General features: G+C 55.4%; 63 protein-coding genes and 1 pseudogene (1 of these 64 cut by a window edge). 41 read left to right on the top strand and 23 right to left on the bottom strand.

What is annotated here, in order from left to right; genetic code table 11:
• A protein-coding gene (locus IQ241_RS13700; RefSeq protein WP_322743658.1) for a cysteate synthase crosses the window boundary here: on the bottom strand, nt 1–1,056 show its 5' portion. The gene continues 240 nt to the left of window position 1, outside the view; the window shows 1,056 of its 1,296 coding nt (coding positions 1–1,056); it begins with the start codon at nt 1,054–1,056; its stop codon lies beyond the left edge, outside the window.
• Between the two features lie 205 nt (nt 1,057–1,261).
• Nucleotides 1,262–1,438 carry a hypothetical protein gene (locus IQ241_RS13695; protein ID WP_193908053.1) on the bottom strand — a complete coding sequence of 59 codons (177 nt, stop codon included), beginning with the start codon at nt 1,436–1,438 and terminating at the stop codon, nt 1,262–1,264.
• A gap of 267 nt (nt 1,439–1,705) precedes the next feature.
• On the opposite strand from IQ241_RS13695, the gene IQ241_RS13690 reads away from it, so the two are divergent.
• From IQ241_RS13690 to IQ241_RS13680, 3 genes are all read left to right on the top strand, one after another.
• A complete protein-coding gene (locus IQ241_RS13690) occupies nt 1,706–2,170 on the top strand; it encodes a hypothetical protein (RefSeq protein WP_193908051.1) in 465 nt (154 codons plus the stop codon).
• A gap of 40 nt (nt 2,171–2,210) precedes the next feature.
• Nucleotides 2,211–3,119: a DMT family transporter gene (locus tag IQ241_RS13685; RefSeq protein ID WP_193908079.1), complete on the top strand. Its 909-nt coding sequence runs from the start codon at nt 2,211–2,213 to the stop codon at nt 3,117–3,119.
• A 79-nt stretch (nt 3,120–3,198) separates the two neighbouring features.
• Entirely contained in the window at nt 3,199–3,843 is a 645-nt protein-coding gene (locus IQ241_RS13680) for a class I SAM-dependent methyltransferase (protein ID WP_193908049.1), read from the top strand.
• On the opposite strand, the gene IQ241_RS13675 is transcribed toward IQ241_RS13680, so the two are convergent.
• Nucleotides 3,833–4,378 (bottom strand): Uma2 family endonuclease, encoded by a 546-nt coding sequence (locus IQ241_RS13675; RefSeq protein ID WP_193908047.1) that lies wholly within the window; start codon nt 4,376–4,378, stop codon nt 3,833–3,835. The two genes, IQ241_RS13680 and IQ241_RS13675, sit on opposite strands and share 11 nt — an antisense overlap.
• A gap of 128 nt (nt 4,379–4,506) precedes the next feature.
• Between IQ241_RS13675 and IQ241_RS13670 the strand changes: the two genes are divergently transcribed.
• A complete protein-coding gene (locus tag IQ241_RS13670) occupies nt 4,507–4,791 on the top strand; it encodes a DUF2442 domain-containing protein (protein ID WP_193908045.1) in 285 nt (94 codons plus the stop codon).
• Nucleotides 4,763–5,371 carry a Uma2 family endonuclease gene (locus IQ241_RS13665; RefSeq protein ID WP_193908043.1) on the top strand — a complete coding sequence of 203 codons (609 nt, stop codon included), beginning with the start codon at nt 4,763–4,765 and terminating at the stop codon, nt 5,369–5,371. Before IQ241_RS13670 ends, IQ241_RS13665 begins: the two co-directional genes overlap by 29 nt.
• Nucleotides 5,372–5,417: 46 nt before the next feature.
• Here IQ241_RS13665 and sodX read toward each other — a convergent pair whose 3' ends face one another.
• Both sodX and sodN read right to left on the bottom strand, forming a co-directional pair.
• The gene (gene sodX / locus IQ241_RS13660) at nt 5,418–5,798 is read right to left on the bottom strand and encodes a nickel-type superoxide dismutase maturation protease (RefSeq protein ID WP_193908041.1); all 381 of its coding nucleotides are present in this window, start codon (nt 5,796–5,798) and stop codon (nt 5,418–5,420) included.
• Between the two features lie 59 nt (nt 5,799–5,857).
• Nucleotides 5,858–6,331 (bottom strand): superoxide dismutase, Ni, encoded by a 474-nt coding sequence (gene sodN / locus IQ241_RS13655; protein ID WP_193908077.1) that lies wholly within the window; start codon nt 6,329–6,331, stop codon nt 5,858–5,860.
• Nucleotides 6,332–6,579: 248 nt separating this feature from the next.
• Between sodN and IQ241_RS13650 the strand changes: the two genes are divergently transcribed.
• Complete coding sequence (locus IQ241_RS13650; RefSeq protein ID WP_193908039.1) at nt 6,580–7,593, top strand: DNA/RNA non-specific endonuclease; 1,014 nt, start codon at nt 6,580–6,582, stop codon at nt 7,591–7,593.
• 36 nt (nt 7,594–7,629) lie between these two features.
• On the opposite strand, the gene IQ241_RS13645 is transcribed toward IQ241_RS13650, so the two are convergent.
• Both IQ241_RS13645 and IQ241_RS13640 read right to left on the bottom strand, forming a co-directional pair.
• Entirely contained in the window at nt 7,630–7,866 is a 237-nt protein-coding gene (locus tag IQ241_RS13645) for a toxin-antitoxin system HicB family antitoxin (RefSeq protein ID WP_193908036.1), read from the bottom strand.
• Between the two features lie 5 nt (nt 7,867–7,871).
• Nucleotides 7,872–8,294, bottom strand: a complete 423-nt coding sequence (locus tag IQ241_RS13640) for a putative toxin-antitoxin system toxin component, PIN family (RefSeq protein ID WP_193908034.1) — start codon at nt 8,292–8,294, stop codon at nt 7,872–7,874.
• 66 nt (nt 8,295–8,360) lie between these two features.
• Here IQ241_RS13640 and IQ241_RS13635 point away from each other — a divergent pair, with 66 nt between their 5' ends.
• Nucleotides 8,361–8,684, top strand: a complete 324-nt coding sequence (locus IQ241_RS13635) for a sensor histidine kinase (RefSeq protein ID WP_228021695.1) — start codon at nt 8,361–8,363, stop codon at nt 8,682–8,684.
• On the opposite strand, the gene IQ241_RS13630 is transcribed toward IQ241_RS13635, so the two are convergent.
• Entirely contained in the window at nt 8,681–10,129 is a 1,449-nt protein-coding gene (locus IQ241_RS13630; RefSeq protein WP_193908032.1) for a DUF3370 domain-containing protein, read from the bottom strand. The genes IQ241_RS13635 and IQ241_RS13630 overlap by 4 nt on opposite strands.
• A 182-nt stretch (nt 10,130–10,311) precedes the next feature.
• On the opposite strand from IQ241_RS13630, the gene nadA reads away from it, so the two are divergent.
• Complete coding sequence (gene nadA, locus IQ241_RS13625) at nt 10,312–11,280, top strand: quinolinate synthase NadA (RefSeq protein ID WP_193908030.1); 969 nt, start codon at nt 10,312–10,314, stop codon at nt 11,278–11,280.
• A 176-nt stretch (nt 11,281–11,456) separates the two neighbouring features.
• A complete protein-coding gene (locus IQ241_RS13620) occupies nt 11,457–11,669 on the top strand; it encodes a CDGSH iron-sulfur domain-containing protein (RefSeq protein ID WP_193908028.1) in 213 nt (70 codons plus the stop codon).
• A 410-nt stretch (nt 11,670–12,079) separates the two neighbouring features.
• On the opposite strand, the gene IQ241_RS13615 is transcribed toward IQ241_RS13620, so the two are convergent.
• Both IQ241_RS13615 and IQ241_RS13610 read right to left on the bottom strand, forming a co-directional pair.
• Complete coding sequence (locus IQ241_RS13615) at nt 12,080–12,685, bottom strand: sulfotransferase family protein (protein ID WP_193908026.1); 606 nt, start codon at nt 12,683–12,685, stop codon at nt 12,080–12,082.
• A 351-nt stretch (nt 12,686–13,036) separates the two neighbouring features.
• Nucleotides 13,037–13,840: a Nif3-like dinuclear metal center hexameric protein gene (locus tag IQ241_RS13610; RefSeq protein WP_193908023.1), complete on the bottom strand. Its 804-nt coding sequence runs from the start codon at nt 13,838–13,840 to the stop codon at nt 13,037–13,039.
• 63 nt (nt 13,841–13,903) lie between these two features.
• On the opposite strand from IQ241_RS13610, the gene IQ241_RS13605 reads away from it, so the two are divergent.
• On the top strand, nt 13,904–14,452 hold the full coding sequence (locus IQ241_RS13605; protein ID WP_193908013.1) for a Uma2 family endonuclease: 549 nt from the start codon (nt 13,904–13,906) through the stop codon (nt 14,450–14,452).
• Between the two features lie 89 nt (nt 14,453–14,541).
• The gene (gene miaB / locus IQ241_RS13600; RefSeq protein WP_193908011.1) at nt 14,542–15,897 is read left to right on the top strand and encodes a tRNA (N6-isopentenyl adenosine(37)-C2)-methylthiotransferase MiaB; all 1,356 of its coding nucleotides are present in this window, start codon (nt 14,542–14,544) and stop codon (nt 15,895–15,897) included.
• Nucleotides 15,898–15,988: 91 nt separating this feature from the next.
• Here miaB and IQ241_RS13595 read toward each other — a convergent pair whose 3' ends face one another.
• Nucleotides 15,989–16,351 (bottom strand): hypothetical protein, encoded by a 363-nt coding sequence (locus IQ241_RS13595; RefSeq protein WP_193908009.1) that lies wholly within the window; start codon nt 16,349–16,351, stop codon nt 15,989–15,991.
• A gap of 192 nt (nt 16,352–16,543) precedes the next feature.
• On the opposite strand from IQ241_RS13595, the gene IQ241_RS26175 reads away from it, so the two are divergent.
• Complete coding sequence (locus IQ241_RS26175) at nt 16,544–17,353, top strand: DUF1206 domain-containing protein (protein ID WP_193908007.1); 810 nt, start codon at nt 16,544–16,546, stop codon at nt 17,351–17,353.
• On the opposite strand, the gene IQ241_RS13585 is transcribed toward IQ241_RS26175, so the two are convergent.
• Together IQ241_RS13585 and IQ241_RS13580 are read right to left on the bottom strand one after the other, a co-directional pair.
• On the bottom strand, nt 17,350–18,105 hold the full coding sequence (locus IQ241_RS13585) for a phosphatase PAP2 family protein (RefSeq protein WP_322743657.1): 756 nt from the start codon (nt 18,103–18,105) through the stop codon (nt 17,350–17,352). The two genes, IQ241_RS26175 and IQ241_RS13585, sit on opposite strands and share 4 nt — an antisense overlap.
• An 82-nt stretch (nt 18,106–18,187) precedes the next feature.
• On the bottom strand, nt 18,188–18,949 hold the full coding sequence (locus IQ241_RS13580) for an amino acid ABC transporter ATP-binding protein (protein ID WP_193908005.1): 762 nt from the start codon (nt 18,947–18,949) through the stop codon (nt 18,188–18,190).
• A 195-nt stretch (nt 18,950–19,144) separates the two neighbouring features.
• Here IQ241_RS13580 and IQ241_RS25575 point away from each other — a divergent pair, with 195 nt between their 5' ends.
• From IQ241_RS25575 to IQ241_RS13565, 5 genes are all read left to right on the top strand, one after another.
• The gene (locus tag IQ241_RS25575) at nt 19,145–20,002 is read left to right on the top strand and encodes a basic amino acid ABC transporter substrate-binding protein (protein WP_228021693.1); all 858 of its coding nucleotides are present in this window, start codon (nt 19,145–19,147) and stop codon (nt 20,000–20,002) included.
• 93 nt (nt 20,003–20,095) lie between these two features.
• Nucleotides 20,096–20,824, top strand: a complete 729-nt coding sequence (locus IQ241_RS25570; protein ID WP_322743656.1) for an amino acid ABC transporter permease — start codon at nt 20,096–20,098, stop codon at nt 20,822–20,824.
• Between the two features lie 194 nt (nt 20,825–21,018).
• Nucleotides 21,019–21,456: a 23S rRNA (pseudouridine(1915)-N(3))-methyltransferase RlmH gene (locus IQ241_RS13570; protein ID WP_193908003.1), complete on the top strand. Its 438-nt coding sequence runs from the start codon at nt 21,019–21,021 to the stop codon at nt 21,454–21,456.
• A 38-nt stretch (nt 21,457–21,494) separates the two neighbouring features.
• On the top strand, nt 21,495–21,833 hold the full coding sequence (locus tag IQ241_RS26570; RefSeq protein ID WP_390622457.1) for a DUF6972 family protein: 339 nt from the start codon (nt 21,495–21,497) through the stop codon (nt 21,831–21,833).
• The gene (locus tag IQ241_RS13565; RefSeq protein ID WP_193908001.1) at nt 21,781–22,050 is read left to right on the top strand and encodes a hypothetical protein; all 270 of its coding nucleotides are present in this window, start codon (nt 21,781–21,783) and stop codon (nt 22,048–22,050) included. Before IQ241_RS26570 ends, IQ241_RS13565 begins: the two co-directional genes overlap by 53 nt.
• A gap of 74 nt (nt 22,051–22,124) precedes the next feature.
• On the opposite strand, the gene IQ241_RS13560 is transcribed toward IQ241_RS13565, so the two are convergent.
• Entirely contained in the window at nt 22,125–22,880 is a 756-nt protein-coding gene (locus IQ241_RS13560) for a Uma2 family endonuclease (RefSeq protein ID WP_193907999.1), read from the bottom strand.
• A gap of 172 nt (nt 22,881–23,052) precedes the next feature.
• Here IQ241_RS13560 and IQ241_RS13555 point away from each other — a divergent pair, with 172 nt between their 5' ends.
• Nucleotides 23,053–23,835, top strand: a complete 783-nt coding sequence (locus IQ241_RS13555; RefSeq protein WP_193907997.1) for a DUF3891 family protein — start codon at nt 23,053–23,055, stop codon at nt 23,833–23,835.
• Nucleotides 23,836–23,874: 39 nt separating this feature from the next.
• On the opposite strand, the gene IQ241_RS13550 is transcribed toward IQ241_RS13555, so the two are convergent.
• On the bottom strand, nt 23,875–24,864 hold the full coding sequence (locus tag IQ241_RS13550) for a Rieske 2Fe-2S domain-containing protein (RefSeq protein WP_193907995.1): 990 nt from the start codon (nt 24,862–24,864) through the stop codon (nt 23,875–23,877).
• 79 nt (nt 24,865–24,943) lie between these two features.
• On the opposite strand from IQ241_RS13550, the gene IQ241_RS13545 reads away from it, so the two are divergent.
• Nucleotides 24,944–25,705: a TetR/AcrR family transcriptional regulator gene (locus IQ241_RS13545; RefSeq protein ID WP_390622456.1), complete on the top strand. Its 762-nt coding sequence runs from the start codon at nt 24,944–24,946 to the stop codon at nt 25,703–25,705.
• Nucleotides 25,706–25,707: 2 nt separating this feature from the next.
• Nucleotides 25,708–26,130: a DUF6010 family protein gene (locus IQ241_RS13540; protein WP_193907984.1), complete on the top strand. Its 423-nt coding sequence runs from the start codon at nt 25,708–25,710 to the stop codon at nt 26,128–26,130.
• 191 nt (nt 26,131–26,321) lie between these two features.
• On the opposite strand, the gene IQ241_RS13535 is transcribed toward IQ241_RS13540, so the two are convergent.
• Complete coding sequence (locus tag IQ241_RS13535) at nt 26,322–27,212, bottom strand: helix-turn-helix domain-containing protein (RefSeq protein ID WP_193907982.1); 891 nt, start codon at nt 27,210–27,212, stop codon at nt 26,322–26,324.
• A gap of 163 nt (nt 27,213–27,375) precedes the next feature.
• Here IQ241_RS13535 and IQ241_RS13530 point away from each other — a divergent pair, with 163 nt between their 5' ends.
• Nucleotides 27,376–28,740 carry an MATE family efflux transporter gene (locus IQ241_RS13530; RefSeq protein WP_193907980.1) on the top strand — a complete coding sequence of 455 codons (1,365 nt, stop codon included), beginning with the start codon at nt 27,376–27,378 and terminating at the stop codon, nt 28,738–28,740.
• A 23-nt stretch (nt 28,741–28,763) separates the two neighbouring features.
• Here the strand turns inward: IQ241_RS13530 and IQ241_RS13525 are convergent, their stop codons facing one another.
• Together IQ241_RS13525 and IQ241_RS13520 are read right to left on the bottom strand one after the other, a co-directional pair.
• A complete protein-coding gene (locus tag IQ241_RS13525; protein WP_228021692.1) occupies nt 28,764–31,112 on the bottom strand; it encodes a PhoD-like phosphatase in 2,349 nt (782 codons plus the stop codon).
• 113 nt (nt 31,113–31,225) lie between these two features.
• Entirely contained in the window at nt 31,226–33,061 is a 1,836-nt protein-coding gene (locus IQ241_RS13520; protein WP_193908069.1) for a metallophosphoesterase, read from the bottom strand.
• Between the two features lie 223 nt (nt 33,062–33,284).
• Between IQ241_RS13520 and IQ241_RS13515 the strand changes: the two genes are divergently transcribed.
• On the top strand, nt 33,285–34,034 hold the full coding sequence (locus IQ241_RS13515) for a hypothetical protein (protein WP_193907978.1): 750 nt from the start codon (nt 33,285–33,287) through the stop codon (nt 34,032–34,034).
• A 57-nt stretch (nt 34,035–34,091) separates the two neighbouring features.
• Here IQ241_RS13515 and IQ241_RS13510 read toward each other — a convergent pair whose 3' ends face one another.
• Complete coding sequence (locus tag IQ241_RS13510; protein WP_193907976.1) at nt 34,092–34,346, bottom strand: MoaD/ThiS family protein; 255 nt, start codon at nt 34,344–34,346, stop codon at nt 34,092–34,094.
• A 222-nt stretch (nt 34,347–34,568) separates the two neighbouring features.
• Here IQ241_RS13510 and IQ241_RS13505 point away from each other — a divergent pair, with 222 nt between their 5' ends.
• Entirely contained in the window at nt 34,569–34,769 is a 201-nt protein-coding gene (locus IQ241_RS13505; RefSeq protein WP_193907974.1) for a hypothetical protein, read from the top strand.
• A gap of 60 nt (nt 34,770–34,829) precedes the next feature.
• On the opposite strand, the gene IQ241_RS13500 is transcribed toward IQ241_RS13505, so the two are convergent.
• The 3 genes from IQ241_RS13500 to purE form a co-directional block, all read right to left on the bottom strand.
• On the bottom strand, nt 34,830–35,060 hold the full coding sequence (locus IQ241_RS13500; RefSeq protein WP_193907972.1) for a hypothetical protein: 231 nt from the start codon (nt 35,058–35,060) through the stop codon (nt 34,830–34,832).
• 198 nt (nt 35,061–35,258) lie between these two features.
• The gene (locus IQ241_RS13495) at nt 35,259–36,731 is read right to left on the bottom strand and encodes an ammonium transporter (RefSeq protein WP_193907970.1); all 1,473 of its coding nucleotides are present in this window, start codon (nt 36,729–36,731) and stop codon (nt 35,259–35,261) included.
• Nucleotides 36,732–37,196: 465 nt separating this feature from the next.
• Entirely contained in the window at nt 37,197–37,730 is a 534-nt protein-coding gene (purE, locus tag IQ241_RS13490) for a 5-(carboxyamino)imidazole ribonucleotide mutase (RefSeq protein WP_193908067.1), read from the bottom strand.
• Between the two features lie 138 nt (nt 37,731–37,868).
• Between purE and nagA the strand changes: the two genes are divergently transcribed.
• The 17 genes and pseudogenes from nagA to IQ241_RS13405 all read left to right on the top strand — a co-directional run bounded on the left by nagA (nt 37,869) and on the right by IQ241_RS13405 (nt 52,459).
• Nucleotides 37,869–38,945, top strand: coding sequence for an N-acetylglucosamine-6-phosphate deacetylase (gene nagA, locus IQ241_RS13485; RefSeq protein ID WP_193908065.1), 1,077 nt, complete (start codon nt 37,869–37,871; stop codon nt 38,943–38,945).
• Between the two features lie 66 nt (nt 38,946–39,011).
• Nucleotides 39,012–40,250, top strand: coding sequence for a Zn-dependent hydrolase (locus IQ241_RS13480; protein ID WP_193907968.1), 1,239 nt, complete (start codon nt 39,012–39,014; stop codon nt 40,248–40,250).
• Between the two features lie 75 nt (nt 40,251–40,325).
• On the top strand, nt 40,326–41,810 hold the full coding sequence (locus tag IQ241_RS13475) for a type I restriction-modification system subunit M (RefSeq protein WP_193907966.1): 1,485 nt from the start codon (nt 40,326–40,328) through the stop codon (nt 41,808–41,810).
• A 185-nt stretch (nt 41,811–41,995) separates the two neighbouring features.
• Nucleotides 41,996–42,412 (top strand): hypothetical protein, encoded by a 417-nt coding sequence (locus IQ241_RS13470; protein WP_193907964.1) that lies wholly within the window; start codon nt 41,996–41,998, stop codon nt 42,410–42,412.
• A 25-nt stretch (nt 42,413–42,437) separates the two neighbouring features.
• Nucleotides 42,438–42,812, top strand: coding sequence for a cysteine peptidase family C39 domain-containing protein (locus IQ241_RS13465; RefSeq protein ID WP_265579896.1), 375 nt, complete (start codon nt 42,438–42,440; stop codon nt 42,810–42,812).
• Between the two features lie 93 nt (nt 42,813–42,905).
• Nucleotides 42,906–43,475: a Uma2 family endonuclease gene (locus IQ241_RS13460; RefSeq protein ID WP_193907960.1), complete on the top strand. Its 570-nt coding sequence runs from the start codon at nt 42,906–42,908 to the stop codon at nt 43,473–43,475.
• 51 nt (nt 43,476–43,526) lie between these two features.
• Nucleotides 43,527–44,096, top strand: a complete 570-nt coding sequence (locus IQ241_RS13455; protein ID WP_193907958.1) for a Uma2 family endonuclease — start codon at nt 43,527–43,529, stop codon at nt 44,094–44,096.
• Nucleotides 44,097–44,162: 66 nt separating this feature from the next.
• Nucleotides 44,163–44,375: a DUF2283 domain-containing protein gene (locus IQ241_RS13450; protein ID WP_193908063.1), complete on the top strand. Its 213-nt coding sequence runs from the start codon at nt 44,163–44,165 to the stop codon at nt 44,373–44,375.
• Nucleotides 44,376–44,420: 45 nt separating this feature from the next.
• A complete protein-coding gene (locus IQ241_RS13445; protein WP_193907956.1) occupies nt 44,421–44,654 on the top strand; it encodes a DUF2283 domain-containing protein in 234 nt (77 codons plus the stop codon).
• A 206-nt stretch (nt 44,655–44,860) separates the two neighbouring features.
• Nucleotides 44,861–45,967, top strand: a complete 1,107-nt coding sequence (locus IQ241_RS13440; RefSeq protein ID WP_193907954.1) for a restriction endonuclease subunit S — start codon at nt 44,861–44,863, stop codon at nt 45,965–45,967.
• A 56-nt stretch (nt 45,968–46,023) separates the two neighbouring features.
• Nucleotides 46,024–46,362, top strand: coding sequence for a XisI protein (locus IQ241_RS13435; RefSeq protein WP_193907953.1), 339 nt, complete (start codon nt 46,024–46,026; stop codon nt 46,360–46,362).
• 13 nt (nt 46,363–46,375) lie between these two features.
• Nucleotides 46,376–46,651, top strand: coding sequence for a hypothetical protein (locus tag IQ241_RS13430; RefSeq protein ID WP_193907950.1), 276 nt, complete (start codon nt 46,376–46,378; stop codon nt 46,649–46,651).
• A 198-nt stretch (nt 46,652–46,849) separates the two neighbouring features.
• Nucleotides 46,850–50,230 (top strand): DEAD/DEAH box helicase family protein, encoded by a 3,381-nt coding sequence (locus IQ241_RS13425; protein ID WP_193907948.1) that lies wholly within the window; start codon nt 46,850–46,852, stop codon nt 50,228–50,230.
• The gene (locus IQ241_RS26565; protein ID WP_193907946.1) at nt 50,208–50,423 is read left to right on the top strand and encodes a DUF4160 domain-containing protein; all 216 of its coding nucleotides are present in this window, start codon (nt 50,208–50,210) and stop codon (nt 50,421–50,423) included. Before IQ241_RS13425 ends, IQ241_RS26565 begins: the two co-directional genes overlap by 23 nt.
• Complete coding sequence (locus tag IQ241_RS13415; RefSeq protein ID WP_322743654.1) at nt 50,402–50,671, top strand: DUF2442 domain-containing protein; 270 nt, start codon at nt 50,402–50,404, stop codon at nt 50,669–50,671. Before IQ241_RS26565 ends, IQ241_RS13415 begins: the two co-directional genes overlap by 22 nt.
• Nucleotides 50,631–51,178, top strand: a pseudogene (locus tag IQ241_RS13410) (Uma2 family endonuclease). The gene IQ241_RS13415 and the pseudogene IQ241_RS13410 overlap by 41 nt, the downstream one beginning before the upstream one ends.
• A 30-nt stretch (nt 51,179–51,208) precedes the next feature.
• Complete coding sequence (locus IQ241_RS13405) at nt 51,209–52,459, top strand: DUF4336 domain-containing protein (RefSeq protein ID WP_228021684.1); 1,251 nt, start codon at nt 51,209–51,211, stop codon at nt 52,457–52,459.
• A gap of 70 nt (nt 52,460–52,529) precedes the next feature.
• Here the strand turns inward: IQ241_RS13405 and IQ241_RS13400 are convergent, their stop codons facing one another.
• Complete coding sequence (locus IQ241_RS13400) at nt 52,530–53,453, bottom strand: ion channel (protein ID WP_193907943.1); 924 nt, start codon at nt 53,451–53,453, stop codon at nt 52,530–52,532.
• A 272-nt stretch (nt 53,454–53,725) separates the two neighbouring features.
• Here IQ241_RS13400 and IQ241_RS13395 point away from each other — a divergent pair, with 272 nt between their 5' ends.
• Nucleotides 53,726–54,355, top strand: coding sequence for a substrate-binding domain-containing protein (locus IQ241_RS13395; RefSeq protein ID WP_228021683.1), 630 nt, complete (start codon nt 53,726–53,728; stop codon nt 54,353–54,355).
• Nucleotides 54,356–54,523 lie beyond the last annotated feature (168 nt).

Below are 54,523 nucleotides of genomic sequence, written 5' to 3'. Positions count from 1 at the left end.
GAGTTCCTTAAACAGGCGGCGGGCGCGAACGGCGGCTGAGTTAGTGACCGCGTACATTTGCCCCCCGGTCTGGGTTAGCGCATCGTAGACTCCACCAGCGATCGCATAGGCCGGGCTGCGATTGGTCAGCACCTTAGCCGAAACCTGATTAATCTGCGCCTTGGTCACCCCCTCACGGCGAGCAACAAGGGTGCGGCTGCCCCGCTTCCAGGCATCGACCATGGGGCTAAAGGGACTATTTTGGGCCAGGTGTAGCTGCATAGTCTGGTTGCCAAAGCGGCCATCCTGGAGCAGGCGCTGATTGGCTTCCCAGGCCGAAATGCCGCCCGTCCCCGAGCCTACCGCCTGGAAGTAGTGCGCCGGAATCTGGCCTAAGGTCGTCACCGCGTCCAGTACAGTCAGCCCCATGCCGTCCCGCCGGGCCACATTAGCCGCTCCGCCTTCGGGAAAGAATCCGTCTAGCTGACCGATCTGCTGGGCCAGCGCGATCGCGTCCGCATAGTCGCCCCCGTCACTGACGACGATCAGCCGCACGCCGGGATAAAACTTAGACGTAGACCAGATCGCGTCCAGATTTTTTTCAGGAATCACCAGATAGAGCGATCGCGCTAGGCTAGAGCAAATGTGGGCAAAGGCCCGGCCCGTGTTCCCGGCCGAAGCCACCACCAGAGTGCGACGATGATGCTCGGGCACCCGGGCCAGCACTGAGGGGGCCTCTAATTCCTTGAAGGAGCCCGTGAGCAGGTTCGCTGCTCGCTCTGGCCAGTAGCCATTGAAGCTGATGTAGAGCTGTTCTAGGCCCAGCCGCCGGGCTAGGTGGGTGCTTTGGTAGGTGATGGGTTTGCCACCTCCCGCTAAAAAATGGTCGGCGGGCAGCCAGTCGAGGAATCGAAAAATACCGGGGAGATGGGGCCTGATCGTCAGCTGCTGGGTGCGATAAACCGTACGGAGCAGAGACGGCGCGTGAGGCTGGTCACATTGCAGGCGAAACGGATTAGCGGGATAGTCTGCTCCACAGTGAACACATCGCAGACGGTAATGAGAACAATCGGTCACTGAATCATTGATTTTTGGCATATTTATGGGAACAACGGCCCGATAGTTTTCTAAACCTATCGCCCCTGACTCACTAGCTGTAATGGTGCAAAAGGCTGAACATCCTGGATTCCCCCTGACTGCAAAATTCAGACTCAGTATAAACAATAAGTGTCAAAAACTCGTAAAGGAGATCGCGCCGGGACCCTGTAGGCAGCCGTTAGCCTTAGCCGCTAGTATCTTCCCAAAGCTGACTGGGCGCATGGTCAGGGCAGTAGGCCAGCCCTTCGCCGTCCTGAATGATGGCAGCCCGATCGCACTTGCAGCAGCTTGGAAGTGCTGGATTAGATGAAGCTGGCTCAGCGGTCTGACTGGGCGGTTGCAGTTCTAAGTGGTTCGACATGATGGCGTTCATTAAAATCAGGTTTATAGGGTTTTCGTAACTTCCAAAGGTTTCTAAATCAGCGGGGCTAAATCAAGCGATTTAACAAAGCCTCATTAAATTTTATCCGTAGTATCAAGTCTCTGTGGCAGCGGCCTTCAGCCGCAATCCGCGAATCCTGACATCGGCAGTGCTCTATGATGGGGTGGGCGTTCAGCAATGTGGCCCGGCTTCAGCTCAACTTGGCCAAAGCTCGATTCAGGTCCGTCCACTACTCTTGGGAGTCCCATGAACCATCTGGTTTTATCAAAGCTGAAGTGGATCAAGGCCGTCCGCGACCCCAATGGCTGGGCCTACACCCGCGATCGCTTTCAGGATTCGCCACACACGATTGATCACAACTATGTGACGATTTTTCCCTTGGACTTTGCCACCAACAAGGCTGAAATGATCGAAGCCGCAGACCAGATCGCCCTGGTGCAAAACGGCAAGCTGACTCATCTGGTCGAAATCCTAGACTGTGAGCCCTATGAGGGAAAGCAAGGGTTTCATCGGCTCTGCCGGGTGCTCTGGTGGCGGCCAGATATTGCGGACTGGACCGCCCTACCGCCGCAGCAAGACCTGCTCGGGTTCGAGCCCGCTTTGCCTGACGACGAGGCGCATCAGATTGATACGCTGTCTGGCTTCGCGGCCCGCTGGGGCGAAAATGGTCGGCTGGCCGGGTTCCAGTCGTTTTTCGCCGAGCGGCTTTGAACCCGCTACAGGTCATGGTTTTGACTCAGCCGAATTGGTGATGGGCTTAAAAGACTGGCTGCTGCTGCTGCTGCTTTCCATGCTGTGGGGTAGCTCCTTTTATTTTGTGGAGATTGCCCTGCGCGACCTGCCGCCGCTGCTGATTGTGGCGGGACGGCTCGCGATCGCGGCCCTCACCCTGAACCTGATTCTCTATCTGCGGGGCGAACGGCTGCCGCGATCGCCCCGGGTCTGGCTGCGGCTGTTTCAGCTGAGCTGTGTCAATAATCTGGTTCCCTTCAACCTGATTGTTTGGGGGCAGCAGTATATCGAAGGCAGTCTAGCCGCTATCCTGAATGCTACAACGCCTCTATTTACGGTCGTCTTAGCCCACTGGCTGACCGCCGATGAGAAACTCACCTACAGCCGTCTAAGTGGCGTGACGATTGGCTTTGGCGGCGTCATCGTGCTGGTCGGACCAACCGTGCTGAGCGGCCTAGGCTGGGACGACCTAGGACAGTTTGCAATTTTAGGGGCGGCCCTGTCCTACGGGCTAGCGGGCATCTATGGCCGTCGCCTCAGCCCGATGTCGCCGACGGTAGTCGCAGCGGGCAGCATTACCGTCAGCGCCCTGGTGATGCTGATCATTGCTCTAGCGTCAGCCCCGGGAGTGATTCAGTTCAGCCCGGCGACGGGGATGGCGTTGCTTAGCCTGGGCGTCTTTTCGACCGCCAGCGCCTACCTGATTTACTTTTCCCTGCTGACCCGAGCTGGTGCCACCTATGCCAACCTGGTAGCGTTTTTGATTCCCCTCAGTGCCTCGCTGCTGGGTATTGCGCTGCTGAATGAACGGCTGCCCTGGAGCGCCCTAGTCGGTATGGCGGTAATTTTTGTCGGCCTGGCTGTGATGGATGGTCGCCTGCCGCCCCAGGGCTGGCAGCTGATGCCCTGGCAAAAGCCGCCGCCATAGCGCCAGGCAGGTCAGCCTGACTGCCGGTCTATAAGACAAATAGACTATAAAGAAACCTGGCCTCTTTTAAGCAAACTCGATGTCCGCACAAGATTCTGACTGGTTTGAGCCGCTCTACGCCGACGCCCTGGCCCAGGGCGACCCGGGCCAGATTCCCTGGGCGCTGATGGAGGTGACGCCCTATCTGCAAGACTGGCTAGAGCAGGCCGCGCCGGAGAGCACGGGTCGCTCTGCCGTAGTCGTCGCCTGCGGACTGGGCGACGATGCCGAAGCGCTGGCGAACTATGGCTTTGAGGTCACCGCCTTCGATATTTCAGCAACCGCGATCGCGTGGTGCCAGCAGCGCTTTCCCAACTCATCGGTCCATTACCAGGTAGCCGACCTCTTTCAGCTGCCGCCCGACTGGCGATATCGCTTCGACCTGGTCTACGATTTCCGCACGATTCAAGCTCTGCCGGTAGATATCCGGCCAGAAGTAATTGAGCAGATTGCGGCCCTGGCCGCCCCCGGCGGCACCGCCCTGATCGCCACCTACATCCGCCAGTCTGAGACGCCTCCCGATAGCGCCCCCTGGCCGCTGACCCTGGCAGAGCTGGCCCATTTTGAAGCTCTGGGTCTGGAGGTAGTGCGGCAGGATCGGTTTGTCAACCGCGACAGTCGCTTCCGAGATCGCGTCCGGGTCGAGTACCGAGTCCCCCAAGCGGTTGGAACTGCTAGCCGCTGAAAAACTGTCCGACTTGCAGGTCTAGCTCAGGAAACGCGACGGGCCGGAGGCTGCCCTGACTCACTCGCAGCTCAGTCCCATAGGTTTCACCCAGCGGGTCGCTAAACCGAAAAATTTGGCGATTTGCCAGGTCTATCACCCAGTATTCTGGAATCCCGGCTGTGGCATAGACTCGCTTCTTTTCGCCCAGGTCATAGGCCAGGGTCGATTGGGCGACCTCAATTAGCCAAAAAATCTCTGCTGCTGAAGGATGGCGCTCTCTATAGCGATCGCGCGGCGGCTGGACAACGGCGATATCGGGCTGAGGTTCAGACTGGGCCAGCGTAATCGGGTGCGCTTCTCGCACTACAGCTCGATGCTTCAGCTGGGCCCGCAGATAGCTCGTGCCGGATTCAGTCGTGTAGGCATGGCCTGGGCCTTCCGGTGCCATCTCAATCAGGTCTCCTTGCAGCAGCTCAACCCGACGCTGACTGAGAATGCCGCTGTCAATCAGCCGATGGTAGTCATCCACCGTCCATTTCGCTAGGGCTGTCACCGCGCTGCTCCCGCTCTGTCGCGTAATCCATTAAATTTATCCTATCTGCTCAGGTTTGCTAAGGTTTGACTATAATCCCGCGCTGATGTTTGAACCCTTCAGAAAAATTCCAGTCCCTGGAGTAACCCATGTTGAAAAACATTGTCGCTGTTCAGCCTTTAAAGGATTATTGTCTGCACCTCACTTTCGAAGATGGCATTGAGGGCATCGTTAATATTCAAAAATTGGTTAAATTTACTGGCATTTTTGAGCCTTTGAAGGTATCTGCCTACTTTGCCCAGGTCACCGTCAACCCTGACCTGGGTACCGTCTGCTGGCCTAATCATGCCGACCTCGACCCCGACGTGCTTTGTTCCCTCATTGCTAAACAGCCCTTACCTCGCTATGACGCCAGCTACACCCAGCCCCTTTAAACTGCTGACGCTGGCCGACTATCTGGCCTATGACGATGGCACCGATACCCGCTATGAGCTGGTGAACGGTGAGCTAGTAGCAATGCCGACTGAGTCGCCTGAGAACTGCAAGCTGGCTAAGCTGCTGATGCTGGAGCTGGCAAAGTATGTCCCCATCGTGCTGATTAATCTTAAAGATCTAGAGATCGCCGTCAGTGGCAGAAGAGCAAAGGTGCGTCTGCCCGACTTGACTGTTCTGAGTGAAGCGGGCTATGCCGCCCTAGCAGGTCAGCGCAGAAATACGATTACCTACGATATGCCGCCGCCGGTTTTGGTGGTGGAAGTGGTTTCTCCAGGGCAGGAAAATCGCGACCGCGACTACCGTCACAAGCGTACCGAATACGCTGCCCGAGGAATCACAGAATATTGGATTGTCGGTCCAGAAATGCAGCAGACCACACTATGCCTATGGGTAAATGGCCAATACGAAGATACCGTTTACACCGAAAGCACGCCAATCAAATCGACAATTATTCCTGACTTCACCTTAAGCACCGCTCAAATTCTAGCATTGAGACAACTACCGGAATCACTAACATGACCACCACAACGCAGATCATACATTGCGAACCTATCAATCCTATCAATTAGGAGAGATTGAGTTTGTTCTCTGACCTGTAAAAAAAGCTGGTTACGCGGCCAATGATGAGATTGGGGGCAACTGGGCCAAATTTGCGGCTGTCTTGGGCGGTTAGCTCAGAGGCGTTATCGCTAACTAGATAGTAGCTGCCGTCGTAGAAAACGTCCTGGACTCGCTTAATCAGCTTGAGGTTGGGCTGGAAAGGGTGATGCGCGATCGCAATATCCCCCGGCTTCAGCGACTGTCGGGCCTGCCAACTGGGGTCTACAAACACCTTATCCCCTGGCTTCAGGGTCGGCTGCATGGACTCGTTGAATATGGTGAACAGGCGGCGGCGGCCTAGCAGCCAGAGGGCGTATTCAGTAAAGCTAGCGGGGGGAATGGACATACAAGCAAAAATCCCGCAGGGCGGTGAGCGCTGCGGGATGGGGGTGCGATCGCGATTATCTAGCTAGCGGTATACCAGGAAACATCCCGTTCTTTGGTGGCCCAGAAGATATTGTGGATCTTCTGCACCGATTCCATCAGCTCCTGGGCGTGCTGCGTGCTGACCTCAACCTTGCAGGAGGAGCAGAGCTTTGCTGTCTTCCAGAAGGTGTCATGCAGGTCGGGATACTTTTCCAAGTGAACCGGCTTGAAATAGTCCGTCCAGAGGATTAGCACCTCGTCCTTAGTAATCTGCGCCTGCTCCTCTTTAATCGCGATGTAGCGCGACATGGTATTTTCGTAAGTCACCATAGCCGCCTGATCGCCCGACGCTGGCGGCTCCAAATCCATAATTTTTTTGGTCATGGAGAGGACGGCTTCAGCGGCAATCCGAGCCGAGGACGGGTCGTACACACCACAGGGACCATCGCAGTGCGCGTGGACAGCCGGGGCAGGCAGCCACGCCTTAAGGTTTGAGATTGCTTGTTCTAGCATAGTTATGGGCATAGTCATCAATTGAATTTTGCTCTTATAGCGTGAATGTATCAAGTTTAAAAGGTTTGAAGCCAGGTTTCAATCGTCCAGTATACCGATTCTTTCTCTAGCCGTGACTTTAGAGCAGATGGGGCAAGTTTGCTCTACTCAGCCGCTATGGCAGTCGCCGCTTTGGGCAGACTGCCATAGCGGGTGCCGTTCAGTAAAGTTTTCTTCAGGCTGAAAATTCTATAAAACCTCCAGGCTCAATGCAAACTGAACCAACGCGTAAGTCTAAACGAGCTGGCCGGCCGAGGCGTTTGCTGCTCCTGCCGCTGGCTCTGCTGACCACCCATTGCAGCCTCTTTTCAGCTGGGGCCAATCCCCGCGCCAGCCTGCCGCCCTGCGTCGATGATGACTGCGACTGTGGCGACCTGATTAGCCAGCCGCTGGCCCAGGCGGTGCTCGACGCCGTTCGCGGTGACCCCTACGGCCTAGATCGAGACGGCAACGGCAGAGCCTGCGAAGCGCTACCGCTGGCGACACGGCCGTTGGAACCGCTGACCTACGTTTCGCCCAGCTCGCATCTGGCGCTGGGCAATCCCAGCCACGCGGGCAAAACCTACGTTGGCAACTATCTGATCGAGCGAGAGCAGTATGTGCTGGCCTATGATCGCGATCGCGCTTCCCTGATCTGGGCCAGCTGGCTGGTCAACCGCAGCTGGCTAGGCCAAACCGACCGCCAGGATGACTTCCGCCCCGACAGCGGCCTGCCCAAGGAATTCCCACCCGTCCTGCCCACGGCCTATCGCGGTTCTGGCTACGATCGCGGTCATATGGTGCCGTCGGGAGATCGCACCCGCAGCCCCCAGGACAACTCCGCCACCTTTCTCATGTCTAACGTCTTTCCGCAAACCGCAGATAACAATCGTGGTCCCTGGAAAGAGCTGGAAGAATATTCCCGGCAGCGGGTTCGGGAAGGCAAGTCGCTCTATGTCATCGGCGGCGTTTATGGCGAGCGGGGTAAAGTGGGCGAGGTGACCGTACCGGGTCGGATTTGGAAAGTGATTGTGGTGCTGGATTCGCCAACGGCTAGCGTCAGTGGCATCACCGATCGAACAGAGGTGATTGCGGTGGATATGCCCAATCGCGATCGCGTAGACGCCAGCTGGCAAACCTACCAGACCACCGTTGACCGGATTGAAATCGCCACCGGTTACGACCTGCTATCCTCAGTGCCAGTCGAAATTCAGGCCATAATCGAGGCTAAAATCTGCGGTTAACTCTTCAATGGTTGACCAATGGGGAAAGGATTGCAGCTAGGCTTGACTATCGGTTTGGCTGGTCAAAAAATCCAATTTCTCAAGCAGCCTTAACCCTTCATTTGGATCTCCAATCGCAGCCATGGCTTTAAAGCGGGTAAACGCATCAAATTCTGCCAGCGCAATCGTAGAAAGCTCCTCAATCAGCTTATTGACGCTGATCCCCCTGCTTTGGGCAAATTCCTTCAATCTCTCATGCTTATCATCGGGCAAACGAACGGTCAAAGTCGCCATAGCGGTCATCTCCTCAGAACTTCTTCTGGTTTTAGAATTATCAAGTTGGGAAACAGCAGCTCAGAATTTTGAAAATATTTGACATTGTTAGTAGCAATCATTTGAGCGTTGCCAGCCACTGCTAACTCAATTAGATGATTGTCGGCTTCGTCTCTCAGGTTGGGTCTCCAGGTGTAGTAGATAGAAATCCATTTGCTAACGCTCATCAGGGACTGGAGCAGAATCCGTATCTCAGTTTGGGTTAAAGGGCATCGAGCAAGTACCCGGTCTCTTCCTATAACCGATTCATATTCGCTAAACAGGGCATTTCCCATTAAAGGTTGATAATCACCCATGAAGCAGCGCCGAATCAGTGCCCGACTCGGACCACTCGGGCCAATTAGCGCACTGATAATAACGCTAGTATCGATGACGAGCTTATTCGGCATACCGCTATGATAGCGTATGCGCTACCATAAATTGCTTCAGCGGCGTTATTGACCGGACAGAGGTGATTGCGGTGGATATGCCCAATCGCGATCGCAGATAACGGCCCCGGTATGCCCCAGGCCGTCATCGACAAACTTTTCAATCCCTTCTTTACCACCAAACCCGTGGGCAAAGGTACCGGTATCGGCATGTCGATCAGCCATCAAATTGTGGTTGAAAGGCACCAGGGCAAGCTGGAATGCCGCTCGCAGCTGGGGGCAGGCACGGAATTTTTAATTCAGATTCCGATCCAGCAGCCCAGCGACGCGCCCACGGGGGAAGGGAAAGGGTCTGTATCCAATTCGGGGGCAACCAGGGTTGAGCCGATCGCGGTTCCTAGCCCGGGCTAGTCATTCGCCAGGGTTTCAATCGTCAGCACCTGCGGCGGAGTCGCGTCCGGCGGGTAGAGAAACTGCACCTGCACCAGACTGCGATCGCCGGGCTCCAGCTCAAGCTGTACTAAGGGTTCTCCCTGCTGCCCGCGATTTTGGACCAGGTGGGTGTAGCTAGCCCGAGGGCGACCGTCCCGATCTTGGTAGATAAACAGCACCGTACCCCGAAAGAACACGCGCGATTCGGGCGATTCTAAAAACTGGAGCTCGCCACGCAGCGTTTCATTTTGCAGCGGCGTCTGTACCGAGAGCGATACCGTTTGAGTTTGCTCGCTATCGTTGTAGAGCGGCAGCCTCAGGTCGTATTCAATCCCGTAGTTGCCGTTGGCCCGGTAGGCGGTATCGGCGTAGCGGGCCAGCATCGGCGCGCTCTGGATCTGGCCGGTGCCAAAGGTATTGCGCTCTAGCGTACTCAAGACGTAAGACAGGCGATCGCCCACTGCCGGAATCGTCAGCCGACTGTCGCCAGGATCGGTGAGGGTAGCATTCCAGCTGGAGCCCTGGGCCACGCCCGCGACGCGACCGTAGAGAAATGGGTCAGCGCTGGAGCCGGGTGGGGTGGGGGCGCGATCGCGCGGACCCGCTAGTCCACCCCGCACCAGCAGCGTCTGCCATTCCTGAAGCGTTGGCACCCGCTCTTCACCGTCTTCCCCAAGGGGCGCGTACATCGCCAGACTGGCCACATAGAGCGGGCCGTTACTGGACAGCCGCATTAACGTGGAGCGACCGTTGATCCGGGGTTCGCTGCTAGCCGCCTTGGATGCCGTCGGCAGTAGCGGACTCCCTGGCGGCAGCGTCCCATCCGTCGCGACGCTCAGCCGCCGCAGGGGAATCGGCACATTCATCAGCAGCCGATTCTGCCCCGGCGGAATCTCGATCTGGGCAGGCCAGCTCGCCTGTCGCCGGTCCCGCAGAATATCGTTCATCAGGCGGCTGCCCGGCCCGGCAAATCGAGTACTGGCCAGATTTGACTCGACCGAGGCTAGCTCCTGCCAGGGCGCATCCTGACTGAGGTAGCTCGCCGCCTCTCGCAGGGTCAGCGTTACGGGCTGGCGGCTGGGGTTATGGACAATGATCCCTTGAAACATCGTCCGCATATCGGTGGGCGACTGTCCCTGTACGACGTGGTGCGAAAACAGGTCAAATCGACCGTTGAAGGCATAGTCCAGGTGAGCCGAGGGCTCGGATTTGCCGCGCCGAGGAAAGGTGGACAGTAAGATGCCTTCCGTCCCAATTCGCTCTGGGCTATTGTCATTAAACACCGGTACCTGATCGAGCCCGCCCGGCAGCGGACGCACCTCCTGCGGCTGGGTCACCAGCTGACGCTGAGCCAGCACTAGCGGCCGAGTGGGGGGCAGGGGCAGGTTGGGCGCTTGCCATAGGAGTGACAGCAGCAAAAACATAGGGCAACTTGAATCAGCAAACCGTTTCTCAACATAACACTGAGACGACGCTGACTCAGCAAACCTTAGGCGTAGCTGTGCCGGTTTTAAGACTGACCGCTGGAATAGCCCACAATTTTGGTAATAATGACTATAATTAAAAGGCAAACATTTAAGCGCTGATACAATAAAGGTAAGACGCCGTGTTTACAACTGCCCCCAGACCCACCCAGCCGACTGCGCTGCCAAAAGACCTATTTGCAGCTGTCGAACAGCTTAAAAAAGACCTGAACGCGGTCATTTTAGCCCATTATTACCAGGAACCAGAGATCCAGGATGTGGCTGACTATATTGGCGACTCGCTGGGGCTTTCGCAGCAGGCGGCGGCGACCGATGCGGATGTGATCGTGTTTGCCGGGGTTCACTTTATGGCTGAAACCGCCAAAATACTGAATCCCCATAAGCTGGTGCTGCTGCCCGACCTGGAGGCCGGCTGCTCCCTGGCAGAAAGCTGTCCGCCAGCGGCCTTCGCAAAGTTTAAGGCGGCCCATCCCGACCACTTCGTGATTTCCTACATCAACTGCACGGCGGAGATCAAGGCGATGAGCGACCTGATTTGCACCAGTTCCAATGCGGTTAAGCTAGTGAATCAGCTTCCCCCCGAGCAGCCGATTATCTTTGCCCCCGACCGCAACTTAGGTCGCTACGTCATGGCCCAGACCGGTCGCGACATGGTGCTCTGGCAGGGCAGCTGCATCGTGCATGAAACGTTTTCTGAGAAAAAGATTCTTCAGCTCAAAATGGAGTATCCCCAGGCTGAAATTATTGCCCATCCTGAATGCGAAGCGCCAGTCCTGCGCCACGCTAGCTTTGTCGGGTCAACCACAGCGCTGCTCAAGCATGTGCAGCAGAGCAGCTGTAATCAGTTCATCGTCGTGACCGAGCCAGGCATCATTCACCAAATGGAGAAGCAGGTCCCCGAGAAGCTATTCATTCCCGCCCCGCCGATGAACAACTGCGCCTGCAACGAGTGCCCCCACATGCGGCTGAATACGCTAGAAAAGCTCTACCTAGCAATGAAAAACCGCAGTCCTGAGATTACCCTGCCTGCTGAGGTTCAGACTGCGGCCCTGCGGCCTATTCAGAAGATGCTGGAGATGAGTGCGGCATAGCGGCTCACTTGAGGATAAGTACCGGACAGTGGGACAGGCGGAAGATGAGGTCAGCCGCGATCGCTTTCGTATCGTCCGTAATTTCCATACTGGGTTCAATCATTCACCCTATACTTTTGAATGAACGTCAATCCTCAATGAAACATCAATAAAAAATAGGAGTGAAAGAGACGGTTATGGCTGATGTAAAGATTGCGGTGGCAGACAATGGTCCTTTTCGGATTACGGGCGATGTTTCCATCGTCGATGCTGAAGGAGGAGAGTTCCCGGCAGAGCAAAAGGTGATTGCGCTTTGTCGCTGTGGTGCCTCTGAGAATCAGCCCTTCTGTACAGGCAATCACAAGCAGATTGACTTTCAGTCTGCGCCTAGGGCTTCGGAAGCCTCTTAGCAAGTCATCGGTGCAATGTTGAATCTGTCCAGGCTGAATTACCTTTTCTAAGGCTTAGGCGCTTCCGGAGCCTCCTCTGGAAGGGATCGCTGATTTTGCTGGTCGCGATCGCGCTTGACATGGCCATCGGCCGCAGCCTCTATCATCCCCTAGGTTATCTATATCGGCTGATCAGCTGGGGGCTATGTCAGCATTTTTCTCAACGGAGCCGCTATCTCGGTAAGCCCTCATCTAGGGAGACTCCAGCCGGTTCAAGATATCCGCCGGCCCCAGGGCCGTGGTGCAGTTTTGGAAAGATCGGAAAAATGATGAGTTTGGCCTTCTCAACCCGCGTAGTCAGGGGCGGCGGCGACAAAGCCACAAATGCTATGTTCCCAAAAAGGCTTTCGAGGTGTTCTTGTATCGCAGCGCTATTTTAACCAAGCCCTCAGTTTGTTCTGCACCCGACTCGAGATCGTTTTTCGATAGTATTTTCCTTTGTTGGTGTGGGGAAATGGCTGAGCTGGAATCGGTTTATCCAAGAACTCACAGAGCTCTTTCCAACCATCACCCTTGCCCCAGTTGACGACTAGCAAGCTATCCGAACGGTCGCGAAAATAATCTGTAACTTCATCATTGTGACGCCTATATCGCTGAATCATCGCTTCCCTTGAGACCTGAGGAAAGGGGAGGCCATAGAGAATTCGGCGGATCTCATTCAGCTCTTCCGACTCACCCCCCTGATTTGCCAACATGTTTTTATAGCTTCGAATCCACTGGTCAGGTTCTCGTTGGGTCAAAATAAATCGGCTGCCGGGAAACGCCTGATCGAGTTCTTTATAGAGGATAATCCAAGGCCAGTCTTCAAATGTTTCTTTTTCCTGTGCTAACGCCATGATTCTTGATAAGTCAGGCTTAGCGAGATCTTTGGCTAATCCCAGATTCTGGCTTTGATGATCAAAGCCTAATATTTCAAAACATTTGCCCAGGGTCGAAGTCCCAGTCTTAGCCCAGCCGATCCCAAAAACCTTGCTCATATGCTCCTTTAACTGATTCAAGTTGATTGATTTTCAGACAATTTGCGGTGTGAAAGCTTCTGATCTTATGGTTCGCTCAAAATAATTTGAGATTCAGAAATACCACGAAAGCAATGGCTTTCCGGTCTATTGACAAATGTTCTAACCCATGAGTCTTCTCTTGCCATATGGCGTCTCAGGAAGTCATGAGGAAAATGTAATCAACTTTACGCTACATGTGGCGTTTTCAGAATTTAGCGAACCACTAAAATAAATAAGCGAACCATGAGTCTGATAGCTGCAAAAAGCGCGATCGCATTGACAACAGGATCAGGCTGCAATCGGGCCTGTATCTTTCAGCTAGCCGCTAGTTTAGCGAAAGTACTGACGAAAGTCTTCATCCCGATCGCTCAGGCGAACCCAGCTAGCGCCCTGCTGACGCAGCCAGTCAGTCAGGCGCGCACAGGCCGGGCGTTCGGTAGCATAGTGACCAGCGTCTACTAAGATGAGGCCGCGATCTCGCCCCTCCTGAAACTGGTGAAACTTGCAGTCTGAGGTGAGGTAGACCTGAGCCCCAGTTGTGCTGACGGCTGAGAGAAAGCTAGCCCCAGAGCCCCCCAGGACTGCGACCCGGCGAATGGTCTGCTGTAGATTCGCGGTAGGGGAATAAAGCAAAGTAGGCGGTTCTAGCTTCGCTTGAATCTGAGATAAAAGCTGCCGTAGCGAACAGGGGTTAGGCAAATCTCCGACTCGGCCATAGCCCCGCCCGGTCTCGGTGGGGACCACGGGTTCAGGCTGCTGGAGCTGTAGCAACTGGGCCAGGACATCCGCCGTCCCGTCGGCAACCTGGTCAAAATTGGTATGGGCGCTATAGACGCCAATGCCGTGGGTGAGGCCGAGTCGCACCATATCCCCCACCGGGTCACCCGCCGTCACCGACTTGAGGGGATGAAATATCAGCGGATGGTGAGCAAAGATCAGGTTCACAGGATGCCCCTGCTGCTTTAGCTGAATCGCCTCAGCCATCACCGCCAGTGTCGGCGTTAGGCAGACCAGTACTCCAGGCAGCTGGTCTAAAATACCGGGCTCAATCTGCCAGCCGCAGTTGTCCCACTTTTCCTGCCAGTCTGGGTGCGCCCAGACTTCAAAGCTGGCGATTAGCTCGGCGATAGTCATAGAGGCAACGGCTCCGAATCGGTGGTCTACAATCAATTTAGGAAATTTGTAGCGCTTAAGTAAATGGTTGCCGCCGTTGAGCCCTCTGGGATTCTATCCACAAATTCGTTAGAAGCCTGGCTGGACCGTCCGCCTGTTGGTACTGAGTGGGTAGACGGCGAAATGATTGAAAATCAAGGCATGACCCTCAAGCACAGCAAAATTCAGAGCCGGTTGAGCACATTGTGGCGAAACTACGTAGATGAAAACGGGCTTGGGGGCGAGGTCTATACGGAGGTACCCTGCCGTACTGTTGACCGGGGCCGTTCGCCAGATGTGGCCTATCTGACACCTGACTTACTGGCGCAGCATGGTGACGCTAAAGTGCTGATGCAGAGTTTTCCACTGATTGCTGAAATTGTCTCTCCTACGGATTTTGCTGAAGATTTGCTGACCAAGTCCCAGGAATATCTGGCTTCAGGCAGCGAAGAAGTTTGGCTGGTCTTTCCAGAAAATCGCTGGGTTGTTATCGTCACGGCAGACCGTCAGGAAGTCATCGTCGCAGGCGGTACGGCAGCGACTCAAAAGGTTCTATTGGGGTTCAGCGTCTTGGTCGATAAGCTAGTGGACTAGCGCCCATTTGATATTGCCATAGCCGATTCCTCAGGCAAAATGGCACAATAGGAAACTGTCCATCCGTCCACTAACGCCCAGGACTTGCCATGACTGCTCTGCGCCGCTACCACATTACGACCTTTGGCTGCCAAATGAACAAGGCAGACTCCGAGCGGATGGGGGGCATTCTAGACGATATGGGCCTGGTCTGGACCGAAGACCCCAACCAGGCCGATCTGGTTCTTTACAATACCTGCACCATTCGCGACAACGCCGAGCAGAAGGTTTACTCTTACTTGGGACGGCAGGCTAAACGCAAGCACGAACAGCCCGACCTGACCCTCGTCGTCGCAGGCTGCGTGGCCCAGCAGGAGGGTGAAGCCCTGCTGCGCCGCGTCCCCGAATTAGATTTGGTAATGGGTCCGCAGCATGCCAACCGGCTAGGGGAGCTGCTGGAGCAGGTGTTTAGCGGTACCCAGGTAGTCGCGACCGAGCCGATCGAGATTATTGAAGACATCACCAAGCCGCGTCGGGATAGCGAAGTGACGGCTTGGGTCAACGTGATCTATGGCTGCAATGAGCGCTGTACCTACTGTGTTGTGCCGGGTGTGCGTGGCGTCGAGCAGTCCCGGGAGCCGACTGCGATTCGGTCAGAAATGGCAGCAATAGGACAGCAGGGCTATCGCGAGGTGACGCTGCTGGGTCAGAACATTGACGCCTATGGCCGCGACCTGCCTGGAATTGACGCCTCTGGGCGGCGGCAGAATACCCTGACCGACCTGCTTTACTTCGTCCACGACGTACCAGGAATTGAGCGCATTCGCTTTGCCACTAGCCACCCGCGCTATTTCACCGAGCGGCTGATTCAGGCCTGCGCCGAGCTGCCTAAGCTCTGTGAGCATTTCCATATCCCCTTCCAGTCGGGCGATAATGCGGTGCTCAAGGCGATGGCCCGGGGCTACACCCATGAAAAATATCGCCGCATTATCGACACCATCCGCCGCTACATGCCGGATGCATCGATCAGCGCCGATGCGATTGTCGGCTTCCCGGGCGAAACCGAAGCCCAGTTTCAGAACACGCTGCGGCTCGTGGCCGATATCGGCTTTGACCTGCTCAACACGGCAGCCTATTCGCCCCGACCGGGGACCCCGGCAGCGCTCTGGCCCGACCAGCTAGATGAGGAAGTTAAAAAGGACCGGCTGCAGCGGCTCAATCATCTGGTGTCGCAGCAGGCTGAAGCGCGATCGCAGCGCTACCAAAACCGAATTGAAGAGGTACTGGTCGAAGCGATCAATCCCAAAGACCCCACCCAGGTCATGGGCCGCACCCGCGGCAATCGGCTCACTTTTTTTGAAGGCGATATCAGCCAGCTCAAAGGTCAGCTCGTGCCGGTCCAGGTAACCGAGACCAGAGCCTTCAGCCTAACCGCAGTGCCGCTGCTCTCTCCAGTCGTAGCCTGAGCCAAATATTCCATCACCCGATCACTCGATTACTCCTAACGCCTACAGCGACACCTCGCGAACACCCGATCACCCCGTCACTCCCCCACCCCTACCGCTGCTGGGTAATTTTCTGGAGCGCAATCTGGACAAAACTGTTGGCGACGTCAATGTCACTATCGTGGGCAGCGAATACCACGACTCGGCTGGACGGATTGCGGGTCCCCGGGTTGTCGTAGCAGACGATGCGAAAAGAGCCATCCTCGAAAAAGCCGGTGCGGTAGGTATCGCCCCGTTCGGTTGGAATTGCGAGCTCTGCCATAAAGTCATCGGTCCGAGACAGGCAGCTGTTCATATCGGCGCGGATTGTGGCATCTCCGCTGGAGATCTCAGGCGAAGCCATCGCTGGTAGCGTCACCGCTGATAGGCCAACGCTAATTAGACTGCAAGTCAGGTGTTGAGTCAGTTTTGTCATAGGGCTCACCGAGTAGAGGTCGCGATTGGCCAGCTCACATTATAGCTTTTGGCTTTCACGATCCCATAGGTATTCTGACCTATACAGATTCGCTAGTACAAAGTCATTCTGGGGGGGGATGAAGTCGCATTGGTTCTCTGATGAAGTGGCTATAGGAGTTCCTACTCATTCTTTTAATCAGAGGATTTTATTGTGGACGATAAGCCCGCCAAGTGGATCGAGTACTTAGCTCGATTCGGCTATGCAGCTAAGGGGGTCATCTATATTACCATCGGCCTTTTATCGGCTCGAGCGGCCTTTGGTTCGGAGGGCAAGGTGATCGGTTCTAAGGGCGCAGTTAGGACGATCGCAGCGCAACCCTTTGGGCAAGTCCTGCTGGTGATTTTATCAATTGGGCTGATTGGCTATGTGATTTGGCGCTTTACCCAGGCGATTAAAGACCCCGAGCATCGCGGCAATGACGCCTCCGACATAGTCCGGCGGATCGCTTATGCAATTAGCGGCTTAGTCTACGGGGCTTTAGCGGTGTTTGCGATCGGGCTTTTAATCGGGTCGGGCGGCGGACAGGGTGGCGGTAGCTCATCTCAAAGCATCACTTCCCAGGTTCTCTCCTACCCGTTTGGGAGGTGGCTCGTCGGAACGGTAGGTGCGCTGTTCATTGGCCTCGCCTTCTACTACTTTTATCGGGCCATTAAGGCGAAGTTCCGCAAGCGCTTTAAGCTCCACGAGATGAGCCAGAAGGAAGAAGCGATCGCGACCTGGATTGGTCGGTTCGGGGTTGCCGCCCGCGGGGTCGTCTACATCGTCATTGGCGGCTTCCTGATTCAGGCAGCCAGAACCTATGATCCTAGCAAAGTGCGCACTTCAGAAGGAGCGCTGCAATCGCTGCAGGGCAGTTCTTTCCTACCTTGGATGTTCGGTATTGTGGCGCTGGGCCTGATTGCCTACGGCATTCACATGGGTTTCCAGGCTCGCTACCGACGGATTAATCCTGAGAATTAGCCAGACTGACGTTTCTGGGAACGGCGGACATAGCCTAGACCGCGCTCCATCGCAATCACTACCGTCAGCAGCCACAGGCCACCTAGCGCTAGCCCGGCGATGATGTCGCTGGTCCAGTGCGTGCCTAAAATTAGCCGGGCCATGCTGATCAGGCCAATCCAAACCAGGCTGAAGCTCAGGGCAATGAAGCGCTCTAGCCAGCTGCGAGAGGTGCGCAGCCACAGATAAAAGAGAAAGCCATAGGTGGCCATGACGACGGTGGCATGGCCCGAAGGAAAGGAATGCAGACCCGGCGCGGCTAGCCCATCGGCAATCAGGTCCGGGCGATCGCGGTCCCACATGCCCCAGCTAATCCACACCAGCGCAAACTGCAGGACATAGGCGGCGACGGCGCTGGCGGCAATCAGCGGATTGGCAAACCAGGCTGTCAGCGCCGTAAAGGTCAAAATCATCGGCAGCATCCCGACCAGGTTGCCGGGCGACTCCCAGGTGACCCCCTTGGCAAAGGTCATCGGAAAGCGCTCCGTGATTGCAATCAGCGTCTGCCGGTCCCAGTCCTGTAGCCATGGGTCTTGCCAGCCCATCGCCAGCCGAGTCGTGGCGTAGGTCAGCAGGGCTAAAATGCCCAGGCCAATCGCCAGCGTTCCGCCCCAGCGCCGCCAGGCTTCAGCGGGTATCTGCTGGCTTTTTTGCCAGAAGCGATGCGCGATCGCGCTTATACCAGCCGGAACGACGGATCGAGATTTACCCACAGCTAAGGACACCGTTAAAGGACGTTTCCCCAATGTGCGGTAAGATTTTGCCCTTTGGCAACCCCTTAAATATGGGTTTTATCTAAACTTGAACTCGATTCATCCGGCTGAGAAAGGCTTGCAGTCGCTCGCTCTGGGGATGTTTCAGCACCTGTCGCGGGTCGCCTTCTTCTTCGACCTGGCCCTGATTCAGAAACATCACCCGGCTAGCCACTTCACGGGCAAACTGCATCTCGTGGGTAACCACGACCATGGTCATGCCTTCCTCAGCCAGGTTTTGCATCACCAGCAGCACTTCGCCAACCAGTTCGGGGTCGAGGGCGCTAGTCGGCTCATCAAATAGGATAATCTCGGGCTGCATACAGAGGGAACGCGCGATCGCGACCCGCTGCTTTTGCCCGCCCGAAAGCTGGTCAGGATAGGCATGGGCCTTTTCGCTCAGGCCGACCTTATCTAAATAAAAGCGCGCGGTTTCTTTACTTTCTTTCTCAGACTGATTGAGCACCTTGCGCGGAGCTAGGCAGAGATTATCAATCACTGACATGTGGGGAAACAGGTTGAATTGCTGAAACACCATCCCGACTTTAGCCCGCAGCTGAATCAGTCGTTTGCGGCTGATTTTGGGCTTAGAAAGATCGATGCCGTTGACCACCAGCTCGCCGCCGTTGATTCCCTCCAGCCGGTTGAAGCAGCGCAGCAGCGTGCTTTTGCCACAGCCCGATGAGCCAATAATGGCAACCACTTCGCCCCGATGGATCTGACCGTTGATGCCGCGCAGGACCTTGAGCTCACCAAAGCGCTTCTGCAAATTGGCACATAAAATTGCGGGCATATCGTCGGCCATGGCAGTGACAGCGCCGGGGCGTCCCCAGCAGAGAGGCTATTTCAGCCAGCCTATCACCCCCAGCCAACGGAAAAAGTGCCTAGGCGATCAAACTTTTGCTGTACTTATCTGTAAACTAACTTATCTCTAACCTGAAGTTTATGATTAGGTTAAGGTGCATATTGTTGGCCTATCTGACCGTGTTTTGGAGTTTCCATGATTAAGATCACCCGTGCCCGGTTCTTGAAGCATTCTGCGTTAGGGTTTGGTGCAGCTCTGCTCCTGGCGGCCTGCGGCGGTGAGGAACCCGCCGCTACCTCTGACGACTCGGCGGCTAGTGACCCAGCCACGGCAGAAACCGCGAGTGGCGATACCTGGACGGTAGGCACCGAGCCGGCCTTTCCACCCTTCGAATCTCAGGACGCCGACGGTGAGCTAGAGGGCTTTGATATCGACATTATGCGGGCGATTGGCGAGCAGGCCGGGGCCGAGGTGGAATTCAGCAGCCTGCCCTTCGATGGCCTGATCCCGGCGCTGCAGAATGGTTCAGTGGACGCTGCGATTAGCGCTATGACAATTACTGAAGAGCGGGCTCAGACGGTAGACTTTTCCCGGCCCTACTTCAAAGCGGGATTAGCGATCGCGGTCGAAGAAGAAAATACCGAAATCCAGTCCTTTGAAGATCTTCAGAATAAACGGATTGCGGTTCAGCTCGGTACGACCGGGGCTGAAGAAGCCACCAAGATTGAAGGGGCTGAGATCAGCCAGTTTGACTCTGCTCCCCTGGCATTGCAGGAGCTAGCCAATGGCAACGTCGATGCCGTCATTAACGACGCCCCGGTTACGCTAGACGCGATTAACAGCGGCAACATCTCTGGGCTCAAAGTGGTCGGCGAGCTGCTGACCGAAGAATACTACGGCATCGCCCTCCCCCAGGGTTCTGAAAACGTAGAGGCTGTCAACGCGGCGCTGGGGGAAATCATCGAAAATGGCACCTACGCTGAAATTTACCAAAAGTGGTTTGGCAGCGAACCCTCCGGAGAGCTGCCCGAGTCGGTCGATGCGGCGCTGTAGTGCTCTTTCAAGTAGCGTTCTTTCTATCAGTGGCGGCCTGAGCTTACCCCCTGCGAGCTGCCCACCGCTTTGTCCTCAATTCTCTGACCTGCCGTGGCCCAATCACTCGGATATATCATCGACGCGCTGCCGACGCTGCTCAAAGGCGCGCTGATTACGCTCCAGCTCACCGCAGTCTCCGTTATTCTGGGCATGATTGGTGGGACGCTGCTAGGCATTGCCCGGCTGTCACCGATCATGCCGCTGCGGTGGCTATCGCGTATTTATATCGACTTTTTTCGCGGCACGCCGCTGCTGGTGCAGATCTTTCTGATCTATTTCGGGCTGCCCGCGCTAGTCCAGTCGCTGGGGGTTTCTTTTACCTTTGACCGCTGGACGGCGGCAATTTTAGCGCTCAGCCTCAACTCTGCCGCTTACCTGGCCGAAATCGTCCGGGCTGGCATTCAGTCGATTGAGCAAGGCCAGCGGGAAGCATCAGAATCACTCGGTTTGGGGCCTAACCAAACGATGCGCTACATCATTTTGCCGCAGGCGTTTCGTCGCATGATCCCGCCGCTGGGCAATGAATTTATCACCCTGCTCAAAGACACTAGCCTAGTCGCGATCATTGGCTTTGAAGAACTCTTCCGCCGGGGCCAGCTCACCGTTGCGACCAACTACCGGGCGTTTGAAATCTATATCACCGTAGCGCTGATCTATCTCGTCCTGAATACGATTTCATCCCAAGCGTTTAGCTGGCTAGAGCGCTGGATGGACCCCACCGAGCAGGCTAAAAAACGCGCCAAGCAGCAGGCTAAGCAAACCGATCGGGCTGTCGCGTAGAGATCGACTCTGGGTAAGTAGTCGAACAAAACTAATTGCACATTTTTTACAAAGAAGAGCCTGATGTCATGCCGAGCCTGTCGAGGCATCTATCCCAGAAGCGTCAGTGGTTAAGAGATTCCTCGCTATGCTCGGAATGACAATTCCTTCTATGTAAATTTCAATGCTTAGGTACTTAATAGGCTCCTGTTCGAATGGCACAAAGCTTTCCAAAGGTTAAAATTATTGCCGTCGGCAAGGTCAAGAAAGCCTGGCTCAGGTCGGGGATAGCGGTCTATACCCAGCGCCTACCGGAAGTCGAAATTGTCGAAATCAAAGACGCTGACCCAGAACGCGAAGCTGCCAAGCTGCAAAGCCTGCTGCAGGCTCAAGACATGCTCATCCTGATGGCTGAGGAAGGCCAGTCTTTTAACTCCATTCAACTGGCCAAATGGCTGGGACAGCAGGCTTCCGGTAGGCTAACCTTCTTCATCGGCGGCCCAGCAGGCATCAGTCCATCGCTCAAGCAGCAAACCCGTCAGCAAATCAGCCTGTCCGCCATGACTTTCCCCCACGAGCTGGCCCGCCTGATGCTGCTGGAGCAGCTCTACCGCGCCAAAACCATCCTCCAGGGCAGCCGCTATCATAAGTAACTGTAGCTATTCTAATAAAGTCGAAAAAATTTCAGTCAATGAGTGGAATTGGGCGTAATGTCATTCCTGACTCCAGACATTTTTCAAAACACTTACCTAATACGCCACAAGTCCTAAGGCTACTAAGACGTAGGCAATCTGCTCACATCTTTAGCGATAAAGAAACAATGTTTCAGGTTGCTCGAGCTATCTTAGAAAAAGGCGAATACACAGGCACTATTCGCGGCTACGAGCGCTATGGCTTATTCTTTTCCCAGCCAATTGGTTTTAGGCTGGATCCTAGTGGCTCTAGAATTCCGCTGTTTTATGGTGAGGTAAAAATTGATGCCAACGACCGATACCACCCAATCCCCCGGACTCGACCGAGTGAAGGATAGCTGGAGCTCTCTCGAGGTTTGGCTTGATCCAACGCTGTCGCCTCCATATATCTTGCTGCTGTTGAGTGATCAAGTAGGAAATTGGCACATCTTCGACCCTGCTGAAAAATATAGATTGATTAAGAGCTGCCAAAATTATGATGAAGCAAGGCTTTGGCTCTTAGAGGATGAGTATGAGCTGCTAGAGGGGCGTATCTCTAGCGCCGACATTTATTAAAATACACGTGGTATATAAGTGATTCTATGTGGCTACTAGGGGCAGAATTCGGTCATCGTAATCACCGCGATCGCTCATAGCTGATTCGGATCAATCCCGAGTTCGCGCAGCCTGGCAAAAGCGCGATCGCGTTCCTGCTGGGCCTGATTGCGCTCTTGCTGGGCCTGGTTACGCTCCTGCTGAGCCTGGTTGCGTTCCTGCTGGGCCTGGTTGCGTTCCTGCTGAGCCTGATTGCGCTCCTGCTGAGCCTGGTTGCGTTCTTCAATGTATTCCTCGGGTTCCTTGAACCTCTCGCCGTTTGGGTGAAAGATAGCCAGGCCGTCATCGTATAGCTCAAACCGAATTTTGAGTATCGGCGATGTCCAGGGAAAATTAAGCGGCGTGATGACAGACAAGTCTTGCGCTTGATGGTCCCGCACATATCCCCAGAAATCATAGGAGTCTGGGTCATAGAAGTACATCTCCAGAACCCCATACTGACCATAGAATGCCTGTTTTGCGAACATTTCGCGGGCACTATTGCTAGGGGAAAGCACTTCGAAAACCACCTGCGGCGCAACGTTATCTTCTTCCCACTGTTTGTAGCTACCTCGGTCTCCAGCAGGACGCCCCAGCACGACCATTGCATCGGGCGCTTGGGCAGGCACGGGTGGGGCTTCAACCTTGACCGGATACCAGAGCAAATCTCCCGCGACAAAGGCGGTTTGGTCTTTCAAGAGCCGTTTTAGATTAGTCACCAGACGGACAATCCAGCGATACTGAACTGTATTCTCGGCCATCGGTTTACCGTCTGAGTCAGGGTATAAAACCTGAGCAGGTGTTTGAACCATGGGTATTGCCCTGGGAATTGCAGTTGAACCTAATTTTATCGAATTGTCCAGGCATTTCTTATCGCTTTTACCAAGCTAGCCAGACCGGCAAACTCCAGCACCCTTGCGATCGCGCGCTCAATTACAGTAATGAAGTACAACGAGGGCAGATCAATCTATTCACTTAAACGCTATGCTGTATCGAAATAACGCTGAAGGATACATCGCGATTAGCCAGCCCTCCCACGCTTGGCTGGCGGGTCAAATTGCAAGAGCCTGGGGAAACTCAGAATTTGGCTCCTTCGAGCCTTGGGAAGAGGTCTGCCTGGGCGCAGAAGTGCACGATATTGGCTGGCTGCCATGGGAAGCTTCGCCAACGCTAAATCCTCAGACCGGTCGTCCACACAATTTTACCGAAGTGCCTGTCAAAGCCCACACTGCGCTTTGGTCTGCTGGCGTCCAGATGGCACTGGCGCTGGGGCACTACCCAGCCCTGCTCGTTTCGCTCCATGGCGTCGGGATCTATCAGCAGTTCAACAATGAGCAAGCTTCAGCAGAAGCCGCTCAAACGGTTGACAGGTTCATTTCTCAGCAGCAAGCACTCCAGTCTGAATTACTCAAAACATTACGACAGGATGCTCGCTATGCCGCATTCTGTCAGCCTAAGATTGTGGAACGCAATCGGCAGATCGTTCGGGTCGCAGATCGTCTATCCCTAGCGATTTGCATGGAAGTCAAAGCAGCATTCACTCTAGAAAATGTGCCTACGGCTAACGGAAAAACTGTTCTCAAGCTTGAGCCAATGGATAATACCAGTCGGCTCGTCGTATCCCCTTGGCCGTTCAAGGCAGGCGAGGTGAGCTTAGTCTGTGAAGGCCGTCATCTCTCTGGTTCGTTTACCGATGAGCAAGTCATGCAGGAGACTTTGCGACAGGCTCCTAGAGCGACCGTTGAGGCGACTTTGTACCCAGCATAGAGAGGGGGTAGCAAGTGATTATGCAAACATTCATGTATTTCATCTCGAAAGCTTAGGTTCTACGATCTCCGGAAAGCTTTGGAAATTGCGTCTGACCCAGTCCATTCCGACCTCATTGTTGAGTTTAATTTTTTGAGGCGAGTCGGGATAGAGCTTGCCCAGAATGTCGGCATCCTGATCGACAACAACTTTACTAAGCTTGAGATAGGTGTTGCCAAACAGTTTAAATGCCGGATGCCTGGCCTGACCAAATAGCAGAACATAAGTTCGAGTGCGGTTTTCAGCTTCGGGCACAAAGAGATGGCACTGCGCAGCTTTGCCTAGCGGCATTTCTCCATGAAAAATAACCAGAGACGGGAAATGGTTTTCTAAGTGGGCCTTAATCGTTTGAGGCAGTAGAAATAAATCCGGTTTCTTAAGTTTCTCCATCAGACGGTAAGGAGCAGTCGGCATGTCATAGAAGGCGTGAGAATGGTGGCCCTCATCAATGAACTGATGAAACTGCACTTCTGTAATCCGAAACAGGTCCCGATGGGTACCGTTCTGATGATTGTAGTCGTGCATATTCAGCAGCATGGTGAGCAAGTCTGTCTCAACGCTTCTGTCTGCGGTATGGCCGATAAACGAGTAGGTCTGAGCAATCTCATTCAGCACGCTTGGAATAGGGATTCTGGGCTCGTATTCTCCATAGGACCAGATGAAGTCTCCTTGGATTGCTAGTTTCAAAGGCTTCAGCTGAGGCAGCGTTTTTTTGCTCGTCCCAGGTAAAATGGTACAGCCTGAAGCATCAAACTCCAGCGCGTGGAAGGGACAGACCACGGTAGACTGATCGGCTTGGGGCTGGCACCATCCCTCAGACAGCATCGCACCCATATGGGGACAGGCGTTGGGCAAGGCATGGACCGACCCAGCGGGCGTTTTCCACATCACGTAGTCCTTACCCTGCAAAGCAACCTTGTGGGGCTGATTCACCGCCAGCATGGACTTGTGCCCTAGAAGCCAGGGCACACCGGGAAGCATAGACTGCATCGCAAACCTCCGCCAGCGATCGCGCTGTAAAATTATGAAAGATCCGTCGCATTCCTAAAATATGACAGACCATTCGCATTTGTCAAGAACGCTCCGCCGTCAGCCCAAACAGCAGCGGGGGAAAAAACGAGTTGAAAAAATTTTAGACGCGGCGGCGACTGTATTTGACCAAGTGGGTTACGAGGCCGCGACGACCCATCAGATCGCAGCACAGGCCGGGACCGCCGTTGGCTCGCTTTATCAGTATTTCCTGGATAAAGCCGCCATATTCAAGGCAATGGAGCTACGGCATACTGAACGGGTTAAAGCCTTTTGGGCACAGATGAGCACGCCGGAAATTATTCAGCTACCGCTGCGCCAAATGATCCACGCCCTTGTCACAGCAGCGGCTGAGCTGTTTGAGCAGCCCGTATCGCGGATTGTGTTTGTACAGTTCTATACGGCCCGCGAGATCTTTCAATCAATTGATGAAAGCATGACTCAGGAAGCAATCGATTTTTTGGCTAGCCTTCTACACCAGAGGAACTTAGCTTTGAGTGAGGCGCGGTGTAGTCTGTTAGCGGAAGTCTGCGTTCACAGTAGCAATGCCGTCATCCTATCTGCGCTGCGCAATCCTGACTTAGCCCATCGCCAGCAGCTGATGCATCAAATTGAAGACCTGCTGGTTTCATATTTGGGGCCGCATATTGGGGATAGCCGCGTAGAAAATGTAATGAATGTAATGATATGTCCTCACTGTCAGTCTAGTCAGGTGAATAAAAACGGCTTCCGCCGGGGCAAGCAGTGCTATCTATGTAAGGATTGTGGCAAGCAGTTTCTTGAAACGGTCTGTCCTGGCTAAACATGATTATTACCTCCCTGCTGCTCGGCCTTATCGGTGCGGCAGCTTTTCTAGCTGCCGTCAGAGCGTTACCCCAGAAATTATCCGTGATGGCCGCTGGACTCATCGTTGCGGCACTGCTCTACGTTGGATTTGCTATAGCTGGCGGCGCTGGCGCAGCACGGATAGCGCTAGAAGCTGTCGGAGTGGGTATTTATGGTCTGCTAGCCCTGATAGGACTGCGGTATTCGGCCTGGTGGCTGATGCTGGGCTGGCTGCTGCATCCAGTCTGGGATGTGGGACTGCATTTTTTGAAGCAGGGTGCAGCCTATGCTCCAGTTTGGTATGTCCTGGCCTGCGTCAGCTTCGATTTGCTTGTGGCCGCCTACATTACTTGGAGCACCGTCAGAGGCAGTCAGTTTAGAACAGATAGAGTTACGGATTGATAAACAGATTGTTCAAAGCTGTCCATCAAGAATACTTTCACAATTGATATCTAATTTAACTGCTCGTGACGCCCCCAAACCCCCAAATTTGGGGACTTTGAGCCTGGCCTCCAAATCTTTCAAGAGTCTATGTGGTTTTTGGGAGCAACAATTTGCAGGGGATCGATAGTCATGAATGCCGAAGCCGAATGTCAGCTTACTTTTCGGAATGCTTTAGGTGTCATTCCAGTCTGCTGGCGAAACCATTTGCCCAGATGACTATGGCTGCTAAATCCGCAGGTCAGGGCAATCTCAGCTATGGTCAACTTTGTTGTTTTAAGCAGCTGCTTGGCCTCTTCAACCCTTTGCTGAAGCACATACTGGTATGGGGATACCCCCGTTGACTGTTTGAAGAGCCGACTGAAGTGAAACTGACTGAGTCCCAATTGCTGAGCCAAGTCAGAGAGCTGAATATTGTCCGATAGGCGATCGCGGATATAGTCCGTAATTTGCAGCAGCTGATAATCGGTCAGGCCGCCTTCATATAGCGCGATGCTCGGTTGTTGTGCCGTATAGCTTCTGAGCAGATGAACCGCTAGCATGTTAGTCAGCGACTCGACATAGAGCTGCCCTGCTGCCCCACCGTTGCGCAGCTCGGTCAGGAGCATGGTCCCAATTTGCTCCAGGTGAGGATTTCTGGTTTGAAACTTTGGCACTAGCTCCACGCGACCTGATGCCTCTTCATTTTGCGCAACCTGGTCTAGAAACTTAGATGCAATCCGGATGCGCAGATACTGATCGCACTGATCCCACTGGCTGAATAGAGATAGCTGAGCTGGCGTAACGGTCATATCCCCTTTTGTAGACAGGCTAATGTGCGTGCGAACGCTAACCTTTTGAAACAGCTTTAAGGGGCGGTGACTGAGCGCTAGACAGAGCGTGTGCTCAGTTGCGCTTTGATAGTGCTCTTCGCCTGGTGGCTGACAAAACTCTTCTACTAAAATATTCTTCCAGCCACAGGCTTGACTAGAAACGACTGGAGGCTGCAGCCCACGGTTAGAGAATTGACCGGTTTTGCTGAGAGGTTCTGCGGCTGACGGCATGGATGGACCTTTCTCGTCTGACTTTGCTGACTGAATCTTAGCGCAGTCTGACCGGGGAAAACTCACAGCAAGATGCTGATAGTTCAGCAATGTTTGAGTAGTCTAAATCTGCTACTTGATGGAACATAGACAGTGTTTAACGGCGGGCATAGTGGCAACAGTGATGCATTCAAAAACGGGCATTGAGGTCCAAGCCTTCTTAAAGCTAGCAGTTCCCTTGGCAAGCGCTCAGCTAGCTCAGGCAGCCGTCGGCTTCGTAGATACAATTATGATGGGTCGCTTAGGCACAGAAATTCTAGCAGCCGGTGGACTCGCCTCAGCGGCCTTTCAATTCCTGCTGAATATCGCTAGCGGTTTTGTGATGGCCGTGAGCCCGTTCGTCGCTGAAGCCTATGGGGCGGGTCGTTATAAGCAGATTGAGCAGCTCGCTCGTCAAGGACTCTGGCTATCGCTGTTTTTGAGCCTGCCAATCATGGCCACAATTTATCGGCTAGGCTTTGTTTTGGAAGGGCTAGGCCAGTCTGCGTCGATTGTCGAGCTAGCAGTCCCCTATTTTCACCTGATTGCATGGGGCATCTTTCCGGCTTTAGGCTTTGCTATGCTCAGAGGCTATGTCTCTGCGCTCGCTCAAGCCCACATCGTGACTGTGATTGTGGCTATCGGCACCCTGTTCAACATTGTTGGCAACTATGCTTTAGGATTTGGTCAGTTTGGGTTTCCTCGCTTAGGGCTGGCGGGATTAGGCCTGGCAAGCGGGCTGAGCTACTGGCTGATGTTTCTGATCTTTCTTGCTTACATCTTTCAAGATTCTCAGCTAAAGCGCTACCGTTTTCTACAAGATCTGTATCGACTGAAGCCTAAAATTCTGATGCGGCTGATAGCTACCGGCACTGCGATCGCGACTACCGTTGTTTTAGAATATGGGCTATTCACCATCGTTACCTTTCTCATGGGTCTTTTAGGAACCGCTGTCCTGGCGGCTCACCAGGCCGTTTATCAGACCATGTATTTGCTGTTTACGGTGCCGATGGGGATGTCGTTTGCGGCAACAGTCCGCGTGGGGCAAGCTTTTGGCCAGCAGGACCACTCAAGAATAAGACGTGCCGGGTATGTGGGTATTGTTCTAGTTACAGGATTCATGGTGCTGACCGCGATCGCGTTAGTCATTTATCGTCGTCAGGTAATTGGAATTTATCTAGACGTTCATAACCCGGCTAACGCGCAAATCATAGCAATGGCCATGCCCATGTTGCTCATTTCAGCTCTGGCCCAGATTTTAGATGGGATTCAGCGAGTCGCCCTGGGTGCGCTATACGGCCTTCAGGATACGCGCTTACCTGTACTGCTGAGCGGGGTTGCTTTCTGGGGAATAGGCTTGACCAGTGGATGGTTACTTGGCTTTTTATGGGAGCTAGACGGCGTAGGTCTGCTGATCGGTCAGTCTACTGGGGTTGCCGTCGCCGGACTGCTTTTCGTCTGGCGGTTCCATCGGCTGACTGCCCCAAAGCACTATTTCAGCCGCCGTTAGCGAGCGATTGGATTGTAGGACTTTTAGCCTCCCTTAGCTTTGTCCAGAGGCTCAAGCTGGGCTGAGTTGGGTTTGATTTCTCCTTCATAGCGGCTGTAGACCAGCTGAATCGGTCGCCAGGGCGAAAACCAGTAGACATCTTGGACGACGCTGAGGGCGCGATCGCGACTAGCCGCGCGAAACTGCACCAGGGCAATGTTGTTCAGCCCTACCACCTCGCGGCCTGACTGAAACCAGCGGCTGAGCCAGAATAAAAGCGGCTGATACCAGCGCGATCGCAGCAGTTCATTCCGCCGTTCGGGCAGCGGCAGCCAGTCATTTGGCTTGCTAAAGCTGGGATAGCAGACGGGCTGGCGGGGAATCCATTCTAGGGCGCAGCGCCAGTCAGGGGGCGTAGCGCGATCGCCCTTCCGAGGCAGCTCGACCATGTCCGGCGGCTGTCGCCAGCCCCGCCAGCGGCGAACCCGTTCGGGCAGTAGCCAGCTCTTAAGCCGAGTATGGATCAGACGAGTCAGAGTTTCCTCATTCTTGAAGGCGCTAGCCGTGAGCTGCACCAGTACGGCGGGCGGAGATGAACCGCTCTGGTAGGTCAGCCGCACCGCCGCGCTGTAGTGAATATCGCCTGATAGCACAACGACCTGCTGCCGTCGGTCGAACAAATATTGCAGTAGCTGTGCCAACGCGGGCGAATGGATATTCCAGGCATCGCCCACGTCTGAGGCAAATACCCGGCGACGGCGCAGCTGGATCTCATGCACCCAGTCAATTACGTTGAGGCCAAATACGTTAGTTGGCGCCACCACAAACGTTAGCCTTGGGGACAGTATAGAATCTCCTGACGCAGCTGAATCAGGCTGCAAAGTCTGGCCCAGCTGCTGCTCATAGGCCTCTGGGCACAGCAGCATCGGTGGCGCCGGCGGGGGTTGGTCAGCTGGGTAACCGCGCCAGGTGCGCGTATCGAGCAGGATAATTTCGTGGCACGGGCTGCGGATGGTATAGTGCCAGGTCAATGCGTCGGGATGGCGGTCGAGCACTAGGGTCTGGCCGCAGCGGACAAACTTAGGCTGGCGGGTTTGGGCATCGGTCGCGGGCATTCCCACATAGCGCCCAACCGCACCATAGGCCTGAACGTTACTCCCGGCTGAGGCGGCCCAGTCCTGAGCCGCTGCTAGCAGCGCCCCCCCGGGCTGACCGGCGGTGAACTGCTCCGGCGTATTCCCCCAAGCCTGAAAGGTGGCATAGGCCAGCAGGGCATTTTGGACGATTCGCTGCCCCAGCGGTCGCCCCAACACCCGCAGGCACCAGGCCCGATTCAGGTTCCAGTCGTCGCTGACGTCGTGGTCGTCGAAGATGGTATAGACGGGAATGTTAGCCAGCGATCGCTGCACTTTCCCTAAGGTATGGATAAACTGACGCAGCTTGCGCACGTCAGCGTCCCATTGGCGGATGAGCTTTGGCTCCTGATAAAGGATTCGGCCCGGCGGTAGGGTGGGCCAGCAGGCGGGTGACCAGCCCAGCAGGTAGGCGGCATAGAATTCACCTAGGCCAAACAGATGGCTGTTGCTCTTCTTGGGCTGGCGCGGGAGTCCAGCGGTCAGCCCTGCTTGATCAGTTGCCACGGTGCTGCGTTCTCCCGGCGGCAGCGATCGCGGTGTCTGATAGATCATCTGCCCCAGTCGGTCGAGCCCGATCGGCAGCTGCTCTTCCCAGCCGAGCAGGGCATCGCCTAGCCGGGTCGCCACCCACAGCAGCGGGTCGGCTACATCATCTGCATAGATCTGGTCGCCGGTGAGCAAGAGCTGATGGGGCCGGTGGCAGGGCTGGTCAGCGGCGTCTGCAATTAAGCTATCGAGTACCGGCAGCGCGTCAAACCCCTCGCCGCCCGGCTTACGGCAGGAGCCGTGGACCAGGCGCAGGTCAGCCACATCCTGCGGCGGCAGCGCGAAGGTCGGCAGTGGGTGGTCAAAATAGCTGAGATTAATCGCAGGCCTATCAGCCGCCACCAGTCCCTGCGGTAGCGTGTGAACCGCCAGGCTATAGGTTTCGTGAAAGCTCAGGTCATAGGCATAGAGCGCATCGCTGGTGAGCGGTCGCCCGGCTGGCGCGATCGCGCTCACCGCCACCACATGTAAGGACTGCCCCAGCGCGACGGTCTGTTGGCTATTGCGAAACAGCGGCTCTCCAATCGTCTGTCCCCGGTCCGCGGTGCTGTAAATCGTCAGCATCACCCGGCAGGATTGTTTCAGAGCAACCCAAACCGTGACTGTCTCTGTCTCTACCCGCTGGAGAATAGGCCCGGCTAAGACTAAGGGCAGCGACGCTAACCATTCGCAATCGGGCGGGTTGGGCATGAGCAGATAGTTATGGAGCATTGAAAGATCAAAGCTGACCTTTCAGTCTTTCCTTTATAGCTTTTTATCACTGCTAGTACGGCACATCCGCCCTGGCAGTCTTTTTCCATTAAAAATTCATACAAAGGATTGACCTAACCCTTCAGCAAAAACCGATCAAACTCAACGACGGCTGACTCAGGCTGTCGGGCGTCAAAGTAGTAGCTGCTGACGGTTCCCGTCGCCGTGTCAAAGAGGCTAAAACAGGTGATGTCGTTGCTGGCGATATAGGGCAGTGGGCTGCCCTGTTCATCCTGTAAAGGAGCTAGGGTCGGCACAACCGGCTCTAAGCCATTGGGGTCGCCAGCGGCAACATACTTTTCCTGAAATTTTCCTAGGCCATCGACGGGCTGCTGGGGGGGAACCTGTCGTGGCTTATCCTGCAGGTGAGCACCGTAGGTATTGCCGACATTGGAAGATTCGAGAAAATGGACCCCGCGATCGCTGACAAAGCGATTCCACAGATGAGAGTGGCCGTAGTAAACCAGCTGCACGCCAGCCTTCTCTAGCAGCGGTACGAGGTCACGAATAATCAGGTCTTGCGACTTGGGATACTCGTAGCGCAGGCTCTGCAGGCTGCCGTCTGGGTGCCGCTGGGTTACCGGCACGGGATGAGTAAAGGCGGGCACAATATTATCGCCAAGGGAATGGGGTGGATGGTGCAGCATCACAATTTTGTAAGGCGCAGATTGAAACGCCTCACTGGCCAGCTCCTGCTGTAGCCACTGGTACTGGGAGCTGCCCGCGGCGATGCTTTCAAAAATATGCTGGCCATAGCCCCAGGACTCGGGCTGCTCCAGGTCTGACTGGCGCTCGCGGTAGCGGCCTTTGACATCCGGACCGAGCCCTGGCGGTCGCCAGATCTGGGTGACATAGAGCGAAATCAGCCGAATGTTCCCGAAGGTCGTGGCGTAGTACTGCTGAGTTTTACCGCCATCGGGGAGCGCCGCCGTCGGGAGGGAAAAAATCTCTTCGTAGGTGTCGGTATTGAAGGAGTGATTTTTCACCCACTCAGCCCGGCTAGCGGCCCCGCCATCGGCGTTCGCTTTATCTGAGTCGAAAAGCTGCTGGGCCACCGCCCGGGGAACCGCATCGCCAAACTGCCGCTTGAGCTTGTCGGTGTCAGAATAGCGACCCATTACCTCATGGTTGCCGAGGCCCGTCAACAGCGGCGCGTGCTGAATCAGTTCACCGCCGATATAGACCGTTTCCTGACCGTTTTTCTCCAAGGCAAAATGCGCCCGGCCCTGGAGACTGGGAAAGAACGCATGGCCCTTGGCGTGGTCAAACCATTCAGACCCTCGGTCGGGAATATTCACCAGGTCTCCAGCCAGGAAAACCGCGTCCACCTGGCCCACCGTTTCCTGTACCTTTTGCAGATTGGCGGGCGTCAGCGGCATCAGCTGGTGGTCGGAGGTCAGCAAAATTTTCAGCGGCTGGTCAGACGGCGGTAGCGGGGCCAGGCTAAAGCTGCGGCTCTGTAACAGCTGACCGTCTTCACGCTGGCTGAAGACGCGGTAGGGCAGCCGCTGTCCGGGAATTAGACCGCCGATGATAGCCTCATGCCGCCAGACCGAGCGCGGCGTCAGCTGGCTATAGGTTTTGCCCGCCACCTGAGAGTCAGCGTCTTCGCGCAGGCGGCTGAGCTGGGTCGTGACCGCGATCGCGCTTTCCTCCAGGTCGGCCCCATAGCGCACGCTGTGACCAGCGCCCTGAAATTCAGTAAACCAGACGACATTGACTGAGGTTTCGGTCGGCCGCTGCAGGAAGGGGTCGGTCAGCATGGGGGTAGAAATTGCGATCGCGTCATCAACGGGCATCATGCGCTCCAAAGCGGCCTCCTGAGGGGGCGAAAGCCTCAGTAAAGCGGCCGCCGCCAGCCAAAGCAAGATTCCGAGAAAGATGAGTACGGCAGTCTTAGTTCGAGACATCATGCGGTAGCACCCCCAAGAGGCTCGGTCAGCCGCTTTCGCCCTGCTCAACCCGGCTGGAGACAGGCTTAAGTCGCCTATCCAACTTTACGGCTTCAGAGCAGAGACTTATAAAGTTGTTAACATGGTTGCCTGGAATGCTCAAGTACCCACGCTACTCTACCTAAGCAGTGGCCCGACCGGCTGCTTTCGATCACTACATGGGGTTCCAACCGCGTCAGATATGCCTCGTCCGCCTAGCCAACAGCTGCTGCTGAGCCGACCATTCTACGGGTGGGCGCTGCTGTCCTTAGGACTTCATGGCATTATCCTCTGGCTGCCGCTGCGAGAATCGCCCGTCGAGCCAGAAATAATTTTAGAACCACCGCCAGCCGCGATCGCGGTGACCCGACTCCCCAACCCAGCTGCTTCAGAGCCACCCGCTCCACCGCCTGCTCCCCGTCCTCGGCCCCAGCCGCCCCAGCCTGCTCCCGTCCCAGCTCCAATACCCAATCAGCAACCTATACCTGCCCCTGAGCCCGAACCGGCCGAAGCTAGCCCAGCTGAACTCCATCCAGTCAGCTCAGCTCCTGCGCCCGCAACCAGCGGCCCAGCAACCTTCAGTGCAACTGGAACTACTGACGGTGAAGCCTTAAATGCTTTTACGGCCTGGCATACTAATATGCGCGCTCAGCATGGCCTATCCCCCGAATTCATCAGTGACCGCATGGTCGTTGACTACCCCATTCAGCCAAACTGCCGGAACCCCGCCCCGGGCAACGCTTCGATTGGTGTATTGGCCGAAGCCGATGGGACTGTCTCGGATGAGCCACAAATCATCAAAAATACAGGCTACAGCGACCTCGACACCTGGATTGTCAATGCAGTTAAAGCTAAAACCTTTGACGAAGCCGCAGCCGCAGGAACCCGCAAAGCTCTGTCCTTTGAAGTCGAACTCAACTACACCGGTACCACCTGCGACCCAACCCCTTAACACGCTTCCCTCTTTCCTTTTCCCTCCACTACCCACTACCCACTACCCTCCACCCATCTACCCCCCACTCACCGGCGGAATCAGTACCACCTCATCCCCCTCCGCCAGCACCGTATCGGGCTCTACAAACTGAAGATTTACTCCAAATCGCGTCAGGTCACGCCATCGGGCCAGCTCGGGATGCTCACTAATTAAGCGATCGCAAACGGCAGCAACGGTCGTCCCAAATGGCAAAACCAGAGTTTGCTCGGCGGCACCGACGGCCTCTTGATAGGCGGCAAACAGCTTGAGATGAATGGTGATATCTGACATGCGACCATCATACTGGTAGCGCTGACCGCTGGCCTGAAGACAGCTGTGAAGCTATGCTGCAACTTTCTCGGCAAAATATGGCAAATTAAATATTAAGTTTTGTATTCTGTAGCTATTGTTACAGAATTTTGTCTATAATGAATTAAGAAGCTGTTCGAAGAGTGTTTGTCTTCGCTTCCAATTCCTTACAGTTTGCATTCTTTTTCCTCAAGAGGTTTTACCATGTCTGTTCAAGATCAAGCCCGTGCCCTTATGATGCGTCATCATCACCAGGTTAAGCATCGTCAGCAGTCTCTACTCGCTCGCTCTGGCGCTGAGGTCGGCCTGACTTCTGAAGAGCTGGGTCAGGGCCTACATATTCAAGGCAAGCCTAGCTTTGCGGCTCAGCAGTCCTATACCCGCAGTGGCTCTACCTTTAGCTAACCGCTTCAGCTAGCGAAGGGAGTGGTCGCTCGCTCATCAAGGCGAACCGGCCTCCGCATTCTATTCATTTGCTCCCCAGCGGCCTTTAGGTCGCTGGGGAGCTGCTATATGGGGCTCACTGCCCTGACTACTGCTGACGATGAGTTCAGCTCCCGGAAAGGACGGAATGCCCATAGCTTCAAAGCGGTGGCAGACCGTACTGAGCAATCGATCGAACGGGCTTTCTAGAATCGCGGCGTCGGGCTGGATATCGTGAAGCGAGATCGCGCGCATTACCGCTACAGCGCCCATCGACGCCCAGTATAAGGAGATCGTAGCCAAAGCTTGAAACGCATCAGAACCCTAAGAATGCGCCATTTGAATCTTACCGTTGCAGCAGGAAAGCCATGTCAGTGAACCCAAAATGAAGGTCCGCTCCAGAATTCTGGAACGGACCTTGGGTGAAGTGTAAACAGCTGATTGACGGAGGGGTTACCCGTTCCAATCGTTCTAGATGACGCCGCTCATGTCGCTGGTGTCCTTCAGGAAACCGCTGTAGGCTTCCATCCCATGTTCACCAATATCCAGACCTTTAAGCTCTTCTTCAGCCGCCACCCGCAGGCCAACGGTGGACTTCAGAATCAGCCAGAAAATAGAGCTGGCAACGACGGTAAATAGACCAATCACCACAATCCCCAAAATCTGAGACAGCAGCTGACCAATCCCAAAGCCAAAGAACAGGCCGCTTTCTACGTTAAACAGACCGACCGCTAGCGTTCCCCAAATACCACAGATTAGGTGAACTGAAATCGCTCCGACCGGGTCGTCGATCTTGATGCTATCAAAGAAGCCGACAGAGAAGACGACGATAATACCGGCCACCAGGCCAATAATCACCGCACCCCAGTAGTTCACGCCGGCACAGCCAGCGGTAATGCCCACCAGGCCAGCCAAAATGCCGTTGATTATCATAGACAGGTCGGGCTTGCCGCTTAGCGCCCAGGCCGTAAAGGTCGCCGCAACGCCACCAGCCGCCGCAGCTAAGTTGGTTGTTACCGCAATAAAGGGAACGGCTGTACTCGCTGCCAGCTCAGAACCGGGGTTGAAGCCAAACCAGCCAATCCAGAGGATGAGACAGCCCAGGGTCGCAATGCTCATATTGTGACCCGGGATCGCATTTACTCGTCCATCCTGGTACTTACCAATCCGGGGGCCGAGGAAGACGGCACCCATCAGGGCAGCCCAGCCACCAACCGAGTGGACAACGGTAGACCCGGCAAAGTCAGAGAAACCGCGATCGGTCAGCCAGGCGGCACCCGACCAGACCCAGTGACCCGAAATTGGGTAGGCGATCGCGGTCAGCAATACGCTGAAGATAATAAAGCTGGAAAACTTGATCCGCTCGGCGACCGCACCCGACACAATCGTCGCCGCCGTACCGGCAAAAGCCGCTTGGAAGAGGAAAAAGACGGGAATCGTCAGCGTGCCGCCATCCAACCCGTAGGTTGCCGCGTCACCGCCGAGGAAGTACCCCCCCAGGCCAAACAGGTAGCTCCCTGAGCCAAACATGGCAGAGAAGCCCAGTACCCAAAAAGAAAGCGTCGCTAGGCCAAAAACGATTAGGTTTTTGGCTAAGATGTTGACGGCATTTTTCTGCCGACAAAAGCCGGTCTCCAGCATGCCGAAACCGGCATTCATGAAGATGACGAGTATGGCCGCAACCAAGATCCAAATGTTGTCTAGCACCGCCTGCACACTATCGGGGGACAGTGCTTCTTCTTGAGCGTTGGCAGCCAGGCCCCAGCCCACCACGATGGTGATGGCCACAGGCACACAAAACAGCCAGGCCCAGGAGAGCGAGCGACCCAGCAGGCGGCCAAAAAAGCGCTCCGCCATTTCAGCAAAAGGCGGGGCATAGGAAGACCAGACAGACGGGTTTCGCCGCCTCGCTCTGGCCTTTTTTCTCAAAGTTAAATTAGTCATTCGACAGACGTTCCTAACGCAATCAGACAGCAATTAGCCACTGCCATAGGGGAGGCTGAGCTTAAGCGATAGGTTCGGCTCAACCACTTCTAGGAGATAAAGCTCGAAGGGCACTCCGAAACTTTGGACTCCGAAGCTCGTCAGGTGACTAAAGCACCCTTGACCTGCGGGTTGAGCAACTATCATCAGGCTTTACTTATCAAGAAAAGTCGCTACAAGCCGCTCCTAGACAGTTTCCCAGATGGTGTATCTGACTGATTCCACCAATTTGAGGCAAGTCGTTCTGTATAGAATGATACATTTTTTCGCGAAGAGGATGGTCTGGCGATTTTTCAAAGCCGATCGGCGCAAAAATTTAAAGAAACTTTAAAGTTTAGGCCGTGACTAAGCCTCCGACCGCTCCCTAGCTTTTCATTTTGTTACTTTTTTGACGCACGCAGCACGGATATATCTGAAAAACAAGCTTCAGGCATCCGTTCTTTCCTTGAGATATTGCTGGACACCGATCGCGTCTAAGCGGGCCTGTTTTTCAATGACGGCTGCTTTTAAGCGCTGGCGGTAGGCTTTGACCTGCTCTAGCAGCTCCGGGCGCTGGCTAGCCAAAATCTGCACGGCCAGCAGCCCGGCATTTTTAGCATTGCCGATGGCCACCGTCGCAACCGGAATGCCGCCCGGCATTTGCACAATCGAGTAGAGCGAATCGACGCCCTGGAGCGTACTGGTCTTGACCGGCACGCCAATTACTGGCAGCGGTGTGATTGCTGCCACCATACCCGGCAGATGCGCCGCGCCGCCCGCTCCCGCAATGATGACCTTGATGCCGCGCTCCACGGCGTTTTCAGCGTACGCGACCATCCGCGCTGGGGTGCGATGGGCTGAGATAATGGCGACCTCAGGGGCGATCGCGAATTCTTCACAAACCGCGATCGCGGCGGCCATGGTGGGGAGGTCTGAGTCGCTGCCCATGATGATGCTAATTTCGGGAGGCATAGGGGTGATGGGGTAATGGGTAGGGGCATGGTAACCATGCCCGCGCCAGGGGATGATTTATTTTAGGAATGGTTTGGGTGAGGGGATTGGGGCGTGGGTGAGGTTTGGGTGAATGGTCGGGTGGTGGGGCGGTCTGGATTCTATCAGATGCGCGTGGAGCGAGGTCGGGTGGAGAAGATTGAGCCGATGCCTTTGGGAGATGAGGCGGCGATTGCGGGCAAGACAATTGACCTGGGGGGAGACTGGCTTTCGCTGGGCGGGGTGGATTTGCAGATTAATGGGGGCTTGGGGCTGGCGTTTCCGGATCTGCGGCTGGAGCATTTGGGGACATTAGCGAAGATTTCGGAGTTTCTTTGGCAGCAGGGGGTTGATGGCTATCTGCCGACGCTGGTAACGACTTCGGTGGAGAATATTCACCGGAGTCTGGCGGTGCTGAAACGTTATAAGGCTGAGGCTACTGGCGGAGCGCAGGTATGGGGAGTGCATTTGGAAGGACCGTTTCTCAATCCGGCTAAGCGCGGGGCGCATCCGGCAGCGTATTTGCAGGCGCTGACGTTGGATAATGTCAGGGGGCTGTTGGGGAAGTTTGCCGATTTGGTGAAGGTGATTACCCTGGCCCCCGAGCTCGACCCAACCGGTCAGGTAATTCCTTGGCTAAAGGAGCAGGGGATTATTGTCAGCCTGGGCCATTCGCTGGCGACGGCAGGGGAAGCCGCGATCGCGTTTGACCAGGGCGCAACGATGGTGACCCATGCCTTTAATGCAATGCCGGGGCTGCATCATCGCGAGCCAGGGCTGCTGGGGACGGCACTGGCGCAGCCGGGGGTGTCCTGTGGGTTTATTGCCGATGGGCAGCATATTAGCCCGACCATGCTCAAGCTATTTTTGCGAATGCAGCGGCAGGCTTTTTTGGTTAGCGACGCCCTCTCTCCCCTGGGGCTGCCGGATGGCGTCTATGCCTGGGATAGCCGTGAGATTGAAGTGAAGGACGGCACGGCGCGGCTACCCGACGGCACGCTGGCGGGGACGACTCGGCCCCTTTTAGACGGGGTGAAAAATTTGGCCCAATGGGGACTATGCGAGGTAGAAGAAGCAATTGCGACTGCAACGACTGCTCCCCGAGCCGCCATTGGCCTATCGGAAGCGATGATTAATCAGCCCGCTCAGTTCCTCCGCTGGCGCTGGGACGCCGACAAAAAGCAGCTGACCTGGGCCAGGCTGTAGCAGCGACATCAGCTCAAGCCGGAAAGATTGAGTAAACTTAGCATCAGCGGGCCAGAGGGAACATCTATGACAGTGCTTTCGATTGTTGGAATTGACGGTCAGCGGCTAAATGACCATATTGAGTCGCTCGCCAAGATTGGCCAGCGGCCCGATGGCAGCCTCTGTCGGCTGGCCTTTACGCCGGAGGATATCCAGGCCCGCTATCGGGTGCAGCAGTGGATGGTCGAGGCAGGGATGCAGGTGCGGACGGATGCAGCGGGAAACCTGATTGGCCGCTACGAGGGAGAGGTTGCGGACGCCCCGGCGCTGGCGACCGGCTCCCACATCGACACGGTACCTTCCGGCGGGCGCTATGACGGCGTGCTCGGCGTGCTAGCGGGGATTGAGGCGGTGCGGGCCTTGCGAGATCGCGGCCAGCGGCTAAACCATCCCGTCGAAGTGATCGTCTTCAGCGATGAAGAAAATACGATGATCGGCTGTCAGGCGATCGCGGGCACGGCCCTGCTAGATGCGCCTGAACGCTATCAAACCAACGTCGATGCGCCGATTCAGGACTGTCTGGAAATGCTCGGCGGCAGCTGGGAGCAGCTGGCGACCGCCCGTCGGACCGACCTAGCCGCCTTTGTCGAGCTGCATGTCGAGCAGGGCATCGTTTTAGAATATCAGCAGAAGACCGTTGGCATCGTCCAGGGCGTGGTCGGCATTCACCGCAGCCGGATTACGATTACTGGCCAGGCCAACCACGCTGGGACGACGCCGATGGATATGCGCCAAGATGCCCTCGTCGCCGCTGCCGAGACGGTCTTGGCTGTCCGGCAGATTGCTCTAGCCCAGCCCAGCCAGCCCGTGGCGACGGTGGGCCAGCTCGAGGTGTCTCCCAATGCCGTCAATATTGTGCCGGGGCAGGTGACGCTGTCGGTGGATATGCGCGACCTGTCGCCCGAGAGCCTGGAGGCGATGACGCAGCAGCTGGAGCAAAAGCTGGATGCGATCGCGCTCAAAACCCGAACAAAAATCGCGATCGAGCCCCTGCTCTACGTTGAGCCCACCCCCGCCGCTGCCGCCGTCCAGCAAGTCATCCAGACGGTCTGCCAGGATCTGAACCTGAGCCACCTACACCTGCCCAGCCGCGCCGGTCACGACGCCCTGGAGCTGGGCCGGATTACCGCCATGGGCATGATTTTCGTCCCCAGCGCTGATGGCGTCAGCCATTCCGAAGCGGAATATACCTCACCTGAAGACTGCGTCCACGGAGCCAATGTGCTGCTGCAAACGTTAATCCGACTAGACGCAATTTTGCCTTAGTTGCTTATTTCAGCTGGGCATAATGGCGGAAGGCGGTAAGGTATAGAGCTACTGCATTCATCAAGGACTCAGCGCATGATTACAGGGGAACTGAAGTCGAAGGTCGATCGCCTCTGGACGACGTTTTGGAATAACGGCATCAGCAATCCCCTGTCGGTGATTGAGCAGATTTCTTACCTGCTGTTTATCAAGCGGCTGGATGACCTGGAGCTGGCGAAGGAATCTAAGGCTCAGCAGCTGGGCCGCCCGATGGAGCAGCCGGTCTTTTCGGCGGACAGCCAGCCGTGCCGCTGGTCGCAGTTTAAGCATCTGGACGATGCCGAGGCGATGCTGCGAACGGTTCGGGATCAGGCGTTTCCGTTTATTAAAACCCTGGGCGGTGAGGTGGCCGATAGCCCCTATGCCCGCCACATGCAAGATGCCGTCTTTCTGATCGGCTCTCCGGCGCTGCTGGCCAGCGTGGTCGCCCAGATCGACCAGATCCCAATGGAAGACCGGGATACCAAGGGTGACCTCTACGAGTACATGCTCTCGAAGCTGAGCACGGCGGGCACCAATGGCCAGTTCCGCACGCCCCGGCACATTATCAAAATGATGGTCGAGCTGCTGGCACCCGGCCCCCACGACATCATCTGCGACCCGGCCTGCGGCACCGGTGGCTTTTTGGTGGCGGCGGCGGAATATCTGCGCGGCCTGAAGGATAGTCAGGGCAACCAGGTGCTGAATGCCGCTGGCAACCGGGCGCATTTCAACCAGGGCATGTTCCACGGCTTTGACTTTGACGCCACGATGCTGCGGATTGGCAGCATGAACCTGATGCTGCACGGCATTGAGCAGCCCAAGATTGAGGCGCGCGATTCGCTGTCGGAGGACCATGCGGGGGTGGAGGAGGCGTTTACGGTGGTGCTGGCGAATCCGCCGTTTAAGGGGTCGGTGGAGAAATCGACCATTGCCAAGGATCTGGCCAAGGTAATCAAAACGACGAAGACGGAGCTGCTGTTTATGGCCCTGTTTTTGCGCCTGCTGAAGAAAGGCGGCCGGGCAGCGGTGATTGTGCCGGACGGGGTGCTGTTTGGCAGCAGCAAAGCGCATAAGGAGCTGCGGCGGATGCTGATCGAGGAGCACAAGCTAGACGGGGTGATTTCGATGCCGTCGGGGGTGTTTAAGCCCTATGCGGGGGTGTCTACGGCGATTCTGGCGTTTACCAAAATCGGGGTGAGTCAGGATGGGACGGATACGGTTTGGTTTTATGACATGGCGGCGGATGGGTTTTCGCTGGATGATAAGCGCCAGCCGGTTGAAGAAAACGATATCCCTGACCTGCTAAAGCGCTGGAAGGCCCGCGATCCGAAGCAGGATACCGACCGGACTGGCAAAGCGTTTTGGGTGCCCAAGGCGGAGATTACGGCGAATGCCTATGACCTGTCGATTAACCGCTATAAGGAAATTGAGTATGAGGAAGTGGAGTACGACCCGCCGAAGGTGATCTTGCAGAAGCTGCGGGCGCTGGAGGGCGAGATTCGGCAGGATCTGGATGAGTTGGAGCGGATGCTGGGGTGAGTGGCAGGCTCCAACTCGGTTTCAAGCTATGACGCGCTGCGCCGCGATGCTATGACGCGCTGCGCCGCGATTTGAGCTGGACTAAGATTAGCTGTTGCTGCCGAGTGGGCAGAAAGCGCTAGCGTAGGCTGAGCGAGTATGATCTTATTAGCGCATTTGGCCGTTGCAGTGATAGGGAGGCCAGGATGGATTCAGCCGATGTGACCTGTGAACAATTAGCAACCCTGCCTCCGGAGCGGCTAGCGGCGGTTCAGGGACTGCTGACGGGATGGCTGGCTACGCCTGAGTCTGAGGCGTTACCGATTTCGGCAGCGATCGCGCAAACGGTTGTGAATGATTGGCTGCTGCGGGTGCTTTCAGATCGGTTTACGGCGCTGGAGCCGCGATTGATTGCCGGGGGCGATATCTGGTCAGTAGCGGTGGGGCTGGCTTATCCACATATTGGCGTCGTGGGCGAGGTGGGCGAGGTTTTGGTGAGTGCGTTTTCGCGGGGAATTATTTCAGCTACTCAACCAACGGTCATGAAGTCGGCAGGGATGGCGTGCTATAGGGAACGGGAAGACGCGATCAATGCCGCCTTTTTATCCGCAGGAAACGCCTGACTCTTGTGTACCGGCTTGCTTGCGAATGGTTTTAGCGGAGGCGGGGACTGTCATTTCCGAGTCTGAGTTGCGCCGATTGTGCGATTGCACAATCTTTGGAACGGAGGCTTTGCAAGCGGTTGAGGCGGCGCGGCAGGTAGGTTTTGTAAAAGCGCGTAAGGCAAACCTGACGATGGTGCAGTTGGATGACCTGGTAGCGCAGGGGTTGTATCCCATTGTGTACGTTGGGCTGATGCCAATTGATCGAGTCAGGGGGATTCATTCATTAGTGGTTGGAGAAACCGATGAGAATGATGTGACAGTGTTAGATCCATTGGTAGGAAAACGTCAGGTAAATCGATCTCATTTTGAGGCTGCTTTTCGGCTAACAAATGGTTTGACGATTATGATTGCTGAATGAAAATTCTGATTAAGATTCGGCAGGATCTGGATGAGCTGGAGGGGTTGCTAGGATGAAGATCAGCTCTGCTCAGTTGATAGAGGCGTAGCTCCGATGACTCTGGCATCTAAACCCATGACGCTGCAAGCGTACCTCGACTATGACCCTGGCACAGAGACTCAATACGAGCTGGTGAATGGGGAGCTAGTTGAAATGCCGCCTGAGAGCGATCTAAATCAGCGAATTGCATCGCTATTATTTGCCTTTTTCCTAAACCAGGGAATTCCTAGCTATCGGGTCAGAATGGGAACCGAGATTGTAGTCAGCAGTGCAGGGGCAACGACGCGCTTTCCGGATGTGATGGTGCTATCTGAAGATTTGGCAACCGCGCTGGAAGGGGCCAGCCGCTCGACGGTGATGCCAGAGATGCCGCCGCCGCTGCTGGTGGTTGAGGTGGTGAGCCCAAGACAGGAGAGCCGAGATTATCGCTACAAGCGGGCTGAGTATGCCGCCCGGGGGATTGCGGAATATTGGATCGTGGACCCGATGCGGCAAAAGGTGACGCTGCTGGAGTGGGTGGAAGGGCTGTATGAGGAAACCGTCTATGAGGGAGATAACCCAATTGCCTCACCGCTGTTTGGCGTTTTGACGCTCACCCCTGCACAGATTTTGCAGGGACGCTAGGCGTCTTAAAATGAGGATCAGCTCTGCTCAGTTGATAGAGGCGTAGCTCCGATGACTCTGGCATCTAAACCCATGACGCTGCAAGCGTACCTCAACTATGACCCTGGCACAGAGACTCAATACGAGCTGGTGAATGGGGAGCTAGTCGAAATGCCGCCTGAAAGCGATTTGAACCGCCGGATCGCCATGTTTTTGGTGATCTATTTTGCTCAGCGGGGCATTCCACCGCACCGTTTGACGATGAAGACTGAGATTGTAGTCAGTGGTGCAGGGGCAACGACGCGCTTCCCGGATGTGATGGTGCTATCTGAAGATTTGGCAACCGCGCTGGAAGGGGCCAGCCGCTCGACGGTGATGCCAGACATGCCGCCGCCGCTGCTGGTGGTTGAGGTGGTGAGTCCGAGACAGGAGAGTCGAGATTATCGCTATAAGCGGGCTGAGTATGCCGCCCGGGGGATTGCGGAATATTGGATTGTGGACCCGATGCGGCAAAAGGTGACGCTGCTGGAGTGGGTGGAAGGGCTGTATGAGGAAACCGTCTATGAGGGAGATACCCCAATTGCCTCACTGCTGTTTGGCGTTTTGACGCTCACCCCGTCACAGATTTTGCAGGGACGCTAGGCGTCTTAAAACGATATATCTATGAGGCGCTGGCCTATGCTGCCTGGCGAACAGAAGAAAAGAATTATGGCACAAGTAAAGGTTTTTCATGATCGGATTGGCAACACGCTAACGGTTTGGTTTGGTAGTCCTGAAGATGAGTTTGAAGTCGAAGAAACGGGGGATGAGGTGGTATTGATGAAAGACGCCCAAGGGAAAGTGATTGGATTTGAAAAGCTCAATTTTATGCCTGCCTCGTCAGAACCCGTTCGCGTTGCCTTTGAAACTTTTGCCGTCTAACAGAATGTTTTCGATACTCGATAATAAGTTTTGAACAGATTTGGAATGGACAAAAACCTGACATTTCGCTACGACAAACTAGGCGATATTCTTTACATCGACACCTGTGCTCCTTATTCTGATCAGGAGTCTGATGAGATCGGTGATGAAATCATTGCCCGCTTGAATCCTGATTCGGGGGCGATCGAAAATCTAGAAATTCTCTTCTTCTCAACTCGCCTAAATTCGAGTATGCCGTTAGAGCTGCCGATTCAAGCCGAACTCAGATTAGCAGGTTAAGTAGGTGTATCTCTTATAGAGTAATAATTTTGGCAAGGCGAACAAGCCCGATAGTAGGCCATTTTGGTCAAAAATAAGATTTGGACAGATTAGGATGCGTTGGAGGAATTGCTTAGATGAGATGGGCATATGAGACTGTGTCAATAGGACAGCTTGTTTCTCCCGTAAGTAAATGGGATCCTCGTAAATGTGAAACTAATCGGTCTTTGGCGTATATAGATATCGCTTCAGTTAATAGAGAATCAAAGCAAATAGAAGAAGTCAGTGAAATCTACGCTCATGAAGCACCTAGCCGAGCAAGACAATTAGTCAAAGATGGCGACGTTTTAGTTTCAACAGTCAGACCTAATCTAAATGCAGTTGCTCAAGTTAACTATTCAATCGACAGTGCTACCGCTTCGACTGGTTTCACTGTTCTGAGACCTAAAACCAATCAGTTAGATTCTCGATATTTGTATTATTGGGTTCGTAGTCCTTACTTCGTCGAAGACATGACACGGCAGAGTACAGGTGCTAGTTATCCTGCCGTTTCTGACTCAATCGTAAAGAAATACTTTATTCCTCTCCCGCCTCTTGATGAGCAGCGTCGGATTGCGGCCATTCTGGATAAAGCGGATGCTGTGCGCCGGAAACGTCAGAGTGCGATCGCGCTTACCGAAGACCTGCTACGCTCAGCATTCTTAGAAATGTTCGGCGATCCAGTGACTAACCCAAAAGGATGGAAAGTAGCACCGTTAGAAGATTTTTGTCTCATTCAATCGGGGATAGCCAAAGGCAAGAAGGTTGACTCGTCCAAGACGGTATCAGTTCCCTACATGAGAGTTGCGAACGTACAAGACGGATACCTAGATCTATCTGAGATAAAAGAGATCAGTGTTCTACCGTCAGATATTGATAGATATGCTTTGAAGACTGGTGATGTATTGCTAACCGAAGGTGGTGATCCTGATAAGTTGGGCAGAGGTGCAATTTGGAATGGAGAGGTTCAAACCTGCATTCATCAAAACCATATTTTTTGTGTTAGACCAGATGTTTTTATTGCTGAGCCTGGATACCTTTCAGCACACATTGGCAGCGAACGAGGAAAGCGATTTTTTCTAAGGGCAGCCAAACAAACGACGGGAATAGCCACAATCAATAAAACGCAATTAAAGAGTTTCCCCGCACTCTTACCTCCGCGTCAGCTCCAAATCGATTATCTCAATTTTGCTAAAAAGCTCCGATTTGTTAGTTCTCGTTTAAAAGAACACTTGACGCAATCAGATAACTTTTTCAACTCTCTGCTCCAGCGCGCCTTCCAAGGCGACCTCTAACCCACCAGCCCGCAACTTCTCTCACTGCACCCCAAACGCCGTTCACCAACCCTCACATGGCTACCCCCGTCCTAATCCTGCAACAAACGATCATTCAGGTCCTGCAAGACTTCCTGGAATTCTTAGGCCCAGACCCCGATGCTGACGCCTACCTCGCGATCGACAAAGACAATCACCACTACCTGCTAATCGAAACCGGCTGGCAAAACGACCGCCGCATCTACGGTACGCTGATCCACATCGACATCATCGGTGAAAAAGTTTGGATTCAGCACGATGGCACCGAAACCGGCATTGCCAACGAACTGACCGACCTCGATATTCCCAAAGACCAAATCGTCCTCGCCTACAAATCTCCAGAACGCCGAAAAATTACCGATTTTGCCGTCTCGTAATTACAGAACATCAATGTCTATCACCCTTGACCTCCCCCCTCAAATCGAAGCCCTGCTTCGCCAGCGCGCCGAAACTACCGGGCAAGACATCGGCCAAATTGCTGTTACCGTTTTGACCTGGGGCCTCAGCCTCAGTGATGCCGACTTCTTTGAAACCCTCAACGGTATTCAACGCGGCCTGAACAACTTTGAGCAGGGCCAATTCTCCAGCCTTGACGACTTCATTGCCGAGCAAAACCAAAAATACGGCCTTTCCCTGAGAGGTCGTTTAGAGAGGTATCGGTTATGAAGCTTTACACCTTAGGATCCCCCTAAATCCCCCTTGAGAAGGGGGACTTTGAAAGCTTATCCCCCCCTTTCTAAGGGGGGCTAGGGGGGATCCGATACGTCTCGCTACTGACTATCTTCAAAATGATTAGGTACTGACTTAATCACAGAAAATCAACCTTATTGGGCATACTACAGATCGAAGCGCATCCCGACCCTCATGCCCTCCAACTTTGACTTCCTCAAGCCCGCCTTCCCAAAGCTTTACGCCCACGCCGTCGAAGCCGAGCGTCTGGCCGTCACCTCTCCCCGGGCCTGCTGCTTCTACACCCGCTTCGCCCTAGAGCAGGCCGTCCTCTGGCTCTACGAAAACGATCCCTACCTGCGCCTCCCCTACGACACCGGCCTGGGTGCCCTGATCCACGAGCAAACCTTCAAAAATAACCTTAAGCCTGGCCTCTTCCCCAAAATCCGCGCTATCCATAAAAAAGGCAACCTCGCTGTCCATAACGCCAGCGAAGTTCCCGAGCCAGAAGCCCTGCAGCTGGTGCAGGAACTCTTCCACGTCCTCTACTGGCTCTGCCGCTACTACGCCCCCAACGGCAAAGCCCTGCCCGCCCTCCAGTTCGACCGCAGCCGCATCCCCCAGGCCGCCGCTGCCGAGCCTGCCATCAGCCGGGAGCAGCTGCAAACCCTGGAGCAAGAGCTTTCCCAGGCCGACAAGAAGCGCCGGATTGAAGCAGACCGCCGCCAGCGCACCGAAGCCGAGCTGGAAACCCTCAAAGCCCAAATCACCGCGCTAAAGCAGCAAAACGAAGCCCTGCCCGACAGCCACGACTACCACGAAGCCGACACCCGCCGCTACCTAATCGACGTGCTGCTCCAGGAAGCCGGTTGGGACATCCGCTCGCCCAATGCCACTGAATATCCGGTGCAGGGCATGCCCAATGCCTCCGGCAGCGGCAAAGTAGACTACGTGCTGTGGGGCGATGACGGCAAACCTCTGGCCCTGGTCGAAGCCAAACGCAGTACTGCCGACCCCACCCAGGGCAAACACCAGGCCAAACTCTACGCCGACTGCCTGGAGCAGCAGTTTAACCAGCGCCCGGTGATCTTCTACACCAACGGCTACGAAACCTGGATCTGGGACGACCGCCAATATCCGCCCCGCGCCATTTCGGGCTTTCTGAAAAAAAGCGAGCTAGAGCGGCTGATCTTTCGCCGCAGCCACCGCCAGCCGCCCGCCCAGGTGCCGATCAATGAAGCGATCGTCAACCGCAGCTATCAGCGCGAAGCCCTCCGCCGGGTGACCGAGAGCCTGTGCGATCGCAAAGAACGCAAGGCCCTGCTGGTGATGGCCACCGGCACCGGCAAGACCAGAACCGCGATCGCCCTGGTCGATCTGCTAAAAAAGGCTAACTGGGTCAGCCGCGTCCTGTTTTTGGCCGACCGCACCGCCCTGCTCACCCAGGCCTACCGCGCCTTTAAGACCCATCTGCCCACCGTCACCCCGCTGGACCTGACCCAAGACAAAGCCGCCGACAGCGCCAACGTCGTCCTCTCCACCTATCCCACGATGTACAACGCCATCAGCCGTGACGGCGGGCAGCGGGTTTTCGGGCTGGGCCATTTCGACCTGATTATCGTCGATGAGGCGCACCGCTCGATCTATCAAAAATATGGGTTCATCTTCGACTACTTTGACAGCCTGCTGGTGGGCCTGACCGCCACCCCCAGAGCCGAAGTAGACCGCGACACCTACCAGATTTTTGAGCTTCAGCAGGGCGTCCCCACCTTCGCCTACGAACTGGACGATGCGGTGCAGGATGGCTACCTGGTGCCGCCGCGCGGCGTCAGTGTTCCCTTCAAATTTCTGCGCACCGGCGTCCGCTACAGCGACCTTTCCCCCGAGGAGCAGGCCGAGTATGAAGAGAAATTCCGCGACGCAGAGACGGGGGAAATTCCCGATCAGGTCAACGCCGCCGCGCTGAACCAGTGGCTTTTCAACATCGATACCGTCGATCAGGCGCTGAAGCTGCTGATGGAGCGGGGCCTGAAAGTAGACAGCGGCGATCGCCTGGGCAAAACCATCATCTTCGCCCGCAACCATGCCCACGCTGAGTTCATCGTCGAACGCTTCGACCACAGCTATCCCCACTACCGGGGCCAGTTTGCCCAGGTGATCGACAGCCAGAGCGCCTACGCCCAGAGCCTGCTGGATGACTTCGCCGAAGCGCCCAAGCAGCCCACCCTGGCCGTCTCCGTAGACATGCTCGACACCGGCGTCGATGTGCCCGAAGTGGTGAACCTGGTCTTCTTCAAGCCGGTCTACTCCCGAGTCAAGTTCAACCAGATGATCGGGCGCGGCACCCGCCTGTGTGAGCACCTATTCGGCCCCGACCAGCCCAAGACACATTTTCTCGTCTTCGACCTGTGTAGCAACTTTGAATATTTCAGCCAAAACATCCCCGAGGCCAGTCAGCCCCTGCCGCAAAGCCTGACCAGCCGCCTGGTGCAGCATCGGCTGCGGCTGAGCCAGCTGCTGACCGGGCCAGCCGCCGCGCCAGACCTGCGCGATGCCCTGCTCGATGACCTGCATCAGCATGTGGAGACGATGCCCCGCCAGAACGTACTGGTGCGGCGGCACCTGCAGGCGGTGGAGACCTTTGCCCAGCGCGATCGCTGGGAAGAGCTGTCGGAAGAGGATGTGAGCGCGATCGCGACCCATCTGGCCAGCCTGCCCAACGGCCTGCCCAATGAAAACCATCTGGCCAAGCAGTTTGACCTGCTCTGCCTGCAGCTACAGCTGGCTATTCTGGAACAAAGCAAAGCCTTTATCCGCCTGCGAGACAAGCTGCGCGATACCCTCACCCAGCTAGAGCAGAAGCAGGACATCCCCATGGTCAAGGCTCAGCTTCCGCTAATCCAGGAAGCCCAGGCCGAAAGCTGGTGGGAAAACGTGACGGTAGGCATGGTCGAAACCCTACGGGTGACGCTGCGCCACCTGGTCAGCTTTATCGACCGGCAGCAGCAGCAGATCGTCTATACCCACTTTGCCGATGAGATGGGCCGGGTCGCCGAGGTCGATGTCCCCACCTACCAGACCGGCTTCAGCCCCTATCAGTATCGCAAGAAAGTAGAAGCCTATATTCGGGATCGGGAAAATCACGTCACCATTGCCAAGCTCAAGCGCAATCTGCCGCTGACGGAAACCGATCTAGACGAGCTGGAGACCCTGCTTTTCACCCCCGAGGCCGCCGAAAGCCGCGATCGCTTCGAAGCCGTCTACGGTAGAGATCTCAGCCTCAAGCAGTTTATCCGCAAGCTGGTGGGGCTAGACCGCCAGGCCGCCAAGCAAGCCTTCTCAACATACCTGGAAGCCAGCCGCTTCAGCGCCAACCAAATCCGCTTTGTCGAAACCCTGATCGACTACCTCACCCAAAACGGCACCATGGACCCCGGCCAGCTTTACGATCCTCCCTTCACCGACCTGCACAGCAACGGCCTCAGCGGCGTTTTTGCAAACGAGGAAGCCGGGAGCATCATCGCGATCGTCCACTCCTTCAACGAGACAGTGGATGCTCAATATGGGGTTGGGTAGAAATCCCAACGACCACAAACCGATACACGTCCACATATATAAGCGCGGCGGTCAAGCTAAAATTAACGCTAAGACATCAGAACTGATTGCCGTAGTCGGAGCTTACAGCAAAAAAGACCTCAAAAAGACAAAACAGCTAACTGCAAAGTATCAAAAGGCAATCTTGGATAAGTGGGAGGAACTATATGGTTGACTACCTCATCAGGTGTGCAACGCTCGTTTGATGTAGACCTGCTACAGGGTGTTGCTGGTGGCTCTGACAGCGCGATCGCAAATGTTGAAATCATCGGCGACGGCGAGGCGCTGCACTGGCCCGAACTCGATGCTGATCTGTTGGTGCATAGCCTGATGCAGGGCATCTACGGTACGAAGAAATGGATGGATTCATGCGGAGGTCGCAATGAGGCTGACCGTCAAAGATTTAGAGCGGCTACAGGCTAAGCTGGACGGCGACTATCGGGCTGAGCTAGTCGATGGAAACATAGTGATTATGAGTCTATCGGGCTATGAATCGGATGAAGTTGCCTCTGAGTTTGGTGCTCAGCTCCTCAACTGGGCTAAGCCTCGCCAGCTGGGACGGGTAACGGGTGCGGGTGCAGGGTTTAGCCTACCCAAGGGAGATATACGCACCCCGGATGTGTCGTTTGTGAAAGCCGAACGGCTGCGCCGCAGCCCTCGCCGCTTTGCCGAACTCGCCCCGGACCTGATGGTCGAGGTGACGTCGCCGACGGATAGCCTGAAAGGGCTGCGAGCCAAGATTAACGAATTTTTGCAGCAGGGTACCCAGGTAGGTATTTTGTTCATCCCGAGCAGCGCTGGCTGGAGGTTTGCCGCCTGAATGCGGAGCCGGTGCGGCTGGTGGATGGGGAGGTACTGACCCTGCCGGATCTGCTGCCGGGCTGGGAGGTGCAGGTGTCTGAGCTGTGGCCACCCGTGTTTGAGGAGTAAAATTGACTATGCCAGATTAGGGGTTGCAGGTTGATTCAGGACAGGACACCACAGACGGGGGATGCGCTACAGGAGAAGCAGCCGCGGGGGGTTGCAAAGGCGCGATCGCGGGAGTTTAGCTGGAATTTTTGGCCAGCGGCACCGCTGTATCCCTACGGTCAGCGGCGTACCCTGCAGCGGGAGATCGTCAAAGACCGGATTTGGACCTTTGACCAGACCCAGGGCATTCTCTATGTGATTGTGCCGGTGCGGATGACGGTCGTCAGGCTGGCGTCGGGCGGGCTGCTGGTCTATGCGCCGGTGGCACCGACGCCGGAATGCGTGCGGGGAGTGCGATCGCTAGAAGCCCTCCACGGTCCGGTCAGATACATCATCCTGCCGACGGTTTCGGCGATTGAGCACAAGGCTTTCGTCGGCCCCTTTGCCCGCCAGTTTCCCCAGGCCCAGGTCTATGTTTCACCCAACCAGTGGAGCTTTCCGGTCAACCTGCCGCTGAGCTGGCTGGGCTTTCCCCCGAACCGAACTCAGGTGCTGCCTGCGAACTCCGCCGATGCGCCCTTTGCCGACGAATTTGACTATGCCACCGTCGGGCCAATCGACCTCAACGCAGGTCCCTATGTCGAAACCGCTTTTTTTCATCGGCTAACCCAGACGCTGCTGATGATCGACTCGGTGCTGACCGTTCCGACCGACCCGCCGCCGGTGCTGGCCCTAGACCCCTATCCGCTACTCTTTCATGCCCGAGAAGATGCGTTTGATACGGTAGAAGATACAGCAGAGAATCGACGCAAGGGCTGGCAGCGGATTGCCCTATTTACCTTCTACTTCAGCCCCAGCGCCCTAGAGGTGACCGGCCTGGGCCAGACGCTGGCAGACGCCCTGAAGTCGCCTAACCGGTCTAAAAAGGCCTATTTTGGACTCTATCCCTTTCGCTGGAAAGCAGACTGGCAGCAGTCTTTTGAGACCCTGCGCTGTGAAGGCAGACTGCTGGTTGCGCCGATTCTGCAAACGCTGATCTACAGCCGGGCCGCAAAGCAAGTGCTGGACTGGGCCGACCAGATCGCCAGCTGGGATTTTCAGCAGATTATTCCCTGTCACTTTACGGCCCCAGTTGCCGCAACCCCAGAGCAGCTACGGGCAGCGTTTACCTTCCTCGAAAGGCCCGGTGCGGGGAGTAAGACGCATCCTTTGCCCGAGGCTGACTTTGCACTGCTGCGGAAGATTGACCGGCAGCTGAATGGAAGTGGTGTGCTGCCGCCGTCGGGGGGAGGGAGTGGGTAGTGGGGTGATGGGATATGTAGGGGCAGGGTCTCCCTGCCCGTGCAGCGAGGTCATAGGTAACAGGGGTGATTTAGGGTGCGGGAAGATCGATAGGAATGGTTTGGTGGAAGTTGCTGTAGTCGATGTAGCGATCGCCTTCGTCAGTGTATTGAAAAATATCCTTGAAACGGCTGTTCCAGCGGATTTCGGGGGCGGCGTAGCTGTAACGGGCATGGATGGTTTGGGCCACGGTTTCATCTAGGCCGCTAAAGGAAATCGCCAGCGTCGCGTTGTGACGCTGGAGTGAGGCTTCAGTTGAGCCATAGAGGGGACTGTCTGGCTCAATCGGGTGCATCGCTGTCCAGGTGAGGAGAAAGCTGGGGGTCTGGTCGCGCAGCAGCCGCAGCTGATGAAATCGCCGCAGCCGCTGGCCTTCAGCGCTGACTTCATCGCGCATGATATAGACCCGCAGCTGGGCTTCTGAAATCTGGTTGCGCCGCTCGTTGGCGGCGCGAAACATCAGGGTCGGAATGCCTTCAAACTGGGTAATCACCGCGACTTGGCTAAACATCACCCTGGCCGTAGGCCGGGAAAAGCGAGCAAAGGCGAGGCCAGTCAGCACTGCTACCCCGAGCAGCCCGGTTAGTGCCTCCAAGGTGACGAGAATATCGGCATAGAGATTGGCGGGGTGCATCGCGCCGTAGCCAATGGATGCCAGGGTTTGCACGCTGAAGAAAAAGGCGTCTTGAAATGAGCCCGGTTCAGCATTGACAATCGCATCCCCACCGGCCAAATAGGCTAAGGCAAACAGGGCATTGCCCAGCAAATATAGCCCTGAGGTAATCGCGATGAAGCCAGGCCAGGGAATGGTCAGCATCAGGTGATAGGGATCGCGCCAGTAGGAATACCAAGCGCCAAGGCCCACCACCCGAAATCGACCGTTTTCAACCTTAATTCGAACTTTAGAGAGGTTGGCTACCTCCCGACTTGCTGCTTTAGACCGTCTCAGGCTCAATGTTGGAAATTAGATAGACATTGTCGTTGTAATCGTAGAAGTTGATTTATGCTGGCTGAGCTTAATCTACCGTTTTTGGGTCAGTTTGGGAATCAGATTCAAAATTTCTTGAAATATCGGTGAATCATCGGACAGTCAGCCTAACCTACAGTCTTAAATTAAGCCGCCTTTACTTAGAAATAACCTGACCATAACCTTGACCCGCTGCTCTCTTAAACTTGCCTCTTTACATTAGTTTGTGGCCTGTAATTTAAGTCACGGAGTATTTGATCATGGTAGCGAGCAGTCAAAAAATGTCCCGGTTTAAGGGGTTAGCTGTGATCGCGGCAGCCGCCGGAACCGTCAGCCTGAGCGCTGGCCAAGCGCTTTCCCAATCGAACGACCTAATTGAGATTGATGGATCCAGCACCGTTTTTCCGATTACTGAAGCCATTTCCGAAGAGTTTATGGCTCAGAGTGACGCTCGGGTCACGGTTGGCGTATCCGGTACGGGCGGCGGCTTTGAGCGATTCTGTGCGGGTGAGACCGACATCTCTAACGCTTCGCGGCCGATTAAAGAAACCGAAGTTGAAGCTTGCGAAGCCGCTGGCGTTGACTATGTGGTGATTCCGGTTGCAACAGATGCGATTACCGTTGTCGTCAGCCAGGATAACGAGTTCCTATCAGAGCTGACGGTTGATCAGCTGCAAACCCTGTGGGAGCCAGCGGCCGAGGGCACCATCACCCGCTGGAATCAGCTCGACCCCAGCTTCCCCAACGAAGAGATCAGCCTCTATGGTCCAGGGCCTGACTCAGGGACCTTCGATTACTTCACCGAAGAAATTGTGGGTGAAGAAGACTCTAGCCGCGGTGACTATACCGCTAGCGAAGATGACAACGTTCTGGTCCTGGGCGCAGGGTAAGCGCAAGAAAATCGTATCCAAAGTATGCATTGGCTTTTGGGCGCTGCAGACGTGGCTAGAAGCCCCAGTTTTTCGTACTCGCCTTTCTCAATAGCTTTACCCTGTTGACATAGGCGCGGCCATTTTTCTCAATAAGGCAGTCTTTATTGATTCTTGCGCTTACCCTGG

The sequence above is a fragment of the Vasconcelosia minhoensis LEGE 07310 genome, assembly GCF_015207255.1.
GTDB classification, from domain to species: Bacteria; Cyanobacteriota; Cyanobacteriia; order Phormidesmidales; family Phormidesmidaceae; genus Vasconcelosia; species Vasconcelosia minhoensis.
Note: the sequence above shows the minus strand (reverse complement) of the source record. Positions and strands in the feature narration are given on the sequence as shown.

Excerpts from the sequence above, each read along its gene's own strand:
- IQ241_RS26570 (WP_390622457.1), top strand. The coding sequence starts at position 21,495 with ATGAGTGGAATTGGGCGTAATGTCATTCCTGACTCCAGACATTTTTCA.
- IQ241_RS13605 (WP_193908013.1), top strand. The coding sequence starts at position 13,904 with ATGGTTGCCGCCGTTGAGCCCTCTGGGATTCTATCCACAAATTCGTTA.
- IQ241_RS13395 (WP_228021683.1), top strand. The coding sequence starts at position 53,726 with ATGGTAGCGAGCAGTCAAAAAATGTCCCGGTTTAAGGGGTTAGCTGTG.
- IQ241_RS13665 (WP_193908043.1), top strand. The coding sequence starts at position 4,763 with ATGACGCCAGCTACACCCAGCCCCTTTAAACTGCTGACGCTGGCCGAC.
- miaB (WP_193908011.1), top strand. The coding sequence starts at position 14,542 with ATGACTGCTCTGCGCCGCTACCACATTACGACCTTTGGCTGCCAAATG.
- IQ241_RS13565 (WP_193908001.1), top strand. The coding sequence starts at position 21,781 with ATGCCAACGACCGATACCACCCAATCCCCCGGACTCGACCGAGTGAAG.
- IQ241_RS13680 (WP_193908049.1), top strand. The coding sequence starts at position 3,199 with ATGTCCGCACAAGATTCTGACTGGTTTGAGCCGCTCTACGCCGACGCC.
- IQ241_RS13500 (WP_193907972.1), bottom strand. The coding sequence starts at position 35,060 with ATGGGCGCTGTAGCGGTAATGCGCGCGATCTCGCTTCACGATATCCAG.
- IQ241_RS13520 (WP_193908069.1), bottom strand. The coding sequence starts at position 33,061 with ATGTCTCGAACTAAGACTGCCGTACTCATCTTTCTCGGAATCTTGCTT.
- IQ241_RS13650 (WP_193908039.1), top strand. The coding sequence starts at position 6,580 with ATGCAAACTGAACCAACGCGTAAGTCTAAACGAGCTGGCCGGCCGAGG.
- IQ241_RS13515 (WP_193907978.1), top strand. The coding sequence starts at position 33,285 with ATGCCTCGTCCGCCTAGCCAACAGCTGCTGCTGAGCCGACCATTCTAC.
- IQ241_RS13620 (WP_193908028.1), top strand. The coding sequence starts at position 11,457 with ATGGCTGATGTAAAGATTGCGGTGGCAGACAATGGTCCTTTTCGGATT.
- IQ241_RS13465 (WP_265579896.1), top strand. The coding sequence starts at position 42,438 with ATGGTTTTAGCGGAGGCGGGGACTGTCATTTCCGAGTCTGAGTTGCGC.
- IQ241_RS13510 (WP_193907976.1), bottom strand. The coding sequence starts at position 34,346 with ATGTCAGATATCACCATTCATCTCAAGCTGTTTGCCGCCTATCAAGAG.
- sodX (WP_193908041.1), bottom strand. The coding sequence starts at position 5,798 with ATGTCCATTCCCCCCGCTAGCTTTACTGAATACGCCCTCTGGCTGCTA.
- IQ241_RS13615 (WP_193908026.1), bottom strand. The coding sequence starts at position 12,685 with ATGAGCAAGGTTTTTGGGATCGGCTGGGCTAAGACTGGGACTTCGACC.
- IQ241_RS13640 (WP_193908034.1), bottom strand. The coding sequence starts at position 8,294 with ATGCCGAATAAGCTCGTCATCGATACTAGCGTTATTATCAGTGCGCTA.
- IQ241_RS13450 (WP_193908063.1), top strand. The coding sequence starts at position 44,163 with ATGGCACAAGTAAAGGTTTTTCATGATCGGATTGGCAACACGCTAACG.
- IQ241_RS13425 (WP_193907948.1), top strand. The coding sequence starts at position 46,850 with ATGCCCTCCAACTTTGACTTCCTCAAGCCCGCCTTCCCAAAGCTTTAC.
- sodN (WP_193908077.1), bottom strand. The coding sequence starts at position 6,331 with ATGCTAGAACAAGCAATCTCAAACCTTAAGGCGTGGCTGCCTGCCCCG.
- IQ241_RS13685 (WP_193908079.1), top strand. The coding sequence starts at position 2,211 with ATGGGCTTAAAAGACTGGCTGCTGCTGCTGCTGCTTTCCATGCTGTGG.
- IQ241_RS13435 (WP_193907953.1), top strand. The coding sequence starts at position 46,024 with ATGGCTACCCCCGTCCTAATCCTGCAACAAACGATCATTCAGGTCCTG.
- IQ241_RS13695 (WP_193908053.1), bottom strand. The coding sequence starts at position 1,438 with ATGTCGAACCACTTAGAACTGCAACCGCCCAGTCAGACCGCTGAGCCA.
- IQ241_RS13580 (WP_193908005.1), bottom strand. The coding sequence starts at position 18,949 with ATGGCCGACGATATGCCCGCAATTTTATGTGCCAATTTGCAGAAGCGC.
- IQ241_RS25575 (WP_228021693.1), top strand. The coding sequence starts at position 19,145 with ATGATTAAGATCACCCGTGCCCGGTTCTTGAAGCATTCTGCGTTAGGG.
- IQ241_RS13560 (WP_193907999.1), bottom strand. The coding sequence starts at position 22,880 with ATGGTTCAAACACCTGCTCAGGTTTTATACCCTGACTCAGACGGTAAA.
- IQ241_RS26565 (WP_193907946.1), top strand. The coding sequence starts at position 50,208 with ATGCTCAATATGGGGTTGGGTAGAAATCCCAACGACCACAAACCGATA.
- IQ241_RS13460 (WP_193907960.1), top strand. The coding sequence starts at position 42,906 with ATGACTCTGGCATCTAAACCCATGACGCTGCAAGCGTACCTCGACTAT.
- IQ241_RS13540 (WP_193907984.1), top strand. The coding sequence starts at position 25,708 with ATGATTATTACCTCCCTGCTGCTCGGCCTTATCGGTGCGGCAGCTTTT.
- IQ241_RS13610 (WP_193908023.1), bottom strand. The coding sequence starts at position 13,840 with ATGACTATCGCCGAGCTAATCGCCAGCTTTGAAGTCTGGGCGCACCCA.
- IQ241_RS13670 (WP_193908045.1), top strand. The coding sequence starts at position 4,507 with ATGTTGAAAAACATTGTCGCTGTTCAGCCTTTAAAGGATTATTGTCTG.
- IQ241_RS13525 (WP_228021692.1), bottom strand. The coding sequence starts at position 31,112 with ATGCTCCATAACTATCTGCTCATGCCCAACCCGCCCGATTGCGAATGG.
- IQ241_RS13505 (WP_193907974.1), top strand. The coding sequence starts at position 34,569 with ATGTCTGTTCAAGATCAAGCCCGTGCCCTTATGATGCGTCATCATCAC.
- IQ241_RS13470 (WP_193907964.1), top strand. The coding sequence starts at position 41,996 with ATGGATTCAGCCGATGTGACCTGTGAACAATTAGCAACCCTGCCTCCG.
- IQ241_RS13480 (WP_193907968.1), top strand. The coding sequence starts at position 39,012 with ATGACAGTGCTTTCGATTGTTGGAATTGACGGTCAGCGGCTAAATGAC.
- nagA (WP_193908065.1), top strand. The coding sequence starts at position 37,869 with ATGCGCGTGGAGCGAGGTCGGGTGGAGAAGATTGAGCCGATGCCTTTG.
- IQ241_RS13475 (WP_193907966.1), top strand. The coding sequence starts at position 40,326 with ATGATTACAGGGGAACTGAAGTCGAAGGTCGATCGCCTCTGGACGACG.
- IQ241_RS13595 (WP_193908009.1), bottom strand. The coding sequence starts at position 16,351 with ATGACAAAACTGACTCAACACCTGACTTGCAGTCTAATTAGCGTTGGC.
- IQ241_RS13455 (WP_193907958.1), top strand. The coding sequence starts at position 43,527 with ATGACTCTGGCATCTAAACCCATGACGCTGCAAGCGTACCTCAACTAT.
- IQ241_RS13535 (WP_193907982.1), bottom strand. The coding sequence starts at position 27,212 with ATGCCGTCAGCCGCAGAACCTCTCAGCAAAACCGGTCAATTCTCTAAC.
- IQ241_RS13550 (WP_193907995.1), bottom strand. The coding sequence starts at position 24,864 with ATGCAGTCTATGCTTCCCGGTGTGCCCTGGCTTCTAGGGCACAAGTCC.
- IQ241_RS13495 (WP_193907970.1), bottom strand. The coding sequence starts at position 36,731 with ATGACTAATTTAACTTTGAGAAAAAAGGCCAGAGCGAGGCGGCGAAAC.
- IQ241_RS13690 (WP_193908051.1), top strand. The coding sequence starts at position 1,706 with ATGAACCATCTGGTTTTATCAAAGCTGAAGTGGATCAAGGCCGTCCGC.
- IQ241_RS13555 (WP_193907997.1), top strand. The coding sequence starts at position 23,053 with ATGCTGTATCGAAATAACGCTGAAGGATACATCGCGATTAGCCAGCCC.
- IQ241_RS13645 (WP_193908036.1), bottom strand. The coding sequence starts at position 7,866 with ATGGCGACTTTGACCGTTCGTTTGCCCGATGATAAGCATGAGAGATTG.
- IQ241_RS13445 (WP_193907956.1), top strand. The coding sequence starts at position 44,421 with ATGGACAAAAACCTGACATTTCGCTACGACAAACTAGGCGATATTCTT.
- IQ241_RS13570 (WP_193908003.1), top strand. The coding sequence starts at position 21,019 with ATGGCACAAAGCTTTCCAAAGGTTAAAATTATTGCCGTCGGCAAGGTC.
- IQ241_RS13630 (WP_193908032.1), bottom strand. The coding sequence starts at position 10,129 with ATGTTTTTGCTGCTGTCACTCCTATGGCAAGCGCCCAACCTGCCCCTG.
- IQ241_RS13530 (WP_193907980.1), top strand. The coding sequence starts at position 27,376 with ATGCATTCAAAAACGGGCATTGAGGTCCAAGCCTTCTTAAAGCTAGCA.
- IQ241_RS13430 (WP_193907950.1), top strand. The coding sequence starts at position 46,376 with ATGTCTATCACCCTTGACCTCCCCCCTCAAATCGAAGCCCTGCTTCGC.